Genomic DNA, 57203 nt, shown 5'->3' with positions numbered 1-57203 from the left:
CAGCGTGGGCTTCGGCGGCGACGAGAGGCCGTTCTTGATGTCCTTGTGGCGCTGGCCCAGGATCTGCAGGTCCAGCGTGAGCTGCAGGGCCGAGCAGCCGGCGGCCTTGGCGCGGTCGATCAGGCGCTCGATGTAGTCGCGGTCGCGCATCACGTAGAGCTGGAACCAGAAGCCGGGGCCGGCGTGCTGGGCCACGTCCTCGATGGAGCAGATGCTCATGGTCGAGAGCGTGAAGGGCACGCCGAAGTCGCGCGCCGCGCGGGCCGCAAGGATCTCGCCATCGGCATGCTGCATGCCGGTCAGGCCCGTGGGTGCCAGCGCCACGGGCATGGCCACGTCCTGGCCCACCATGGTGGTGCGCGTGGTGCGCCCGGTCATGTTCACCGCGACGCGCTGGCGCAGCTTGATTTTCTGGAAGTCTTCCTCGTTGGAGCGGTAGGTGCCTTCGGTCCACGAGCCCGAATCGCAGTAGTCGTAGAACATGCGCGGCACGCGGCGCTTGGCGATGCGGCGCAGGTCTTCGATGCAGGTGATGGTGGAGAGGTCGGACACGCGGTGGCTCCTGGAGGTTTTTGCTGGCGGCAATGGTAGGGCGCGCCACGGGCCTGGGCCATCAAAATTATTTGCGCGGCCCTGCAACAAATTTGCATGCCTCCGCAGGCAAAACATAAAAACAGGCTATAGCGCCCTATCCACGGGCGCAGACAGCTACTATTTCAGTAGCAATTCACCATCCTGCCCGATGGCCTGACCCGGCACCGGCGCCAGGATCTCGGGCTCGGCGTCGGGCCCGGCATAGCGGCGCACCTGCATGCGGCCCGCGCGCTTGGCGGCGTACATGGCGGCGTCGGCATGGCGCGCCAGCTCGTCGTAGCTGCCGCCATGCTGCGGAAACAGCGCCATGCCGGCGCTCAGGCCGACGCGCAGTTCATGGCCCTGCAGCACGAAGGGCTCCCTCACCACCGCCAGCACCTTGCGCGCCACCACGCTGGCCTGCTCCGGGCTTTCCAGCCCGGGCAGCAGCACGACGAATTCATCGCCGCCCTGGCGGCAGACGGTGTCGGACTGGCGCATGGCGGCCACCAGGCGCTGCGCGAACTGCACCAGCAACTGGTCGCCCACGTCGTGGCCCAGGGTGTCGTTGACCTGCTTGAAGCCGTCGAGGTCGAGGTACAGCACCGCCAGGCTCTTGCCCTGGCGCCGCGCCAGCGCCAGGGCCTGGCGCGCGCGGTCCTGCAGCAACACGCGGTTGGGCAGGTCGGTGAGCGCGTCGTACTGCGCCAGGTGGGCCATGCGCTCGGCCATGGCCATGGTCTCGGTGACGTCGTGCAGCACCATCACGGCGCCCGTGAGGTGGCGGTGGCGGTCGATGATGGGGCTGGCCGACTCCTCCACCTCGAAGCGCTGGCCGTCCTTGTGGCGCAGCACCACGCCGCGCGTGGGGCCGCAGGGGTTCTGCGTCTTGAGCGCGGTGCGCAGCGGGCTGGGCTGGGTCTGGGCGCCGTTGGGCAGGTACAGCGGCGCCACCTCGTCCACGTCGCGTCCGGCCGCGTCGAAGGCCTGCCAGCCGGTCATGCGCTGGGCCACAGGGTTGAGGTAGGTGATGCGGCCCTCGGCATCGGTGCAGACCACGGCGTCGCCGATGGACTGCAGCGTCAGGCGCATGCGCTCCTTTTCACGGAACAGCTCGTCCTCCATGCGCTTGCGCTCGGTGATGTCGGTCATCTGCACGAACATGCCGCGCACCTTGCCCGTGGCCTCGTCCGTGTCGGGGGTGTAGGAAATGTGGGTGTGCCGCACCTCGCCGGAGGCATCGGTGATGGTGCGCTCGAACAGCTGCGGGTGGCCCTGCAGCGCCTGCTTCACGTAGGGCTCGACCACGGCGTAGTCGTGCGGCCCCAGCAGCTCGGCGGCGCTCATGTCCTGCATCTGCTCGGGGGTGCGGCCGTACAGTTCGACGCTGCTCTTGTTGATGAAGCGGTTGCGCTGCGCCGTATCCCAGTAGCTGATGGTGGAGGGCAGGTTGTCGAGGATGGTGCGCAGGTAGTGCTCGGTCTCCCGCAGCCGGCGGGCCGTCTCCTGGTGCCGCGCCAGCTCGCGCGTGAACAGGATGGCCAGCCCCACGCAGCTGGCGATGAGCACCAGGGCAAAGGCCGACAGCTGCAGGACATTGACCCACCAGCGGGCCAGGATCGCCCGGGTCGGCTGGGCGACATTCACCAGCAGGGGGTATTGCCCCACATGCCGGAAGGTGTAGAAACGCTCCACGCCATCAAGGAACGAGATCCCCACGAAACTGCCCGACCGCTCCTCCAGGAAACGGCGCATGTTCGGCGTGCCTGCCAGGGATTTGCCCACGTCGGCATCCCCATAGGGGTAGCGGCTCACGATGGTGCCGCTGTCGTGGAACAGATTCACGCCGCTGCCAGGGCCCAGATCCAGCGACTTGAAGAGCTCGTTGAAGTAGCCAACCCGGATGGAACTGACCACCACCCCGGCGACCTTGCCGTCCGCGCCCTTGTAGGCGCGCGCCACGGGCAGCATCCAGATTTTCGACACGCGGCCCATGACGGGCTTGCCGATCACCAGCCCCTCCTGGGTGCCCGTCATCAGGGCTTGGAAGTAATCGCGGTCGGCGTAGTTGGCCTGGGGGGGCGTCAGGGCGCCTGAATCGATGAGGACGTCGCCCCGGTGGTCGAGGACATAGACATCCAGGATGCCCGCGCCCCGCAGCGGGCGGTCGAACAGCACGCGGCTGCGCAGCGCCGGCGGCAGTTCCATGACCTCGGGGTACTCCAGCTTGTGCGCCACATCCTGCAGCGACTGGTCCATGGCGTTCAGCGTCCAGCCGATGGAGTGCTCCAACGCATTCACCAGATTGCGGTTGGTGCGCGCGGCGAAATCCCATTCGTCCGCCCGCATGGTCCAGACCGTGCGCGCCACCATGGCACCAATGCCCAGGCTCAACAGCAGGGACAGCCATATGAGGCGCTGGGAGAAGAAATGGCGCATCGGGTTCGCGGGGTGCTTGCTACCCATTGTAAGTGCAAGCCCCCCTGGCACTACCACGAAACCGGTACCCAGGTTCCGTTAGCGCTTGTTCAAGCTCTTTTCATGGCGCCCCGCGACACCCGCGCCGCGCACCTCGATGCGCACCTCGTCGAGCACGGTGCCGCGCGCATCGGTGAGCTGCACCACATGGCGGCCCGGCCAGGGAAGCCAGGCCCACCGCGCGCCCTGCCCGGCCGGCTTGCCGTCCATGCGCCAGCGCAGCGCCAGGCCCGGCGGGTGGCCCGTGGCCTCGAACCACAGGCGCTGGCGCGCGGGCGGAATGTCGGGGTCGAGCGCGACGATGGTGCCCGGCACCGGCGTGGCGATGCGCACCCCGGCGGCGGCGCCCTCGGCGGTGGCACGGTGCACGGGCTTCATGCCTTTCAGGCCTCCAGCGCCCGCCCCATCAGCGCCAATAGCTATGCTATCAATAGCAAACAAGGCCTGCTGCGTGCCGTGCAGAAACCACTCGCTACGCGCCGCCTCCAGCGCCGTGCCGCCCTCCGGCGCCGGGCCGAAGCGCACCGGCAGGCGCGCCACGCCGCGCGGCGCCGCCGGGGCGCGGCTGGGCGCGCGCGCGTGCAGGTGGGCCATCACGGCGGCCCACACCGGGGCCGCGCCGCTGGTGCCGCTGACATCGTGCATGGCGGCGCCGCTGGCGTTGCCCACCCACACGCCCACGGTGTAGCGCGCAGACCAGCCCAGGGCCCAGTTGTCGCGCATGTCCTTGCTGGTGCCGGTCTTCACGGCGCTCCAGGTGCGCGTGGCGAGCACGCTGTCGGTGCCGAAGGTGCGCGCGCGCGCGTTGGCGTCGGCGAGGATGTCGCCCACGATGAAGGCCGCGCCTTCATCGATCACACGCGTGAACGCCGGCGCGGCCGCGCGCGCCGGCTGCACGGGCGGCGCCACGGGGCCGTGGCGCCCGCCATTGGCCAGCGTGCGGTAGGCGTTGGCCAGGTGCAGCAATTGCACCTCGCTGCTGCCCAGCGCCAGGCTGTAGCCGTAGTAGCCGCCGCTCTCGCGCAGCGGCAGGCCCACGGCCACGAGCTGGCGGAAGAACGCATCGGGCGAGACCATCACCAGCGCGCGCACCGCCGGCACGTTGAGCGAGGACGCCAGCGCGGTGCGCACCGACACCCAGCCCTTGAACTGCCGGTCGTAGTTCTGCGGAATGTAGAGCCCGCCCGCCGTGGCGATGTGCGCGGGCGAGTCCTCCACCAGCGAGGCCGCCGTGAGCCGCCGCTCGGCGATGGCCTGGGCATACAGGAAGGGCTTGAGCGTGGAACCCGGCTGGCGCGGCGCCAGCACGCCATCGACCTCGGCGGCATCGCTGAGGCTGCCCGACGAGCCCACCCAGGCCAGCACCTCGCCCGTGGCGTTGTCGAGCACGACGAGGGCGCCGTCCTCCACGTTGCTGCCGCGCAGCTCGCGCAGGTGCTGCGTGAGCGCCTGCACGGCGAAGCGTTGCAGCGGCGCGCTCAGCGTGGTGGCGATGCGCTCCCGCGCCGGCCCGCCCGCCTGCGCCAGCGCCCGCCGCGCGAAATGCGGCGCCACGCCCTCGCTGGCGGGCCAGCCGCGCCGCTGCAGCGCGCCCTCGGTGAACAGGCCCAGCGCATCGCAGTCCACGCGCGCCGCGCGGGCCTGGCGCTGCATGTCCCGCAGCACGACGCAGGCGCGCCGGGCCACCTGCGCGGGCGGGGCATTGGGCGCGCGCACCAGGGCGGCGGCCACAGCGGCCTCGCGGTCATCCAGGCCGTGCGCGGCCTTGCCGAACAGCGTGCGGCTGAGCGCATCGATGCCCACGATCTCGCCCCGGAACGGCACCAGGTTCAGGTAGGCCTCCAGGATCTGGTCCTTGCGCCAGCGCCGGTCCAGCACCTGCGCGGCCACGGTCTGGCCGAGCTTTTGCGCCACGCTGCGCCCGCCCGCGCCCTGGCGCCAGTCATCGTCGAGCAGGCCCGCCAACTGCATGGTGAGGGTGCTGGCGCCGCGCGTGCGCCGGTTCCACAGGTTGCCCCAGGCGGCGGCCGACACCGCGCGCCAGTCCACGCCGCTGTGCTCGTGAAAGCGCTTGTCTTCGCTCAGCACCAGGGCGGTGCGCAGCGCGGGCGAGATCTCCGGCAGCGGCACCCACGGGCCACGGCGCACGCTGGCGTCCTGGCGCACGCGCTGCAGCACCTCGCCCTCGCGCGAGAGCACCAGCACCTCGGACGGGCGGTGGGCCTGCCGCACCTCGTCGAACGTGGGCAGGGCCCAGGCGGGCAATACGGCCAGCGCCAGCGCCCCACCCGCCAACCACGCGCCAAGCCGCGTCACCGCCCCGCCCACCATGCCGCCGCCGTGTATGCCACGCCCACCGCGTACAGCGCGCCGAAGATGCGCTGGTTGTGCCGGGCCAGCCAGAGCGGCAGGTAGATGTCGAAATTGGCCTGGCGCTCGGCCGTGTAGCGGCCCGCCACATCGGTGAGCGGGCAGCGCATGCCGTTGAACGCGAGCACCAGCACCTCGCCCAGCACCACGGCGATGAGCGCCGCAGCCACCTCCAGCCGCCGCTGGAACGCGAAGACCGGAATGGCCACCACACAGCCCGCCAGGACGGCCCAGATGGCCGTGTGGGCCAGCTTCACCCAGCGCAGCGCGATGTCAGGCCCCATGGTTTTAAAAGCCAAAAAAGCCTGAAACGCTTGATGGATAAGCGCGGGAAGCTATCAATACAGAAGCAACCATGCGCTCACCTATTTCGCGGCCCCGACTTTCACCCGCGCGTTGGGCGATTCGCCGAACATCTCGGGCGCGTACAGGGCCTCGGCCCGGCTCGGGGGCAGCGCGAAATCACCCACGTTGTTCAGGCGCACGGTGTATTGCATCGTCACCGTGCCCTTGGGCAGGTATTCGTAGTAGCTGCGGAAGGCCTCGAAGCTGCGCTCCTCGAACGCGGGCCAGCCAGAACCCGAACGCTTCTCGCCCTGGGTGGCGATCTCGGAGTCGCGCCCCAGGCCGCTGCCCAGGATGGTGCTGCCGGCGGGAATGGGGTCGGTGATGGCCACCCAGGTCATATCGGCCTGGCTGGTCACCTCCAGAGTGACGCGCAGCACGTCGCCGCGCGTGTACTGGCCCGGCGGCAGGGCCTTGTCGGCCTGTTCGATGGGGGTGACGGTTTTCTGGATGCGGTAGCCCGCGCTGAACGGCGCCTTGAGTTCGATGGCGGCCACCGACTGCAGCGTGAGCCAGGGCTTGCCCGGCCCCTGGTGGGTGACGGCCAGGTTGTCCTTGCCCGCGCCCCAGGGCAGGAACATGCCGTTGCCGCGCAGCATGCCGGGCGCGGCGGGCGCGCCGAACCAAGTGGTCTGGTGCGCGGCGCCGCTGGCGTCGCTGGGCTTGATGCGCTCGACCTTGCTCCAGTCCACGCCGGCCGCGTTGCCGCCCAGGCTGGCGCGGGTCGTGCCCGCCACGGGCGTGGCCTCGAACTTGGCGCTGAATTTCTCCAGCGCCAGCCCGCCCCACAGGTTGGCCGTGGTGGTGTGCCACGCGCCGGCCTGCTGGCGGCTGATGAAGCCGTTGGCCAGGCGGCCCATGTCGTCCTTCCAGGCCGGGTCGTCCAGCACGGCCAGGATCAGGCGCGCGGTGTTCACGTCGCCGTTCTGCATGAGCCACCACCAGTAGTCGTCCTGCTCGGTGCTGAAGATGAGCTTGGTGCCCTGGTAGGACAGGCGGGCGCGCAGGATCTGCTGTGCCTCCTGCAGGCGTTGCTCGCGCTGCGGCACGTCCTGCACGCGGCGCAGGATGTTGAGCCAGTCGATCACGCTGTGCGTGGGCCACTGGTTGGGCGCGATGGTGATGCTCGCGAGCATGCGCCCCTGCGCCTTGCCATGGCGCGAGAGCGCCTCCAGCGCGGCGAGCTTGCGCATGTCGAGGTCCTTGCGCGGGCTCCAGAAGTTGCGCTCGATGCGGCCCTCGACGAAGGCGATCAGCCCCCGCTCCATGGGCGCGCGCACCTCGTCGGGCAGGCCGAACGCGGGGTTGAGGGCGGAAGCCTCGTGCGTGGCGGCCAGCACATAGGCGGTGAGCGCGTCGCTGCCCCGGTTCGCCTCGCCTTCGCGCGGCGGGAAGTAGTAGGCCAGGCCGTCGCCGTCGAGGTAGGTGGGCAGCTGCGCGGCCACGGTCTGCCACAGCTTGGCGTCGCGCAGGCCCACGGCCTTGCTGGTCTTTTGTTCCAGGCAGGCAAAGGGGTAGCGCGCCCACCAGTCGCGCACGCCCGGCAGGCCCTCGGCCAGTTTGGGCTGGAGCGCCAGCTTGAGGCCGCCCCGGCCGGGCAGCGCGTCGGCCGGCGGGTTCACCGCGAGGTTGAATCCGCCGTCCACCTGCACCAGCGTGGCCTGCTGCACCGTGAGCGGCACGGCGGGGATGATGCGCTGGCGGGCCTTGAGCGCGTCGCGCGCGCCACTGAGCTGGTCCTTGGCCTCGATCTCCCACAGAATGGCCTCGGCACGCGTCTGCGCGAGTTGTGCCGGCGCGGTGACATTCCAGGCCACTTCGCGTGCCTCGCCGGCGGGCAGGTCCACCGTCTGCGGCTGGAGATCGAGCAGCGTGGCGCGCGGCGCCACCTCCACCTTCATGGCGGCCTTGGTGGTGTTGCGCAGCGTGAGCTGGGCACGGAACTGGTCGTCCTCGCGCACCAGCGGCGGCAGGCCGCTGATGATCTGCAGGTCCTGCGTGGCGCGGATGCTCGTGCTGCCGGTGCCGAACAGCCCGGTGGCGGCGTCGGCCACGGCGACGATCTTGAAGGTGGTGAGCGCGTCGTTCAGCGGCACCGTCACCTGGGCCTGGCCCTTGGCGTCGAGCTGGACGGCGGGCTCCCACAGCAGCAGCGTGTCGAGCAGCTCGCGCGTAGGCGCGCGCCCGCCGCCGCCGCCCGCGGGCACGGCCTTGCGGCCATAGTGGCGCCGGCCGATGATCTCCATCTGCGCGGTGGACGTCTGCACGCCCCACGCCCGCCGCTGCAGCATGGCGTCGAGCAGGTTCCAGCTGCGGTTGGGCATGAGTTCAAGCAGCGCCTGGTCCACGGCGGCCAGCGCCACCTCGGCGTTCGCCGCGGGCCGGCCATCGGGCAGCGTCGCGGTGATGGTGACCTGGGCCTTGCCGCGCACGGGGTAGCTCTCCTTGTCGGCCGCCACCTTCACGTCGATCTGGTGCGCCCGCGTACCCACCTTGAGTTCGGCCACGCCCAGGCGGAAGGCAGGCTTGGACAGGTCCACCAGCGCCGTGGGCGCCACGTATTCCTTGCCCTCGTACCAGAAGGCGGTCCACCATTCGCGCGGCGCCTTGAAGCCCCAGGTGAAGAAGCTGTACCAGGGCACGTCGCGCAGGCGCCCGCGCAGCGCCAGCACGCTCACGTAGACATTGGGGCCCCAGCCTTCCTGGATCTTCAGGCTCACCGTCGGGTCCTGGCCGTTGAGCTGCACCACCTGCGTGTCGATGATGCCTTCGCGCTCCACCGCCACCAGGGCGGTGGCGAAGCGGAATGGCATGCGCACCTGCAGCCGCGCCGTCTCGCCGGGCTGGTAGCTCTTTTTCTCGGGCAGCAGGTCGATGCGGTCGTGGTTCTCGCCGCCGAACCACAGCTCGCCCTGGCGCGTGACCCAGACCGAGGACGCGGCATCGAAGGTGTTGCCGTCACGATCGCGCGCCGTGACCACCAGCTCCACCTCGCCGGGCTCGTCCAGCTTGGCCTCGCACAGCAGCAGGCCGCGCGCGTCGCTCTTGCCGGTGCACACCGTGCCCAGGTCCTTGGTCTCGGTCTGGTTGTCGTAGCTGTAGAAGCCCCCCACCATCCGCTTGCGGCTGGTGGTGGTGATGCGCGCGATGGCCTGCACCTGCAGGGGCACATCCAGGGCGGGCTTGCCGTCGGTGGTCAACGCCAGCGCCTGGAAACGGATCTTCTGGCGCGCCGAGACCCAGCCCTCGGTTTTGATGCCGGCCAGCACGGCGGCGGGCCACAGCGGCGTGGTGCTGCGCAGGGTCTGCACCTCGCCGTTGGGGTCGGCGTAGGTGGCCTCGACCACCAGGTCGCGCACCGTGCCGGCGGGCGGCACCTCGGCGACGGTGACGCGGCCCGCGCCGTTGCGGTCGAGCGTGAGCGGCAGCTTGTCGGCGATCACGCGGGCGTCCTGGCTGGCGGCCTGCTCCTCCTCGCCGCCCTCGCCGGCCTGCCGGCGCCCGCGCGGCGGGTGGAAGCTGAAGCTGTCGTAGTCGTCGAAGTGCAGGGTTTTGCCGCGCACCAGGGCCGACACGCGCACCGGCAGCTGCGCCGCGGCGCCGCCCGCCACATAGTTGACTTGCACGCCCACCGGCACCGAGCGCGCATTGACCAGCGGCGCCTTGTCGGCCGGGCCCGCGCGGCCCTCCAGCACGGGCAGGCGGAATTCCTCCACGCGGAACTGGCCCGTGATCAGGCTGTAGCCCTCGCCCCGGCCACCGCGCAGCTCCACTTCATACACGCCGAGCTTGGCGGCCGGCGGCACGGCGAAGCTGCCGTGCGCGCTGCGCCCGCCCGTGGCCGTCTTGCGCCAGGCCAGCGGCTGCGTGAACTGCTGGCCGCTGCCAAGGTGGGTGATGACCACGGTGTCGGGATCGGCCGGGGGGATGCCGAAGCCGCCGCGCGTCTCGCTGCGCAGCAGGTGCTTCATGGACACGGTTTCACCGGCGCGCAGCAGGGTGCGGTCGAAGATGGTGTGCGCGCGCTCGTCGGGGCGCGGGTCGCTGCTGGTGGGCACATTGAAGCGCCAGGGCTCGATGCCGCGCTGCCAGTCGCTCCAGGTGAAGGCCATGTCCTGCGTGCCATCCGGCCCCTGGTGGCGCGCGCTGACGAAGTAAGCGTTGCCGCCCTCGCCCCGGCCGCTGCACAGCGGCGGATCGGACGACAGGCCCTCGATGCGCGCCACGCCCTGGGCATCGGTGGTGCCACTGGCCAGTTCGCGGCCATCGCAGCCGGAGACGCGCACGCGCGCTCCGGCCACGGCCAGGCCCCGGTCGAGCGTGGTCACCCAGGCCAGGGCGTTCTCACGGCCGAGCTTGAAGTGCACGCCCAGGTTGGTCACCAGCGCCGAGGTGCGCACGTACATGGTGCGCCCCTCGCCGTGGCGCTCGTCGAGCAGCGAGCGGCCGAGCACCGGCGAGGCGATCTCCACCACATGGAAACCGAGCGCCAGCGGAATGCCCACCACCTCGAACGGACGCGGGCCGGAGCTGGCGGGCTTGGGCAGTTCCAGCGTGCGCACGCCCGGCTGTCCGGCCAGCAGCGAGAGCATGCGCGACTGCACATAGTCTTTCTCGCCGTCGACCGCCTTGGGCAGCGCGCCCTTGACGTCGCGCCGCGCCTGCTTGCGCTCGACCTGGAAGCTGTCGTACTGCTGCACCTTGCGGAACCAGGCAATGATGTCGGCGTCCTCCTGCGGGCGCAGCGTGCCCACCGTGCCGGCGGACGCCGCGCCATTGCCGGCCTGCAGGCCCTGCGCGCGCAGGTCGGCCTCGACGTTGCGCAGCGTCACCGGCAGCAGCGCCGGGCCGCCCGGGCCTTCGGCGAAACGCTCGACGATGCCAAACGGCGCGGCGGCGAACTTGGCCAGCGGCGGCAGCCCGCCCGTGGCCACCTTCAGGGGAAAGCTGGCGGCGTTGGCCAACGCGCGGCCCGAGGCGTCCTGGAAGCCCTTGGGCAGTTCCACCTGGAAGGAGGTGTTCTCGGTCAGCGGCGCGGCGAACTGCACGCTGCCGACCAGGGTGTCGGCCTTGCGCGCCTGCGCGGCCTCATCATCGGCATCCAGCTTGGGCTTGACCGTTTCCTGCGCCCCCTTGAGCCGGATGGCCGCCGCCAGCTTGTAAGGCACGGGCGCGTTGAAGGAGAGCGTCAGGGGCCGGATGGGCAGGCAGGCGGCCTGGGCGTTCTCGCGCTCGCAATGGAATTCGGCCGTGAACGGCGCGCGCACCTGGTAGGCGAAGCGCTTTTCCACGCTGTTGGCCACGCCACTGGGCGTGGCCACGCCCTTGCCCCAGACAAGCTGCACCTTGGACGAGGGCGTGAGCCGCCGGTTGCACGCCAGCGTGGCGATGGCCAGCGGGTCGCGCGCGGCCTGCTGCTCCAGCCCCTGGGCCTTGAGCAGCTCGGCGCGCTCCTTGCCGTCGATCAGGCGCACCGGAATGCGCTCGCCCACACCCTCGGCCACGCACCAGACGTTGGCCTGCACGCTGGCCACGGTGGCCGGGCCATTGAGCTGCAGCACGAAGAACTGCTCTTCGTCGATGGGCTCGTAGGTGCCGGGCCGCAGGTTCTGGATGAAAGGACCTCCGCTATTGAATTGATAGCTTTTAGCGCCCACCAGCAAAACGCCAGAGGCCGATTTGAAATCAGGCTTTACCTGCGCCGTGCAGCGCGTGCCGGGCGGCAGGTCGCGCTCGAAGTCGAACACCCATTCGCGCTCGCTGGTCCAGCGGCCCGTACCCTTGCTGGCCTGCGCGTCGCTGCAGCGCACGTCCAGCGGCGCCGGGGCCTTGGGGTCGCCAAACTGAACGGCCGCGCCGTCGAACTTGGCGACCACCTGGCGCACGCGCGCCACCTCGCCCTGGGGGGACAACTGGGTGATCTGCAAGGCCTGGGCACTCGTGGCGGCCACCACGATTCCCCAGGCAACGGCGGTACTTTTTGCAATACGCTTGGCGTTCACCCTGTTCTCCTCGACAGAATGGGCAAGGTTAGCGGAAAAGTGCGGCGCTTCCGCCGCCCGCCTTGCCAGGGATGCGCCAGCGTGCCATCCTGTTACGGACATTTACGCAATGCCCATGCCACTCGACATCCCGTTCGCCCAGGAACTCTGCGACATGCTGCACGCCGAGCTGGGCCTGGTCTGCAGTTTCATGGACCACGACGGTCGCATCGTGGCGTCGAGCGAGCGCCAGCGCCTGGGCGGCATCCACCCCGTCGCGCTGCGCATCATGCGCGGCGAGATGGACGAATACCGCTTCAGCGCGGAAGAGGCACGGCACTCGGCCACCGAGCGCGAAGGCATCAACATGGGCATCGATTTGGCGGGCCGGCGGCTGGCCTGCTTCGCCATCGCCGGGCCGCTCGACGTGGTGCGGCCGCTGGCGCGGATCGTGCGCTTTTGCGTGACCTCGCTGCTGCAGATCCGGCGGGAGGAGGCACCGGCCATCGCGCCGGACGGGACGGGCGCGCAGGCCCCGGCCTGCCTGACCGATCTGCTCAGCCACGCCAGCCAGACCGTGGAATCCAGCCTGGCCCGCTTGCACGAGGCGGTGAACCATATCGACCAGGGCATCACCCTGTTCGACCCGCACCTGCGGCTGGTGGTGTGGAACCAGCGGTTCCTGGAGCTGATCGCCTGGCCCCCGGACGCGGTGTGCCTGGGCCAGCCCATGGAGGCCCTGCTGCGCAGCTATGCGCAGCGCGCCGGCCATGCCACGGACGACGATGCCCTGCGCGCCCTGGTGGCCCGCAGGGTGGCCCGCGTGCGCGCAGGCCAGGCCAACACGTTCGAATACACGAGCCCCGAGGGCACGGTGCTGTCGATCGTGGACCGGCCGCTGCCCGATGGCAGCGTGGTGTCCACCTACACCGACATCACCGAGAAACACCGGGCCGACAACGCCCTGCGCGAGGCCTATGCCAACGCCGAGCGCCTGGTGCAGCAGCGCACCCGCCAGATCGCCGACTTCGCCAACCTGTCCTCCGACTGGTTCTGGGAACAGGACGCGGAGTTCCGCTTCACCCGCTTCTTCGGGCACTCCACGGAAAAGCTGCGCCGCGATCCCAAGGACTTCATGGGCAAGCGGCGCTGGGACATGCCCATCCAGGGGGTGTCCGCCGAGCAAATGGCCGAGCACATCGCCTGCCATGAGCGGCACGAGCCTTTCCGCCGTTTCGAGTACGAGATCACGGCGGCCGACGGCAGCATCCAGTATTTCTCGGTCAATGGCGCGCCCCGCTTCGATGACCAGGGACGGTTCGTGGGCTACCACGGCATGGGCAGCAACCTCACCGAACTGCGGCGGGCCGAACTGGCCATCCACGAGCGCGAGCGCCAGCTCGCGCAGATCGTGGACGGCACGCCGCTGGCCACCTTCGTGATCGACGCCCGGCACCGCACCACCCACTGGAACCGCGCCTGCGCCGCGCTGACCGGCGTGGATGCCGCCGCCGTGATCGGCCACGGCGATGTCTGGCGCGCCCTGTACCCCAGCCCCCGGCCCACGCTGGCCGACCTGCTGGTGGACCAGGCCAGCGACGAGACGCTGGCCCTGCACTACCCGAGCTTTCAGCACTCGGCATTGATCGCGGGCGCCCTGGAAGCCGAGCTGAGCCTGCCCAGCAACGACCAGGGCCGCGAGGAGCGCTGGCTGCACATCACGGCCGCGCCGCTGCGCGACGCGCAGGGCAAGTTGACAGGCGCCATCGAGACCCTGCAGGACGTGACCGGGCGCAAGCGTGACCAGCGGCTGCTGGAAGAACGCAGCACGGCGTTGCAACAGGCCTACGGGCAGATGGAACAGCGCGTGCGGGAGCGCACCGAGGAGCTGTCGCGGCAATTGAGCTTCATGCGCCAATTGATCGAGGCCATCCCCAGTCCGCTGTTCTACAAGGACGCCCAGGCGCGCTACCTGGGCTGCAACAGCGCGTTCGAGGCCTTCATCGGCAAGCCTGCGTCCGAGCTCATCGGCAAGACACCGCACGACATCGCGCCGAGCAAACTGGCAGACCGCTACCTGGCCGCCGACCGCGAGATCCTGGACCAGCCAGGCAAGCAGATCTACGAGAGCCAGGTGCGCCATGCCGACGGGCAGCTGCACGACGTGATGTTCCACAAGGCCACCTTCACCCACCCGGATGGCAGCGTGGGCGGGCTGGTGGGCGTGATGCTCGACATCACCGAGCGCAAGCGCATGGAAAACGACCTGCGCCAGGCGGCCACGGTGTTCGACAACAGCGCCGAGGGCGTGATCATCGCCGAGAAGGACGGCACCATCATCGGCGTGAACCGCGCGTTCTGCACCATCACCGGCTACGACCGCGCCGAGGTGATCGGCCAGACCCCGCGCCTGCTCCAGTCGGGGCGGCACGACCGCCGGTTCTACAGCGGCATGTGGGAGACCATAGGCCAGCATGGCCGCTGGCAGGGCGAAGTCTGGAACCGGCGCAAGAGCGGCGAGGTGTACCCGCAGTGGCTCTCCATCACGGCGGTGCGCGACCCCCACGGCCAGCCCACCCACTATGTGGCCACCTTCTCGGACATCACGCACCAGAAGCAGAACGAGGAACGCATCCAGTTGCTGGCGTTCTCCGACCCGCTGACCAGCCTGCCCAACCGCAGGCTGCTGCTCGACCGCCTGGAACACGCGCTGATCGTGAGCGCCCGCAACCAGCAGCGCGGCGCGCTGTTCTTCATCGATCTCGATGACTTCAAGGGGCTCAATGACACGCGTGGCCACTACATCGGCGACCTGCTGCTGCAGCAGGTCGCCCAGCGCCTGGTGGCCTGCGTGAGCGAGGGCGATACCGTGGCACGGCTCGGCGGCGATGAGTTCGTCGTCATGCTCGAAGGCCTGGGCCAGGACGGCATGCAGGCCGTGCAGCAGGCCGAGGCCGTGGGCGCCAAGATCCTGCACGCCCTGAACGAGCCCTATGCGCTGCAGGGCACCGTGCACCACAACACCCCCAGCATCGGCGTGGCGCTGTTCGGAGAGCCCCAGGGCACCGTGGAGGATCTGCTCAAGCAGGCCGACCTGGCGATGTACCGCGCCAAGGCCTCGGGCCGCAACGCGCTGTGCTTCTTCGACCCGCAGATGCAGTCGGTGCTGGCCGAGCGCGTGGCGCTCGAAAACGAGCTCCGCCTGGCGCTGCAGCGCCAGGATTTCGTGCTGCACTACCAGCCCCAGGTGGGCAAGGCGGGCACCATGATTGGCGTGGAGGCCCTGGTGCGCTGGCAGCATCCGGAGCGCGGCATGGTCTCGCCGCTCGATTTCATCGCGCTGGCGGAGGACACCGGCCTGATCCTGCCGCTGGGCGGCTGGGTGCTGGAAACCGCCTGCCGGCAGCTGGCGGCATGGGCCCTGCGCCCCGACCGCCAGCACCTGACCATGGCGGTGAACGTGAGTGTGCGGCAATTCCGCCACGCCGGCTTCGTGGAGCAGGTACTGGACGTGCTGGAGCGGACCGGCGCCAACCCCCGCCGGCTCAAGCTTGAACTGACCGAGAGCCTCCTGGTCACCCATGTCGAGGACGTGGTCGCCAAGATGGGGGCGCTCAAGGCCCGGGGCGTGTGCTTCTCGCTCGACGATTTCGGCACGGGCTACTCCTCCCTGGCCTATCTCAAGCGCCTGCCGCTGGACCAGCTCAAGATCGACCAGGGCTTTGTCCGCCATGTGCTGACGGATGCCAACGATGCCGCCATCGCCCGCATGATCGTGGCCTTGTCGGAAAGCCTGGGCCTGGAAGTGATCGCCGAAGGGGTGGAGCGCGCCGAGCAGCGCGATTTTCTGGCCCGGCACGGCTGCCATGCCTACCAGGGCTACTTCTTCAGCCGCCCCCTGCCCCTGGCCGCACTGGAAACCTATGCCGATACCAGCCAGGCCGAGGCCTTCGCGCTGGCCGGCGAAGGCATCTGAGCGGCAGCGCCCGGGTCGGCCTTCGGCCGCCAGGCGGTGGCGCCTTCAGCCCGGCGCCACCGCCCGCGCGCACGCGCGCTGCACCCATGCCTGCATCGCCCGCGTGTGCAGCAGGTCGCGCACCGGCGCGATCCCCGGATGCACGAGGTAGGTGCGCAAGTGGTAGGTGTCGGGGGTGATGTCGAAGGCCGGATCGTAGTCATCGAACGAGGCCAGCCGGCCCAGCGCCAGCTTCTCTCCCAGGCGCATGCACAGGTAACCCAGCGCCAGCGGCGGCACCTGCTCCGGCTCCACGTCGCTGACGGGCGTGACCAGCACCCGGCCCATGGCGCAGACCTCGCGCACCAGGGGCGTCGGCAGCCGCCAGAAACGCATCAGAAGCCCCCCTACTTCGGTCGCCGTGAGCCCCATGGCTTCCTGTTCCAGCCGCGCGCGCTGCAGCGGGTCCAGCTCCAGCCAGCGCGGCAGCATCTCGTGCGGCAGGCGCGAGGCGGCCACCAGGTGGCCGACGAAGGCCAGCACCACATGGGTCACGAGCGCGCCCTGCTGCGGCAACTGCAGCCCCTTGGCCAGGCGCAGGCACAGCTCGCTGGCGATGGCGCTGGCCTGCCATAGGGTGTCGAAATACACCTGCGCGCTCGCCAGATTGGGTTTGAAAGCCTGCGCCAGCATGTAGCGCAGGCAGATGCCGCGGACCGTTTCCATGCCCAGCAAATGGACCGCGGGCTCGATGCTGTCCACGGGTTTTTGCAGGCCATAGAACGGCGAATTGACCACCGCCAGCACGCGGGCCGCGATGAGCGGGTCCTGCATGATGGCGGCGCTGAACTGGGCCTGGCTGGTGCGCGCCACATATTCCGGCGACAGCAGCCGCTGCAGTGACGTGGGCGGGCGCGGCTCCCCCCGCAAGGCGGCGAACAGCACGCGCAGCTCGCCGCTGGGCAGCTCGTTCGGGCGGCGCCAGTGGAAGGTGCTCAGCGCCATGGGGATCGGCTCCAGGGGCGGCGGCCGCTGGGACGCCGGAACGCTCGCCGGAGCGTCAGCGGGCGCGGCGCCCGGGCGGGCGGGCACTGCCGCGCGCGGGCGTGGACGAAGGCGTGCCGGCCGGCGCCTGCGCCATGCCACCATGGCAGCGCCCGCCGCCACCAGGAGGATCAGTACCCCGGCGATCCACAACGACGAAACAGACACGGCTTGCACTCCCGGCGAAGGAAAAGGTGGCCAAGAATCCCCGCGCATCCAGCGGCCGAGACCCCTCGGGCACCGCCTGCGCCGCGCCCACATGGCGCGGCCCGCGGTCCTCGATGGCGCCTGTCCGGCTATTGCGCCAGCCGCGCCTGGTGCCGCGCGATCTGCGCGCGCACCTGCGCCGGCGCGGTGCCGCCCAGGGTGTTGCGCGCGCCGAGCGAGCCGCGCAGGCTCAGGCACTCGTACACGTCCTTCTCGATGCTGGCGTGGAAGCCCTGCAGCACGGCCAGCGGCAGTTCCGACAGATCGCAGGCGTGCGACTGCGCCGCCTTCACGGCGTGGGCCACGGTTTCGTGCGCGTCGCGGAACGGCAGGCCCTTCTTCACCAGGTAGTCGGCCAGGTCGGTGGCGGTGGCGTAGCCCTTCTTGGCCGCGTCTTCCATGGCCTGGGCATTGACGGTGATGCCGCCTTCCTTGGCGCCGGTGGCGGGGTTCACCTGGCCGCCCACCATCTCGGCGAAGATGCGCAGCGTGTCCTTGAGCGTGTCCACGGTGTCGAACAGAGGCTCCTTGTCTTCCTGGTTGTCCTTGTTGTAGGCCAGGGGCTGGCCCTTCATCAGCGTGATCAGGCCCATGAGGTGGCCCACCACGCGGCCGGTCTTGCCGCGCGCCAGCTCGGGCACGTCGGGGTTCTTCTTCTGCGGCATGATCGAGCTGCCCGTGGTGAAGCGGTCGGCGATCTTGATGAAGCCGAAGTTCTGGCTCATCCAGATGATGAGTTCTTCGCTCAGGCGGCTCACATGCACCATGCACAGGCTGGCGGCCGCCGTGAACTCGATGGCGAAGTCGCGGTCGCTCACGGCGTCCAGGCTGTTCTGGCACACGCCGTCCATGCCCAGCGTCTTGGCAACGCGCTCGCGGTCCAGCGGGTAGGTGGTGCCGGCCAGCGCGGCGCTGCCCAGCGGCAGCACGTTGGTGCGGCGGCGCACGTCCTGCATGCGATCAGCGTCGCGCTTGAACATTTCCACGTAGGCCAGCAGGTGGTGCGCGAAGCTCACGGGCTGGGCCACCTGCAGGTGGGTGAAGCCGGGCAGGATCACCTCCACGTTCTTGGCCGCCACTTCCACCAGCGCCTTCTGCAGGTCGGTGAGCAGGCCGCCAATCAGGTCGATCTCGCCGCGCAGCCACAGGCGCACGTCGGTGGCCACCTGGTCGTTGCGGCTGCGGCCGGTGTGCAGGCGCTTGCCGGCGTCGCCCACGAGCTGGGTCAGGCGCGCCTCGATGTTCAGGTGCACGTCCTCCAGGTCGAGCTTCCACTCGAACGCGCCGGACTCGATCTCCTGCGTGATCTGGGCCATGCCGCACTGGATGGCGGCGTGGTCGTCCTGGCCGATGATGCCCTGCGCGGCCAGCATCTCGGCGTGCGCCAGGCTGCCCGCGATGTCGGCCTGCCACAGGCGCTTGTCGAAGAAGACGCTGGAGGTGTAGCGCTTGACGAGGTCGCTCATGGGCTCGGAAAACAGCGCCGACCACGCCTGTGCCTTGGTGTCGAGCTGGTTGTGGGAAGGCTGGGAGGGTTGGCTGGTGGGCATGGCAGGGCAATAATCCGGTGGGAACAGACACCCGGAACGCCCGGATGCCGCAATGCAAGAGACGCAAATTTTATCGACCCTTCCTGGAGCACCGCCCGCTGGCCCCGCCGCCGCCCGCGCGGGCATGCCCGCCGGGCGTGCGCTGGTGTTCGACGCCTGCCATGCGGGCGTGGTGCTGCGCGCCGTGCTGTTCGTCGAGCTGGTACTGGCCGTGGGCGCCATGTTCGGCGCGGAAAACCCCATCGACTGGCTCTCCAGGCTGGCGCTGCTGACCGGCGGCGCACTGCCTGCCACGCTGGCCTGGCTGATCGCCGCGTGCAGCCTCAAGCAGGTGCTGCAGCGCCTGCCCACGCTGGGCCAGTACGCCGCGGGCGTGCTGCTGGGCGCGCTGGCGGGCCTGTGGGCCTGCGGCATGCTGGCCCTGGCAGGCCGGCTGGCCCATTCCCCCTGGGTGGCCAGCGCCGCCAGCGGCGCCCTGCTGTCAGCCCTGCTGGTGGCGGCCCTGGTGCTGCGCGCGCGCGGGCGCACGCCGGCGGCCACCACGGCGCGGCTCACGGAACTGCAGTCGCGCATCCGGCCGCACTTCCTGTTCAACACCCTCAACAGCGCCATTGCCCTGGTGCGCGCGGAGCCCGCCAAGGCCGAGTCGCTGCTCGAAGACCTGAGCGACCTGTTCCGCTCCGCCCTGGTGGAGCAGGGCGAGGCCGTCACGCTGGCCGAGGAGATCGGGCTCGCGCGCCGCTACCTGGCCATCGAGCAGGTGCGTTTTGGCGACCGGCTGCGCGTGCAGTGGCAGCTCGATCCACGCGCCGATGCCGCCCTGCTGCCCCCGCTGCTGCTGCAGCCGCTCGTGGAGAACGCCGTCAAGCACGGCGTGGAGCCCTGCGCGCGCGGCGGCAAGCTGCGCGTGCTCACCGAACAGCGCGGCAGCCGCGTGGTGGTGCGCATCACCAACACGCTGCCCGACGAACAGCCTGCCCGCGACGAAGCACCGCGCGGCCATGGCATCGCCCTGGCCAATGTGCGCGCCCGCCTGTCCCTGCTGCACGATGTGCAGGGAGAATTCAGCGCGGGCATCCAGGACGGCCTCTACCAGGTGCGCATCACCCTGCCCGCCCCACGGCCCGCCGTCGACCGCCCCCCTTCCGCCAACCCGCGCGAACGCGCGCGCTCCGCATGAACATCCTCATCGTTGACGACGAACCCCTGGCCCGCAGCCGGCTGCGCACCCTGGTGGGCGACTGCACCGACACCGAGCGCCACGCACTGGCCGAGGCCGCGACGGCGGCCGAGGCCATGTCGCTGCTGACTCCCAGCGGCGGACGCTCCTTCGATGTGGTGCTGCTCGACATCCACATGCCCGGCCAGGATGGCCTGTGCCTGGCCCAGACGCTGCAGACCCTGAGCCACCCGCCGGCCGTGGTGTTCGTGACGGCGCATGCCGACCATGCCGTGAGCGCCTTCGAGCTGGACGCCGTGGATTACCTGACCAAGCCGGTGCGGCTTGAGCGCCTGCAACAGGCACTGACCAAGGCCCAGCGCGCCCTGCGGCCGGCCGGCGGCGCGGCCCTGGCGGCCCCGGTGGCGCAGGCGGCGGCCCTGCCCCCGGGCGAAACCCTGGTCATCCAGGACCGGGGCCGCACCGAGCGCGTGCCGCTGTCCGAGGTGCTGTACCTCAAGGCGGAACAGAAATACGTGACCGTGCGCACGGCCGCGCGCAGCTACATCCTGGACGGCTCGCTGAGCGAGCTCGAAGCGCGCCACCCCGGCCAGTTCCTGCGCATCCACCGCAACGCGCTGGTGGCGCGCCGGGCCGTGCGCGCGCTGGAAAAGCACTACGACCCCGAGGAAGGCGAGGGCTGGGCCGTGCGCCTGCATGGGCTGGCCGAGCTGCTGGCCGTCTCGCGCCGGCAGGTGGCCGCGGTGCGGGAAGAAATCGCGCGGGCCTGACCGATCAAGCGCGAGCCGGGCCCTCCAGGCGGGGCGCCCAGTCTTCCAGCAGGCCGGTATCGATGCGCCGCTGCAGCAGGCGCTGCCAGGAGGCCGGCAGCGGCAGGGCACACGCAGCCCGCAGATCGGCGGATTCGAGCACCGGCTGGTAGAGCAGGTCGAGCAGCCGCAGCAGCGGCCACTGCGGGTATGGGCGATGCTCCAGCACCAGATCCGCGCCCGCCCACAGGCAGCCCTCTTCCAGCACACGGTAGTACCAACCGGTGCGGCGGGACTGCTGCACGCGCCGCGCCATGCCGGGCAGGCCAAAGCGTTCGTCGAGTTTCCAGCAGGGTTGGCGCGCCTGGGTCACTTCGAGCAGGGCCTCGCCCGCGCGCCAGCGGTCGCCCAAGCACACGCTGGCCTCGGTGAGCCCCAGGCCATGCAGGTTCTCGCCAAAGGCGCCGGGAGCGCCCAGCAGCGCATGGCCGCCCAGTTCTGCGCGCCAGGCGCCGTAATGCTCCAGCGGGTAGTGGTGCACGGCCTTGTCCAGGCCGCCATGCAGGCGCGGGTCGCCCTGGGCATCGCCCACCAGGCCCAGGGCCAGGGCGCGCACCCGGCCCGTCACGGGGGTCTTGTGGATGGCGCTGCGGCTGTCGCGTGCGTAGGGCTGCACCGCTCCGGTGCAGACGGCCTCGATGCGGGTGGCCATGCCGATGCGCGGCAAAGCCCTCAGCTGCCCAGGCCCCGGCGCAGCTCCTTGAGCAGCAGCGTGACCTGGTTGGACGCATGGCGGTAGCCCCCATGGAACAACTGCTGGGCCTTCTCATGCTCGCCAGCCTGGTGGAGTTCCACCACATGCGCCGCCTGGAGGTGGAAGTATTTGTGCCGTGCCACCAGCATCTCGAAGGCCGGGTACTGGCCCAGCTTCTCGCGGCCCGAGCCGCGCAGCCATTGGCCCAGGGGGCAGGATTCATGCTGCCCCACGGCCGCTGGATCGAGCACGTCGTCCGACTGTCCGTCCAGCATGCCCTGCAGGCGCAGCTTCAGGTCTTCATGGCTGGCGATGGCGGAATCGATGTCGAACTCGGTCATCAAGGTGGCCGCGTACTCGGGGTCCAGCACCAGCTCGCTGGCGTTGTCCTCGTAGGACCAGGTCGTATCGGGGCTGGCCGGGTCTTGTTCCCGAAAGCTGAATAAACGGCTGAAAAAACCCATGCATCACCTCGTGCTGTCCAAGAGCCATCCCGGCTGCGCCAGCCTCCGGTCACAGCACGGCCTTTGCGGGCCGATGGAAACATTTTGTTCGACCCGGCGCGTTTTGGCTACTTCTTCCTCGCCATGCCGCGCACCTGCGCGACAGCCAGCGCATGGCGCAAGCCCCTCCGGGGGCTGTCGCCGCACGGATTCCACCCCACGCGGGCCGTGGCGCAGCCGCCGCCAGGGTCAGCGCGCAAGGTAGCCGCCGTCCACCGGGTAGTAGGCACCGGTGACGAACGAGGCGCGGTCGGACGCGAGCCAGGCCACCAGCTCGGCCACCTCTTCCGGGCGGCCCAGGCGGCCGATGGGGTGCGCGGCCGTCAGCAGGGCGTTCACCGCGGCGTCCTGCTCCAGCGCCTCGATCATCGGCGTATGGATGAACGCCGGGCCCACGGCGTTCACGCGCACGCCCAGGGCGGCGTATTCCACGGCCGCCGCCTTGGTCAAACCCAGCACACCGTGCTTGGCCGCGGTGTACGCCGGTGCGCTGGCGAATGCCACGGCGCCCAGGATGGAGGCGATGTTGACGATGGCGCCGCCGCCGCTGGCCAGCATGGCGGCGATCTGGTGCTTCATGCCGTAGAACACACCCGACAGGTTGACGTTGATGACCTGGTCCCAGGCCTCGACGGGATAGTCCGCCGTGAAGGCCTGCGCGCCGCCGATGCCGGCGTTGTTCACGGCCACGTCGAGCCGGCCGAAGCGCTCCAGCGCGCGTCGCACCAAGGCCTCGCACTCGGCGGCGGCGCCCACGTTGGCGGGCACGAAAAGCGCCTCGCGGCCCTGCGCGCGCACCAGCGCCGCGGTGTCCTCGCCGCCCGCGGCGCTCAGGTCGGACACGACCACGTTCGCGCCCTCGCGGGCGCACACCTGGGCGATGGAGCGGCCGATTCCCGACGCCGCGCCCGTCACCAGCACCACCTTGTCTTGCAGCAACACCATGCGTCTCTCCTCGTGTTTACCAAGCACCGCGCGCGGCATCTTGGCGCGCGCCCTGCGCCCCCCGGCGAATCCCGCCCCGGCAGCGGCTACCATCATGCCCTGCCATCCACCCGCACCGCAACCAAACCCGCATGCCCGCCTTCACCTTCGAAGCCCTCGACGAGCAGGGCCAGACCCGCAAAGGCATCGTCGAGGCCGACTCGGCCAAGGCGGCGCGCAGCCAGTTGCGCGCGCAAGCGCTGGTGCCGCTGGCCGTCGAGCCCGTGGGCGACCGCCCCGCCGGCGCCGCCACCGGCCACCTGTTCACCCGGCCGGTGTTCGGCACGGCCGCGCTGGCCATCTGGACCCGGCAGCTCGCGGGGCTGGTGGCCTCGGGCCTGCCGCTGGAGCGCGCGCTGACGGCCCTCTCCGAAGAGGCCGAGAACGAGCGCCAGCGCCACCTGGTGGCCGTGCTGCGCGCCGAGGTCAATGCCGGCTCGACCTTCGCGCGCGCCCTGCAGCAGCACCCGCGCGAGTTCTCCGACATCTACTGCGCCGTCATCGGCGCGGGCGAGCACAGCGGCCACCTCGGCCTGGTGCTCGAACGCCTGGCCGACGACCTGGAGGAGCGCCAGGAGCTGCGCGCAAAGCTGGTGGGCGCGGCGCTGTACCCGGCCATCGTCACCCTGGTGGCCATCGCCATCGTGCTGTTCCTCGTGAGCTACGTGGTGCCGCAGGTGGCCAGCGTGTTCGCGGGCACCAAGCGCGCCCTGCCCTTCCTCACGGTGGCCATGCTGGCCCTCAGCGCCTTCGTGCGCAACCATGGCTGGTGGCTGGGAATTGCTCTTGTTTTGATAGCTATTGGCGCTCGCTGGTCCTTGGGTTTTGCCACATTTCGCCAAAAATTCGATGCCGCCTGGCTGAACCTGCCGCTGGTGGGCCGCCTGGCACGCGGCTACAACGCGGCGCGCTTCGCCGGCACCCTGGCCATGCTCGCCGGCGCGGGCGTGCCCATCCTCAAGGCGCTGCAGGCGGCGGCCGAGACCCTGAACAACCGCGCGCTGCGCGCCGATGCGCTCGACGCCCTGGTGCTGGTGCGCGAGGGCGCGCCGCTGGCCTCGGCGCTGGCGCAGAAGAAGCGCTTCCCCAGCCTGCTGCCCATGTTCGCCCGCCTGGGCGAGCAGACCGGCCAACTGCCCGTGATGCTGCAGCGCGCCGCCACGCAGCTCTCGGCCGAAGTGCAGCGCCGCGCCCTACACTTGGCGACCCTGCTGGAGCCGCTGCTCATCGTGACCATGGGCCTGGTGGTCATGCTCATCGTGCTGGCGGTGCTGCTGCCCATCATCCAGCTGAACCAATTCATGAAGTGACACCATGGCCGTGACATTGGACGACAAGCTGGTGGTGGCGATCTCGTCGCGCGCCCTGTTCGACTTCGAGGAAGAGAACCGCGTCTTCGAGAAGGACAACGACCGCGCCTACGTGGAGCTGCAGCGCCAGCGGCTGGAGGTTCCTGCCGCGCCCGGCGTGGCGTTCTCTCTGGTGCGCAAGCTGCTCGCGTTCAACACCCCCGAGCACCAGCGGGTGGAGGTGGTGCTGCTCTCGCGCAACGACCCGGTGAGCGGCATGCGCGTGTTCCGCTCGTGCAAGGCGCACGGCCTGCCCATGGTGCAGCGCGGCGTGTTCACGCAGGGGCGCGACCCGTTCCGCTACCTGCGGCCGCTGGGCGCGCACCTGTTCCTCTCGGCCAACGAAGCCGACGTGCGCGAGGCACTGCACCTGGGCTACCCGGCCGCGCGCGTGCTGACGGAATCGGTGCAGGCCGGCGGCTCGAACCCGCACGAGGTGCGCATCGCCTTCGACGGCGACGCCGTGCTGTTCTCCGACGAGGCCGAGCGGGTCTACCAGGCCGAGGGCCTGGCCGCGTTCCAGCGGCACGAGTCCGACAAGGCCGCCCAGCCCCTGCCCGACGGGCCGTTCAAGCCGCTGCTGGCGGCCCTGCACCGCCTGCAGTCGGCCGGCGAGGACGGCGGCACGGGTATGCGCATCCGCACCGCCCTGGTCACGGCGCGCAGCGCGCCGGCGCACGAGCGCGCCATCCGCACGCTGATGGGCTGGAACATCGCGGTCGACGAGGCCATGTTCCTTGGCGGCCTGCAAAAAGGCGAGTTCCTGCGCGAATTCGAGCCCGATTTCTTCTTCGACGACCAAACCGGCCATGTCACCTCGGCCGCCCTGCATGTGCCCGCCGGCCACGTGAGCAGCGGCATCGCGAATCCGCCGCCGCCGGGTGCCGCGCACTGAAGCGGCGTGGCTCACTGCACTTTTGGGTCCAGAATGCAAAAAGCGCCCGCAGAACGGGCGCTTCAAGCTATCAATAAAAGAGCGTGCAGTGGCCCGGTCAGAGCCCGCCGGTGCGCTTGACCTTGGGGTCGGCGTAGGTGATGGGCTCGTTCTTGGCCTGCTGGGCGAGGCGCTCCTGCAGCGTGGTCTTGTTGATGTCCTGCGCCAACTCGATGGCGCTGCCGCTGGCGCGCCACATGGACTGCAGGAATTCCAGCAACTGCTTGTAGATCGGCTCCTTGGGCGGCTCGGGCGGCTCCTCGACCGTTTCCTTCTTCTTGACCTCGGTCCAGTCGCGGTTTGGCGCGTCGGGGTCCGAGGGCTTGTCCGGCGCCTTCACGATGGCACCCTCGCCCAGCCGGTCCATGGACTCGACGGCGTTGGCGGGGTTGATGGGGCGCACGGGCACCGCACCAGAAGCCCCGGTGGAGTACAAATCAGCGCCCTGGGGACGCCAGATCGGTGATCGGTCTACAGGTGGCAATTGCATGGCAGTGGCCCGGTTGGTGGATTGAATTCGAGAAGGCTTTAGCCCCTTCTCGAACAATCATTTCGGCAAAAAAAAGGGGAAATTAAGCCTTTTTTGACCGATCACCCCGAATTAAGTGTTTTCACCTACTTCCAAGCCCTGCCCGGGCTCACAGGAAGCGTTCGAGGATGCGCCGCGAGGCCTTGTCCAGGGCCGTGCTGTCAGGGATGGCGTACTGCACGCCCTCGCCGCTGGCGATCAGCAGCGAGGTGCGGCCCTGCAGGCGCCGGATGTCCTCCTCGGCCTTCAGCACGAAGCGCGTGGGGCCCCGATCGGTCTCAACCATCCAGGTGCAGGGGGTTGAAAAGCTTGATACCTCAAGGATTTTCGTGATAGTGGGCACAAACTCCCGCACGGCCAGCTCTTCCTTCACCAGGCGGCGCACCGGCTCGGGCAGGTCGGCCATGCGCTCGATCCAGAGCAGCTCGTGGCCGTCGGCGCCCATGAACGAGAGGCCGTCCTCGGGCGCGGCGATGGGAAAGGCGCGCACCGGCAGCACGCCGGCGTGCGCGGGGCCACCGGGAAGCTGCAGCACCAGCCGGCCGTGGGCGTCGCGGTGCAGTTGCAGGGCGGAAAGGGAAGCGGAGGACGGCATGGGGAAGATCCTGGTCAGGAGTTGCCGGCAGGGTGCGCCGGGTGCAGCAGGCCGCTGTCGATGATGACGCCGGCGGCCTGCGCGTCCTCCTCGGCGCGGCGGGCCTGGGCTTCGTAGAGCCGCCAGTAAGCGCCCTGCTGTTCCATGAGCTCGTCGTGCGGGCCCACTTCGACCACCTCGCCACGGTCCATGACCACGAGGCGGTCGGCCTTGCGCAGCGTGGACAGGCGGTGGGCGATGGCGATGGTGGTGCGGCCTTGCACCAGGTTGTCCAGCGCCTTCTGGATTTCCTTCTCGGTCTCGGTGTCCACGGCCGAGGTGGCCTCGTCGAGGATCAGGATGCGCGGGTCGATCAGCAGCGCCCGGGCGATGCTGATGCGCTGGCGCTCGCCGCCCGACAGGCCCTGGCCACGCTCGCCCACCAGCGAGTCGTAGCCATGCGGCAGGCGCAGGATGAATTCATGCGCGTGCGCGGCGCGCGCGGCGGCCACGATCTCCTCGCGCGTGGCATCGGGCTTGCCGTAGGCGATGTTTTCGGCGATGGTGCCGAAGAACAGGAAGGGTTCCTGCAGCACCAGGCCGATGTGGCGGCGGTAGTCGGCCACCGAGAAGCGCCGGATGTCGATGCCGTCGATCTGGATCGACCCCTCGCTCACGTCGTAGAAGCGGCAGATCAGGTTCACCAGCGTGCTCTTGCCCGAGCCGCTGTGGCCCACCAGGCCGATCATCTCGCCAGGGCGGATGTCCAGGTCCATGTCCTTGATGACGGCCCGGCTGCCGTAGCGGAAGCCGACGTTGCGCATGGCGATGGCGCCCCGCACCTTGTCCACGTGCACCGGCTGGGCCGGGTCGGGCACGTTGCTGACGTGGTCGAGGATGTCGAAGATGCGCTTGGCGCCGGCCGCCGCCTTCTGCGTGACCGAGACGATGCGGCTCATGGAGTCGAGCCGACCGTAGAAGCGCCCGATGTAGGCGATGAACGCCGTGAGCACCCCGACCGTGATCTGGCTCTTGGAGACCAGCCAGATGCCGAAGGCCCAGACCACCAGCAGGCCGATCTCGGTGAGCAGCGACACCGTGGGCGTGAACAGGCTCCAGGTCTTGTTCAGGCGGTCGTTCACCTCCAGGTTGTGCTGGTTGGCGTCGCGGAAGCGCTGGGCCTCGCGCTTTTCCTGGGCAAAAGCCTTGACCACGCGGATGCCTGGAATGGTGTCGGCAAGCACGTTGGTCACCTCGCTCCATACGCGGTCGATCTTCTCGAAGCCGGTGCGCAGGCGGTCGCGCACGGTGTGGATCATCCAGCCGATGAAGGGCAGCGGCACCAGCGTGACCAGCGCCAGCCACGGGTTGATGGAGAACAGGATGGCCGCCGTCATGACGATCATCAGCACATCGGTGAGGAAATCCAGCGCGTGCAGCGACAGGAAGACGTTGATGCGGTCGGTCTCCGAGCCGATGCGCGCCATGAGATCGCCCGTGCGCTTGCCGCCGAAATAGTCGAGCGACAGGCGCAGCAGATGCTCGTAGGTGGTGGTGCGCAGATCGGCGCCGATGCGCTCGGACACGAGCGCCAGGATGTAGGTGCGCGCCCAGGAAAGCCCCCAGGCCAGCAGCGCCGACAGCAGCAGGCCGCCGAGGTAGAACATCACCAGGCCCGGGTCGATCTTCTGGCCGTTCTGGAACGGGATCAGGATGTCGTCCATCAGCGGGATGGTCAGGTAGGGAGGGACCAGCGTGGCCGCCGTGGAGGCCAGGGTCAGGCCGAACCCCGCCGCGAGCTGCGCGCGGTAGGGACGCGCGAAGCGCCACAGGCGCAGCAGCACCCAGGTGGAGGTCTGCGGCGGCTGGGCGCGGGCGCAGGCCGGGCACTCCTCGGTGTCGGGCGGCAGGGGCGTATGGCAAACGGGGCAGCGGGCTTCGTCGGCATCGTCGGCCAGCGGCGTGAGGCTGGACAAACGCTCGATCTGGTGTTCGAAACGCTGCACCAGGCTCAGTGCCTGGGCATGGTTGCCGAGCGTGAAACGCCAGAAAGCCAGGCGCTGCTGGCCGTCGTGCAGCTCCAGCGTGCCCACGCCGCCGTGGTCTTGCAGGCGCAGCCCCAGGCCGGGCATGAGCATCCACTCCTTCCAGCCATCGCTGCCGGGCTCACGCACCAGCAGGCGCTGCGGGGTCAGGGCCAGCAGCCCCTCACCAAAACGCAGTTCGGCGCTCAGGTCAACCTCCAGCGCGGCCCGCACGTTCTCGTGGGAAGCGAGCCGGGCTCGCAACTCGGCCCCGAAAGGGCTATTCAAGACACCGAAGGCGTCCACAGGATGGTGATTTTGCATTTTGGTTGGTGTTTCCGCCCCTGGCAGCCCGCAGTGCCTGTTCCCGCGGAAGCTGGAATTCTCCCCGATACGGGCTTGCCGGGTGCAATGTTCTCCCCCCATAACGCGCACACCCTCCCTTGCGCTGACAGTCCGCGCTGACCCCGGACTGGCGCACAATCGGGCTATTTCCGTCTCGCTCTCCCGCAAAGCCCCATCTCCAGGCCGGAACCTTCCTACCCGCTGCAACCCATGGCGAAATTCAACGACATCCAACTGCTGCGCATCAATTACCTGCGCGGCCCCAATATCTGGACCTACCGCCCCGCGCTCGAAGTGTGGCTGGACCTCGGGGCCCTCGAAGACCACCCCTCCCACCAGATCCCCGGATTCAATGAACGCCTGACGGCCTGGCTGCCGGCGCTGATCGAGCACCACTGCGGCGTGGGCGAGCGCGGCGGCTTCCTGCAGCGCCTGCAGGAGGGAACCTGGTGCGGCCACGTGCTGGAGCACATCGTCATCGAGCTGCTGAACCTCGCCGGCATGCCCACGGGCTTCGGCCAGACGCGCAGCACCTCGGTGCGCGGCGTCTACCGCATGGTGTTCCGCGCCCGCGACGAGCAGGTGGCGCGCATGGCGCTGGAGCAAGGCCACCGCCTGATCATGGCGGCCCTCAACGACGAGCCCTTCGACGTGCAGGCCGCCGTGGCCAAGGTGCGCACCGAGGTGGACGACCAGTACCTCGGCCCCAGCACGGCCTGCATCGTGACCGCGGCCACCGACCGCGGCATCCCCCACATCCGCCTGAACGACGGCAACCTCGTTCAACTGGGCTACGGCGCCAGCCAGCGCCGCATCTGGACGGCCGAGAGCGAATTCACCAGCGCCATCGCCGAGGGCATCGCCTCCGACAAGGACCTGACCAAGAGCCTGCTCAAGTCCTGCGGCGTGCCCATTCCCGAGGGCCAGGTGGTCCACAGCCCCGAGGAAGCCTGGGAGGCCGCGCAGGACATCGGCCTGCCCGTGGTCGTCAAGCCGTCCGACGGCAACCACGGCCGTGGCGTGACGCTGGACCTGCGCAAGAAGGAAGACATCGAGGCGGCCTACCACGTGGCCTACCCCGAGGGCAGCGACGTGATGGTCGAGCGCTTCATTCCCGGCGACGAGCACCGCCTGCTGGTGGTGGGCGGCAAGGTCGTGGCCGCCGCGCGTGGCGAGGTGGTCAGCATCACCGGCAACGGCCGCTCCACCGTCAAGGAACTGATCGACAGCCAGCTCAACTCCGACCCGCGCCGTGGCTACGAAGAGGAATACCCGCTGGAGATCATCGACCTGGCAACCGACTCAAAGGTGCAGCTCGAACTCAAGCGCCAGGACCTGGATGCCGACTCCGTGCCCGCAGCGGGACGCCAGGTGGTGGTGCAGCGCAATGGCAACGTGGCCGTGGACTGCACGGACGACGTGCACCCCGAGGTGGCCTACATCGCCCAGCTCGCCGCCAAGGTGGTGGGCCTGGACATCGCCGGCATCGACATGGTGGCGCAGGACATTGCCAAGCCGCTGCACGCGCAGGGCGGCGCCATCGTCGAAGTGAACGCCGGCCCCGGCCTGCTGATGCACCTCAAGCCCGCCGTGGGCGCGCCACGCCCCGTGGGCCAGGCGATCGTCGAGCATTTGTTCCCCTCGGAAGACCACGGCGAGGACGCCGGCCGCATTCCGGTGGTGGGCGTGGCGGGCACGCGCAATACCACGACCATCGCCCGCCTGGTGGCCTGGCTGCTGCACCTGAGCGGGCGGCACACCGGCCTGGCCTGCCGCGAGGGCCTGTTCCTCGACCGCCGCCGCGTCGACGCCGCCGACAGCGCCCACTGGGAAGCCGCGCACCGCCTGCTGATGAACCAGATGGTGCAGGCCGCCGTGATCGAGAACGACGCGCGCACCATCCTGCGCGACGGCCTGGCCTACAACCGCTGCCAGGTCGGCGTGGTGACCGACATGGACGGTGTGGCCGGCCTGGCCGATTTCGACGTGCATGAGCAGGAACAGATGACCAAGGTGCTGCGCACCCAGGTGGACGTGGTGCTCGACAAGGGCGCCGCCGTGCTCAACGCCGCCGAGCCGCAGGTGGCCGCGCTGGCGCCTCTGTGCGACGGCAGCGTGGTGCTGTATGCGCAAGATCCCCTGCTTCCCGCCATCGTGGAGCACCGCGCCGACGATGAATACGGCCGCGCCGTGTTCGTCAAGAACGGCCGCGTGGTGCTGGCCACGGGCCACACCGAGCATGTGCTGGGACCGCTGTCCGACCTGACCTTCGGCCGTGGCGCCGTGGTGCCCGACACCGACGCGCTGCTCGCGGCCATCGCCACCGCCTGGGCCCTGGACATCTCGCCCGACCTCATCGGCGCGGGCATCAAGACCTTCGAACCCGAACAGCCCAGCGTGGACACGGCCCGCGCCTGAGCGCCGGCCGGCCTGAACCCAACCATCGCCCCGCGACAGAACACTGAAAGACCGACCCCATGGATGTATCCCGCATCAGGGCCCTGCGTGGCCCCAACCTCTGGAGCCGCCACATGGCCATCGAGGCCGTGGTGGCCTGCGACGAATCGGAACGCGCCATCTCCCGGATCGAAGGCTTCGAGACGCGGCTGCGCGCCCTCTTCCCCGCCATCGGGGTGCTGCGCACCGAAGGCAGCGACACCGACCTCTCGCTCGCCCATGTCCTGCAGACGGCGGCGCTGGCCCTGCAGGCGCAGGCCGGCTGCCCGGTGACCTATGCCCGCACCACCGCCACGGTGGAGTCCGGGGTGTACCAGGTGGTCGTCGAATACAGCGAGGAGGCCGTGGGCCGCCAGGCCTTCGAGGACGCCCGGCAGCTCATCCAGGCCGCCCTCGGCCACGGCGGCTTCGACGCCGAGGCCGCCATCGCCAACCTGCGCGAGCTCGACGAGGACGAGCGCCTGGGCCCAAGCACCGGCGCCATCGTCGAGGCCGCGGTGGCGCGCGGCATCCCCTACCGGCGCCTCACCCGGGGCAGCCTGGTGCAGTTCGGCTGGGGCTCCAAGCAGCGCCGCATCCAGGCCGCCGAGATCGACTCCACCAGCGCCGTGGCCGAATCCATCGGCCAGGACAAGGACCTCACCAAGCGCCTGCTGCACGCCGCGGGCGTGCCCGTGCCGCTGGGCCAGCCGGTCGAAACAGTGGAAGAAGCCTGGGCCGTGGCCCAGAAGGTCGGCCTGCCCGTGGTCGTGAAGCCGCAGGACGGCAACCAGGGCAAGGGTGTCACGGTCAACATCACCGACCGCGCCCAGCTCGAAGAGGCCTACAAGAACGCCGCCGAATACGGCACCGTGATGGTCGAACGCTTCCTGCCCGGACAGGATTTCCGCCTGCTCGTGGTGGGCGACCAGCTCGTGGCCGCCGCGCGCCGCGAGCCGCCCCAGGTGCTGGGCGACGGCGAGCGCAGCGTGCGCGAGCTGGTGGACATCGTCAACCAGGACCCGCGCCGTGGCGAGGGCCATGCGACCTCGCTCACCAAGATCCGCCTGGACGACATCGCCATCGCGCGCCTGGCGCTGCAGAACCTCACGCCCGACTCCGTGCCCGAAAAGGGCCAGCGCGTGGTGCTGCGCAACAACGCCAACCTCTCCACCGGCGGCACCGCCACCGACGTGACCGATGACGTGCACCCCGCCGTGGCGGCGCGCGCCGTGGCGGCGGCCCAGATGGTGGGCCTGCACATCTGCGGCGTGGACATGGTGGCCGAGACCGTGCTGCGCCCGCTCGAAGAACAGGGCGGCGGCTTCGTCGAGGTGAACGCCGCGCCCGGCCTGCGCATGCACTTGGCGCCCAGCTACGGCAAGCCGCGCGCCATCGGCCAGGCCATCGTGGACCGGCTCTACGCCCATGGCCAGGACGGCCGCATTCCCGTGGTGGCCGTCACCGGCACCAACGGCAAGACCACCACGGCGCGCCTGATCGCCCACCTGTTCTCGGCCCAGGGCCTGCGCGTGGGCATGACCAACACCGATGGCGTCTACGTGAACGGCCGCCAGATCGACAGCGGCGACTGCAGCGGCCCCAAGAGCGCCCGCAACGTGCTGCTGCACCCCGAGGTGGACGCCGCCGTGTTCGAGACCGCGCGTGGCGGCATCCTGCGCGAGGGCCTGGGCTTCGACCGCTGCCAGGTGGCCGTGGTGACCAACATCGGCGCGGGCGACCACCTGGGCCTGAACTACATCACCACGGTGGAAGACCTGGCCGTGCTCAAGCGCGTGATCGTGCAGAACGTGGCCGCCACGGGCTACGCCGTGCTCAACGCCACCGATCCCATCGTCGCCGCCATGGCCTCGGCCTGCCCCGGCAAGGTCATCTACTTCGCCAGCGACCGCCACCACCCCGTGATGGCCACGCACCGCGCCCAGGGCCACCGCACGGTGTATGTCGATGGCGATTCCATCGTCGCCTCGGAAGGCTCCTGGCGCGAGACCATCCACCTGCGCGACGTGCCCATCACGCGCAACGGCAAGATCGGCTTCCAGGTGGAGAACGTCATGGCCTCCGTGGCTGCCGCCTGGGGCGTGGGCCTGCCCTGGCAGACCATCCGCCGGGGCCTGTCGGGCTTCGTCAACGACAGCGACAACGCCCCCGGCCGCTTCAACGTGATGGACTACCGCGGCGCCACCGTGATCGCCGACTACGGCCACAACCCCGACGCCATGCGCGCCCTGGTGCAGGCCGTGGACGCCCTGCCCGGCAAGCGCCGCAGCGTGGTCATCAGCGGCGCGGGCGACCGGCGCGACGAGGACATCCGCGACCAGACCGTCATCCTCGGCGCGGCCTTCGACGACGTCATCCTCTACCAGGATGCCGCCCAGCGCGGACGCGCCGACGGCGAGGTGATGGCGCTGCTGCGCGAGGGCCTGGCCGGCGCCACGCGCACCCGCCACATCGAGGAGATCCGGGGCGAATTCATCGCCATCGACACCGCGCTGGCGCGCCTGCAGCCGGGCGACCTGTGCCTGGTGCTGGTGGACCAGGTGGAAGAAGCCCTGGCCCACCTGGCCCAGCGCTGCAGCGAAGCCGGAGCCACGGCATGAGGCTGCGCCGCGTCCTGGCCTGCGCTACCCTGCTGGCCTGCGGCGCCGCGCTGGCGGCCGAGGGCGAGAAGATCGGCACCGTGGACACGGCCTTCCAGTGGATCGGCCGCGACCACGACATCCTGGTCGAGGCCTACGACGACCCCGCCGTCCAGGGCGTGACCTGCTACGTTTCGCGTGCCCGCACGGGAGGCATCAAGGGCACGCTGGGCCTGGCCGAGGACCGCGCCGAGGCCTCCATCGCCTGCCGCCAGACCGGCCCCATCGCCTTCCCGCAGCCCCTGCGCAAGCAGGAAGAGGTGTTCAGCGAGCGCATGTCCATCCTGTTCAAACGCCTGCGCATCGTGCGCATGGTGGACCCGGCGCGCAACGTGCTGGTCTACCTCACGTATTCCGAGAAGCTCATCGACGGCTCGCCGCAGAACAGCGTGACGGCCGTGCCAGTGGACCGCGCCACCGCCATTCCGCTGCGGAAATAGGTTCTGTCGAGGTTTTTATAAAAAACAGGCTCTGACGCCCATCCAATAAGCGCCAGAAGCTATTAAATTAATAGCATTTATGCCTGCGCCGCGATCTGGCGCAGCGCCTGTTCGAACACCTCTACGGGCTGGCCGCCCTGGATCAGGTGGCGGTCATTGATGATGATGGCCGGCACCGAGTGGATGCCCTGGCGCAGGTAGAACTGCTCGCGCTCGCGCACCTCGGCGGCGAAGCGGTCGGACGCCAGCAGCGCGCGCGCTTCCTCAGCATCCAGCCCCACCTCGCCCGCCACGCGCGCCAGCACGTCATGGCTGCTCGGGTCCTGCCCATCGGTGAAATAGGCCGTGAACAGCGCGTGTTTCAGGGCCGGCTGCACGCCCTTTTCCTCGGCCCAGTGCAGCAGGCGGTGCGCGTCGAAGGTGTTGTAGATGCGGCCGCGCCGTTCCATGGCGAAGGTGAATCCCAGTTCGGCGCCGCGCGCGGCGATGGCTTCGCGCGTGCGCTGGCTCTGCTCGGGCGTGGCGCCGTATTTTTCCTGCAGGTGCTCGCCGATGTCCTGGCCCTCGGGGCCCATCTGCGGATTCAGTTCGAACGGCTGGAAATGCAGATCCAGCGCCACGTCCTCCCGCAGCCGGCCGGCGGCCTGTTCCAGCGCATGCAGGCCGATCGCGCACCAGGGGCAGGAAATGTCGGAAACGAAGTCGATCTTCAGGGTCTTGGGCATGGTGCGGCTCAGGGAGGCTGGGGCCGCCATGGTAGGGCCAATGCAATACCCCCTGCAGGCTGCGGCCCGGGCAACCGGTGACCGTGCCAGACCGACAAAGTTCAAGGGTAGATTGTTCTAAAAACTGGAACAGTCAGTTTGCGACTGAGTAGTTTTTCTTTGAACTACTGGGGCGTACAGTTCAACCCATCGATGAGACGCAACCCACACGGGAAGCCCACCGAAGCCGGATCGGCACCACGAGGACGTGGAAGCGGACCCGGGTCCTGCAACACTTTTTGAAGGAATTCACCATGACCGCATCCCGCATCCTCTCCGTCGCCGCCGTTGCCGCTTTCGCCTCGTTCGGCGCCCAGGCCAGCGAACTGTACGGCACCAACTTCGAGGCCGGCGTCCAATCCACCCGCGCCCGTTCCACCGTCCAGGCCGAAGCGGCCCAGGCCGTGACGCAGTTCAAGAACTTCACCGTGGCCGCCCCGGCCGGCGCCGCATCGGACGTGAGCCGCACCACCGTGCGCGCCGAGGCCGTGACCGCTGCCCGCGCAGGCGCCATCGCCCTGGGCGACCGCAGCTGAACCGCCGGCCTTCCCGCCCCCCTGAACCACTTGCTTCTCCAAAGGTACACACCATGACCGCATCCCGCATCCTCTCCGTCGCCGCCGTTGCCGCTTTCGCCTCCTTCGGCGCCCAGGCCAACGACCTGTACGGCACCGATTTCGAAGCCCGGTTCCAGCCCAGCCGCGACCGCGCCTCGGTGCAGACCGAAGCCGTGCAGGCCGTGACCCAGTTCAAGAACTTCACCCCCTCGGGCAGCCTGGACCGCGCTCCCTCCGTCACCAGCCGCGACGCCGTGCGCGCCGAGGCCGTGACAGCCGCCCGCTCCGGTGCCATCGCCATCGGCGAGCGCGGCTGAGGCACGGCGACGCCCCTCTCTCCATAGGAAACTTCAGCCCGCACGGCGCACGCCTGCGGGCTTTTTTGCGTCCGCACCAACCCCATGGCAAGCCCTGCCGTGGGCATGCCAGAATCGGCCATGCCCGCCCCACAGGAACTTGCCGCCACCTATGCCGCCTCGGCGCCGGACGCTGCTTCCGACAGCGCCATGACCGTGCTCTACCGGGCCGCCCTTGGCCCGGTCAACACGGAGCGCTACCTGCCCCGCTTCGCGCAGTTCGACACCACCGGCCGCACACGCCCCGGCTGGAACTGGGCCGCCGGCCTGTGCACCCTGAACTGGATGGCACTGCGCAACCTGTGGGGGCCCGCGCTGATCTACGTGGCTGCCGCCGAGGGGCTGGGGCTGCTGGTGTTCGGGGCGGTCCGGCAGGCCCTGTCATGGCCCGACACCGTGCAGTGGGCGCTGATCGCGGCCTTCGCCGTGCTGGCCTGTGTCCTTCCAGGCCTCTATGGCGATGCCGTGCTGCACACGGAAATCCGCAAGCGCATCGCCAAGGCACTGGCCGCCACGCGTGACATTCCCGAAGCCTGCGCCCTGCTGGGCCGCCAGGCCAGTTCATGGCAGCGGCTCATCGCCCTGGCCTTGCTCAACCTCGTCCTGGCCGGCGTGGCATCGGCGGCCTACTGGTATCTGCCGCCCGACGGCCCGGGGCACTCCGCTTCCTCGGAAAATACCGCGCCGTCCCTCCAGGACTCCACGGCGCACAACACCCCGGCCCCCGCGGCGGCGCCATTGCCCATCACGGCCGCCTCCGAGCCCGTGGCCGCTGCCGCTCCACCGGCATCGACCCCCTCCCAGCCCGCCAGCGCACCCGAGGCACCTGCACCTGCACCTGCACCTGCACCTGCACCTGCACCTGCACCTGCACCTGCACCTGCACCTGCACCTGCACCTGCACCTGCACCTGCACCCGCATCTGCGTCCACGCCAGGCAAGGCCGAACCCAAGGCCGCGCCCGCACCCAGAGGAGCGGCCACCAGCAGTGCCCGTACCTCAACGTCCGCGCCAACGGCGCCTGCCGCGCGGCGCGCGCCCGCCAGCAAGGCCGAGGCACAATCCACGGCCTCCAGCGCCTCTGCCGCCGCATCGGCGGCCAGCACATCCAGCCCCGTGGTGGGGACCGCGCCGGGGTACTACATCAATGTGGGCCTGTTCGCCGAAGAGGCGAATGCCCGCCGCGCCCAGTCACGGCTGCTGAACGAAGGGCTGCCTGCCTTCCGCCAGACGCTGGAAACCGCCAAGGGCAAGCGCATCCGGGTGCGCGTCGGCCCCTATGCCCATGCCAAGGAGGCGCAGGCTGCCGCCGCGCGCATACGCGGCATGCAACTGGAGGCCGTGGTCTTCAAACAGTGAGCGCAGGCAGCAGGCCTGCCGCACGGGCCGTCAGCCACGGTACCGTATTCATACCGTATAGGCAGAACGGTTATTGCTCTTTATCGTTGCGGCATCGCGGCCCCACGGGCGGGCCGCTGGAACACGAGAGACATCCATGAGCCTTGTCCACCTGCTGCAGCGGCACGCCCGCCTGTCCCCCGGCCGCACGGCCATCCTGCAAGGCGCCACGCCCCACGCCACCTATGGCGAATGGGCGGCCCGCAGCGCCGCCCTGGCCTGGCGCATGCAGGCCGAGGGCCTGGTGCCGGGCGACCGGGTGCTGCTGTTCATGCGCAACCACCCGCGCTACCTGGAGGTGCTGCTGGCAGCCTGGTGGGCGGGGCTGGTGGTGGTACCGGTGAATGCCAAGCTGCATGCGCGGGAGGCCGAATGGATCGTGGACAACGCCCAGGCGCGCTGGGGGTTCGTCACCTCCGACGTGGCGCTCGGGCCATTGGCCGGGCTGGAGCGGCAGATCGACGTGGAATCCGCCGAGGCTGATGCGCTGCTGGCTCCCGTGACCGACCCCTGGACCGTTGCCGCCGTCGAGCGAGCGCCCGACGATGTGGCCTGGTTGTTCTACACCAGCGGCACCACCGGCCGCCCCAAGGGCGTGATGATCACGCACCGCAACCTCATGACGATGGGCCTGGCCTATTTTGTCGATGTGGACCCTGTGGCCGCGCAGGACGCCATCGTGTACGCGGCGCCCATGTCCCATGGGGCGGGCCTCTATGCCATTCCGCACCTGATGGCCGGTGCGCGGCATGTGGTGCCAGCCTCCGGCGGCGTGGAGCTCGCCGAACTGTTCGACCTGGGCTGGCAGCTCGGCCCCCTGACCACCTTCGCCGCGCCCACCATCGTCAAGCGCCTGGTGGACCATGCCGAGCAGGCGGGCATCGGCCCGGAAGAATCCGCGCGCGCTTTCAAGACCATCGTCTATGGCGGCGCCCCCATGTACATGGCCGACATCCAGCGCGCGCTGCATGTGATGGGGCCGCGCTTCGTGCAAATCTACGGCCAGGGAGAAACCCCCATGGTGGCCACGGCCCTTTCGCGCGCGCACCTGGCCGACGCCGCGCACCCGCGCCACCTGGAGCGCATCGCCTCGGTGGGCGTGGCACAGACGCCGGTACAGGTGCGCGTGACCGACGAGCAGGGCAATGGCCTGCCCACGGGCGCGGTGGGCGAGGTGGTGGTCCGGGGCGACAGCGTGATGGCAGGCTACTGGCGCAATCCCGAAGCCACCGCGAGCACATTGCGCGATGGCTGGCTGTTCACGGGCGATGTGGGCTGCCTGGATGCGGAGGGTTTCCTCACGCTCAAGGACCGCAGCAAGGACCTCATCATCAGCGGCGGCTCCAACATCTACCCGCGCGAGGTCGAGGAGGTGCTGCTCACGGCCCCTGGCGTGGCCGAGGTGGCCGTGGTGGGCGCGCCCGACCCCGAATGGGGCGAGGTGGTCGTGGCCTTCGTGGTGCCGCAGCCCGGCGCCCAGCCCACGCGCGAGGCGCTCAACGCGCACTGCCTGGAGCAGATGGCACGCTTCAAGCGCCCCAAACGCTACGTGATGGTGAGCGAACTGCCCAAGAACCACTACGGCAAGGTGCTCAAGACAGCACTGCGCGAGCGCCTGACCATGCCCGCCGTCTGACCCTGCGGCGCGCCGGCCGGCGCCCGGCTTACTTGGCGGCCGCCCGGGCGGCTTCCGCCTTGGCCTTGGCTTCGTCGGCCTTGCGCTGCAGCTCCTTGGCCTCCTTCTCGGCGGCTTCGGCCTCCTTGGCCTTGGCGTCCTTGTCGGACGCCATGCCGCCCGCCAACGCATTGCCGGCCATGGTGCCCGCCACGGCGCCCACGGCCGCAGCACCCATGGTGCCCATGAGGCCCGGACCGCGCGCGGCGGGGGCTGCCGGCGCCGCAGGCGTAGCCGGGGCGGCGGCAGGGGCAGCAGCAGCAGGGGCGGTGGGCGCTGCGGCCTTCGGAGCCACGGGCGCGGCCGGGGCGGCCGGCGCCTTGCCGATGCTGGCGGGGGGAACGGATCGCTTGCCGCCGCCCAGGCGCTTGGCGTGTGCCAGCGAAGGCACGGCCAGGGCAGCAATGGACAGGGCAATCACGGCCGTGGTGGCGCGCAGGGATGTGTTCATGAAACCTCCAAGAATCGAGTAGAAAGTTTGCGAAGATGTGGCACGCGATCAGTCGCTGCTGCCGCCCAGGCCGAACAGGCTCATCAGGCTGGTGAACAGGTTGAACAGCGAGACGAACAGGCCCACCGTGGCCAGCACGTAGTTGGTTTCGCCACCGTTCACGATGCGGCTGGTTTCGAACAGGATCATGCCGGCCGACAGCAGGGCCACCATGGCCGACACGGCCAGGCCCAGCGCGGGCATCTGGAAGAAGACCGCCGCCAGGCCCGCCAGCAGGGCGATCACCATGCCGGCGAACAGGAAGCCGTCCATGAAGCTGAAGTCACGCTTGGTGGCCAGCACCCAGGCCGACAGGGCCAGGAAGGTCACGCCCGTGGCGCCCAGCGCCAGGGCAATGGTCTGCGCGCCACCCGGCAGCGCCAGGTGCATGGACAACACGGGCCCCAGGGTGTAGCCCATGAACCCCGTCAGCGCAAACACGGCCGGAATGGCCCAGCCGCTGTTCTGCTGCTTGTGCACCAGGAACAACAAACCGAAGTAGCCTGCCAGGGTGATGATCAGACCGGGCGTCGGCAACCGCAGGGCCACGCTCAGCGCGGCCACCGCCGCGCTGAACAGCAGCGTCATGGACAGCAGGGCATAGGTGTTGCGCAGCACCCGGTGCGTGGCAATGGTGGCGCCCCAGCCCGATCCGGTGGTGCGTGTGGAGTGAGCAAGAGTCTGGTTCATGGTTTCCTTTCGATGGCACGGAACATTCCGCGCTGGTGAGCCCTGACATTAGGGCCACTATCACATCGAAAAAAGCAGATAATTCATGAATTAATTTCCCGTAAATACTGAAAATGAGCCTGGCATTCAACTACCGGCACCTGTACTACTTCTGGATCGTGGCCAAAGAAGGCGGCATGTCCCGTGCCGCCGCGCGCCTGGACATGGCGGTGCAGACCGTGAGCGCCCAGGTGCGCGAACTGGAACGCGACCTCGGCTGCCAGTTGCTCAAACCCGCAGGACGCGGGCTGGCCCTGACCGAGGCCGGCATCGCCGCACTGCAGCAGGCAGAACACATCTTCCAGATCGGCGAGGCCCTGCCCGACCTGGTGCATGCCGCCACCCGGGTGGCCACGGTGCGCCTCACGGTGGGCATCGCCGATGGCCTGCCCAAGCTGGTGGTGCAGCGCCTGCTGCAACCCGTGCTGGAAACCCCCGATCTGCGCCTGGTGTGCCACGAAGGCGAAATGGCCGATCTGCTGGCCGACCTCGCCGTGCACCGGCTCGACGTGGTGCTTTCAGACCACCCGGCGCCCTTCAACCCGCACCTGAAGGTGCACAACCATCCGCTGGGCACGTCGGGCATGGGCTGGTACGCGCCCGAGCCCTGGCACGCCCTCGCCAGGGACGGCTTTCCGGCGTCGTTGGCGCAGGTTCCGGTGCTGCTGCCCACCACGCATTCCACGGTGCGCGCACGCATCGACCAGTGGCTGGCGCAGCGCGGGCTGCACCCACGGGTGGCCGGCGAGTTCGAGGACAGCGCCCTGCTGGAAACCTTTGGCGGCAGCGGGCTGGGCGTGTTCCCCGCCGCGCTGGCCGTGCAGAAGGATCTGCTGCTACGCCACCAAGTACGCCTGCTCGGCCCATGCGAGGGTGTCGAGGAGCACTACTACGCGATCAGCACCGAGCGCCGGGTGGAGCACCCAGTGGTGCGGCAGCTGCTGGGCAGCGCCCGACGGCCGTAGGCTTCAACCCGGCGCCCAGGGCAGGACGGGCGCGGCGATGCGCCGGCCTTCGCCACCCTTCACGGAGCCGAAGCGGGGCCCTTGCGCCTCCCACTCGCGCTGCGCCTCGGTGATCGCCTGCCGGCTGAAGCCCACGAAGTTCCACCACATGAACAGGGTTTCATCGAACGGCTCACCGCCCAGCAACAGCACCCGGCTGCCCGGGGCGAACGCAAGCGGCAGCTCCTGCCGGTGCATGCCCAGGTAGGCGAATTCACCAGGGCCAAACACCTCTCCCGCCACCGTGATGCGCCCTTCCAGCGGCAGGAGGCCGTATTCGAAGGCGGGGTCCAGGGGCATGCGCAGAACCGTACCCTGGGCACTGTGGATGTCCAGCCCCACCAAGGGCGAATAGAGGCGTGCCGGCGCCGTGCGGCTTTCATACGTGCCGGCCAGCAGCGTCAGCACGCACCCCTCGCGCGTCCAGACAGGCAGGTCGGGGTAGTGGTCGAAGGCCGGTGCGCAATCGGCAAAGCGGGACGGCAGCGCGATCCACAGCTGCGCGGCATGCAGGCTGCCGGCGGTGGACAGCGAATCCTCGGTGTGGACGATCCCCCGGCCGGCGGTCATCAAATTGACCTGGCCGGGCCGGATGACCTGCTCGCTGCCCAGGCTGTCCCGGTGCAGTATTTCGCCCTCGACCATCCAGGTGAATGTCTGCAGGCTGGTGTGCGGGTGCGCGCCGACATGCATGGCCTGCCCAGGCGCGAAGACCACGGGGCCGATATGGTCCAGAAAGCACCACGCGCCCACCATGCGCCGCTGCCGCGTGGGCAAGGCGCGGCGGATGGCCAGGCCCTCGCCCAGCTCGGTCGCGCGCGCGGCGATGCGCTCGACCGGCGCCCCGGCGGATGGTTCCAGCATGCGTTCATCGTGGTCCATGGCGATCTCCTGGCAACAGCCAATGCCTGAGGAGCCTTGCCACACCATGGCACCTTCCCTGGCATTGGTGTCCATGGTACGAGACATCCAGCCTGGATGCCCGGGCGGTTGCCTCACGGGCCCAAGCGCATACCGCGGCGCCTTTCAACGCGCCAGGGGCGGCGCCCGGTACACCAGCACCTTGAGCGACCGGTCTTCCGACACATCCGCGAACACCGCCGGGTTGGCCACGCGTTCCACGAACGCAAGGTCGGGCGCCAGTTCCCGCATCTGCTCCTGCAGGAAGGCCATCCCCAGCTCCGGAGCATTCAGGCACAGCAGCGCATGGCCGTCCGGCGCCAGCAGGTCTGGCAGGCGGCGCATGAAGCGCGCGTAATCCTTGCCTGCAACGAAGCTGCCCTTCTGGTAGCTGGGCGGATCGATGATGACCAGGTCATAGGGGCCGCCCCTGCCGATCTTGCCCCAGGTCTTGAAGATGTCGTGGGCCAGGAAGCTGACCCCTTCCGTGATGCCGTTGAGCTGGTGGTTCTGCTGTCCGATGGCCATGGCGCCCTGGCTCATGTCCACGTTGACCACCTGCCGGGCACCGGCCTGCCGTGCCACCACCGAAAAGGCGCAGGTGTAGGCGAACAGGTTCAGCACCTTGAGCCGGGAGCGCGCCGCCACATGCTCGCGCACCCAGCGCCGGCCCTCGGCCATGTCGAGGAACAGGCCATGGTTCTGCCCCCGGAGCACATGGACCCGCATGCGCGTGCCCCGCTCGGTCACCACATGCGGCTCGGGCACGCTGCCGGCCATGAGCCGGGTCTCGGTGCGGCCTTCATGACGGCACTGGTAGACCCAGTGGAGCGGCTGGCCGGGGGCCAGTTGCCGCCAGCGCGCGGACAGCGCGGCGCCCACCTGCTCCAGTTCACCATCCGTTGCCGGCTGGAAGCTGGTCAACACCCAGACGGGGGGAAAGGCATCGAGCGCCCAATGCTCGCAGCCAGGGTGCAGGCCCCCACGTCCATGGAAAACGCGCTGGGCATCGGTGGGCAGGTCCATCCGGGCGATGGCGTTCAGCAAAGCTTGCATGGAAGCGGCAGGGACTGGCAGTGTAAGCAGGGACACCCCGTTCACCAGGCGCAGCCCCGCGCGATGCGCGCCGCGAGACGCGCGGCCACTTTGGCCGTGAGCCCATCGCGATCGAAAGCCGGATTGAGCTCGGCGATGTCGGCCGCCACCAGCTTGCGGCTGGCCAGCACGGCATCCACCAGGCGCTCGACAAAGGCGAGCGGCACCCCCAGCGGCGCCGGCGCGGAAACCCCTGGCGCCGCAGCGCCAGGCAGCACGTCCATGTCCAGGGTCAGGTACACCCCATCGCATTGCGACAGATCGTGCTCCAACGCGGTCAGTGCCTCCTGCACGCAGGCCTCGCCCTGCAAGGCATCATCAAGCCAGTACCGCGCGCCCAGCGCATCGGCGCGCTCGAACAAGGCCTGGGTGTTGGCGTAGCGGCTGATGCCGAAAACCCGGTAATCGAAGGGCCTGCCATGGCCGGCGCACCATTCCTGGATCTGGCGGAAGGGTGTGCCCGAATTCGCCTGGGCGGCCACGCGCAAGTCGAAATGCGCATCGAAGTTGACCACCAGCACCCGTCGCATACCGGCCAGCGCATGGGCCATCCCCTGGAAGGTTCCCCAGGCCACCTCGTGCCCGCCGCCCAGCACCAATGGCATGCAGTCTTGCGCCAGGGCCTGCGCCACCTGTCCTGCCAATGCCTCCTGCGCCGCTTCCAGCCGCCCATCGGCGCAGGCCACATCCCCCGCATCCCACAGGGCCGGTTCGCCCAGCACGGGCAGGTTGGCCAGCGCCCGGCGCAGCGCCAGCGGGCCCTGGGCCGCGCCCGGACGGCCGCTGTTGCGGCGCACGCCTTCGTCCACGGCGAAGCCGATCAGCGCCACCCCGCCCCGGCTGTCGGCCGTGAAAGGCAGCACCCGCTGGTGCCAGCGGGTGCTGGGCCCGGTTTCTTCGGTATCCACCCGGCCCTGCCAGGCGAAGGATGCAATCGCGGTGTCATTCATGGCTTATTAGTATATATATCAACCGATTTTTTGACGATATGTATATACAATTTCACGGAACCCACCGGGGTATCCCATGCCTGAAAAGCTGCACGCCTACGAAAAAATCAAGCGCCATGTGCTGGCGCAGATCCACGCCGGCCATTGGAGGCATGGCGATGCCATTCCCGCCGAGGAATCTCTGGCGCGGGAATTCGGTGTCTCGCGCATGACGGTGCACCGCGCCCTGCGCGAACTGGGCAGCCAGCAGGTCGTGGAGCGCATCCGGGGCTCGGGAACCTATGTGGCGCAACAGAAATACCAGTCCACGCTGGTCGATATCCGCAACATCGCCGACGAGATCGCGGCACGCGGCCACCGTCACCGCAGCGAACTGCACCTGCTCGAACGCACCCGCGCCGACGAAACTCTGGCCCGCGCATTCCAAACCGTGGCCGGCGAGCCGCTCTACCATTCGGTTGTCCTGCATTTCGAGAACGATTTACCCATCCAGGTGGAGGACCGCTATGTGAACCCGCGCGTGGCGCCCGACTACCTTACCCAGGATTTTTCCCGGCAGACACCCAATGCCTACCTGATGAAGGAAGCCCCCCTGCAGGGCGTTGACTTCGAGATCGAAGCCACCACCCCGCCCCGCGCCTTCGGCGAGATGCTGTGCATGGCGCCGCAAGAGCCCAGTCTGGTGCTGCGCCGCAGGACCCACTCCATGGGGCAGGTGGCATCGGTCGCGGCCATGTGGCACCCTGCAGCACGCTACCGCTTCACCGGTAAGATCTGAACCGATCCGTGCCTGGCGCCCACGCCCCCATGGCATGCAACTCTGCCACGAAGAGCACATCCAACCACGGGTCTCTCGCACATCCGCATTCCTTCACCTCCCCCTGCATGACGGCCCTGCCCTCCCGCCCCCTCGCTCGCATCATTCTGTTTCTGGCCTGCATGTCCTGGAGCGCCGGCATCTCCACGGCGAAAACGCCCCCGGAAACCGCCTCCCCCTTCGACGCGGCGGCGGAATGCGTTGCCGTTCTGAAGCAGGATCTCAAGCCCCGGTTGCATGCCACACCGACAGCCCAGGAGAGCGACGCATGGAAGCGCCAGACCGAGAGCGCCTTCGCGCATGCAGGCGAGGCCTACCACGCCGGCGTTTCGGAAGAACAGGCCCAGCGGATGCTCGACAGTGCCGAGGCACGCGTCGCGGCCTGGAGCGCCAGCAAAGTGGCACAGCAGGCCGGAATTTGCCTGCGCGATGGCCTCCGCCTGCTGGAGCGGGCCACGCCCGTGGACAAGCTCATCGTCCGCAATGCCGCCAAGCGCTGGCTCGCCCGCCAGCTGCGCAAGCTGGAAGCCTGAGCACGGCCCGAGCGGCCAAAACCGTCAGCCCCTTTCCGCCAAGGCGCCCATCGGCTCTGCCTGGCGCAGCAGCCATTCCTTGAAAACCGACAACGCCGGGCGCTCTGGCTGCGCGGGCTGGACCAGGTAGTAGGAACGCTCGCCGCGCACAGGGCGCGGGCAGGCCACGACAAGCTCCCCGCTTGCCAATTCGGCCTGCACCAGCAGCGTGGGCATCAGCGCAACCCCCAGCCCGCTGATCGCGGCGGCCACCTGCATCAGGAACAGTTCGTAGCGCGAGCCATATGTCGCCCGGCTCGTCTCGACCCCCTGCGCCTCGAACCACTGGCGCCAGGCATCGGGGCGGGTCATCTGCTGCAGCAAGGGCATGCGCGTCAACGCCTCGGGCGTCAGCTCGCCCTGATTCCCCAGCAGCCGCGGGCTGCATACGGGCACCACCTCCTCCGGCAGGAGCCGCGTGGCCTGGGTCCCCGCCCATTGCCGCACCTGATCGGGCGTGCCCGCATACAGCGCCGCATCAAAACCGGTATCGGTGAAGAGGAACGGGCGCGTCCGGATATCAAAATGCACCAGCAGATCGGGTTGCTCACGCGCCAGCATGGGCAGGCGCGGAATCAGCCACCGCGAGGCGAACGTGGCCACCGTGGCCAGCGTCAGGCTGTCGCCCTGCCCGGGTCGCTCCATCAGGCCCAGCGTATCGCGTTCCAGCGCCTCCAGCTTGGCCGCAACCTGGCGCGCATAGTCCACGCCCGACGGCGTGAGCGCCATCCCATGCTGTGTGCGCGTGAACAGCGGCACCCCGACAAAGGCCTCCAGCGCGGCCACCTGCCGGGACACGGCGCCCTGGGTCAATGACAGCTCCTGTGCCGCACGCGTAAAGCTCTGGTGGCGCGCCGCAGCCTCGAAGCAGCTCAGTGCCTGCATGGATGGAAGCCTACGTCTCATGCAATCACCTCATGATGAAGAGCGGATAAATAGCAAAATTCTCCCAAAGCATCCCTCAAGATAATACTATTTGTCATATGTGATTGAAAAACAATCGTTTGCCGCCTGGTGATGGCCTTCCTAAGATCGCGCCACCCATACCAAGGAGACAGCATGAAGAGACGAGCGAGCCTGCTCTGGAGCCTGTGCCTGCTGGCACCGATGTGCGTCAGCGCCCAAACCTATCCCCACAAGATCATCCGGTTGCAAGTGCCGTTTGCGCCGGGCGGCACGACGGACATCGTGGCCCGCACGATCGCCGACCCACTGGGCAAGGCCCTCGGCCAGAGCGTCGTGGTGGAAAACAAATCCGGCGGCGGCGGTACCGTGGGCGCCACCGAAACGGCACGCGCACCCGCCGATGGCTACATGCTGGGCATGGCGACGGTCTCCACCACGGCCGCCAACCCCGCCATCAACACCAAGATCGCCTACAACCCGCTGACCGACTTCACCCCCATCATCAACGTCGCGGCAACCCCCAATGTCATTGCCGTGCACCCCAGTTTCCCGGCGCGGGACTACAAGTCCTTCCTGGCCGAACTGAAGAAGAATCCGGGCAAGTACTCCTACGCCACATCGGGCACCGGGGGCATCGCCCATCTGCAGACAGAACTGTGGAAAAACCTGACGGGCACCTTCATCACCCACATCCCCTACCGTGGTGGCGGTCCGGCCCTCAACGATGTCCTGGCGGGCCAGGTGCCGATCATTTTCGACAACCTGCCTTCGGCCCTGAGTTTCATCAAGACCGGGCGGCTGGTGCCCATCGTCGTGGCGGCGCCCGCGCGCCTGCCACAGCTGCCCGACGTCCCCACCTTCAAGGAAGTGGGCGCCGAACCCGTGAACCGCATGGCCTACTACGGCATTCTCGGCCCCAAGGGCCTTTCCAAGGAAGTCATCGACAAGGTCAACAGCGGCGTGAAGAAGGCACTGGAGGACCCGGCCGTGCGCAAGCGCATCGAGGACACGGGCTCGCTGGTGGTGGCCAACACGCCCAGCCAATTCGCCGAGCAGATCAAGGCCGAATACGAAATCTACAAGCAGGTGGTGGTCCAGCAGAAGCTGACGCTGGATTGATTCAAAACACCCCCAGCGCCAGCCCCGCCGCCAGGGCCTCGCCGAGCGCGCGGCAGCGCTCCAGCGCCTCGGCATCGATCTGCTTGGGCGCGAGGATGGCTTCCTTGGTCTGGGCGTGGGTGCAAACGATCAGCGGCTCCGCCACGGGCTTGAGGCGCCAGCCCGTGGCGATGCGCTCGATCTGCCGCGCCGCGTTGTGCCCGTCGCTGCCAGCGCAGATGAGGCTGGCATAGGGCCTGCCATTGACCTGGTCGAGCACGGTGTAGTAGCTGCGGTCGAAAAAATCCTTCAACTGCCCGCTGATGGCCGCCAGGTTCTCCGGCGTGGCGAAGATGAAACCGTCCGCCGCCAGCACATCGCCGGGCCCCGCCTGCGCGGCGTGCAACAGCCGCACCTCGGCGTCCGTGGCCGCGCCAGCGCGGGCCGCCTCGGCCATCTGGCGCGTGCCGCCCGTGAGCGAGTGGTAGACGATGAGCAGGGATTTGCGCATGCGGTCAGCATAAACCCGCGCGGCGCTCAGAAGGCGTGAATGAATCCGGCGTGCCCGAGCAGGCCGCGAAAACGCGGCCGATCTAGGAGCAAAGCGCAGCCATAGCTCGGGCTATGGCGAGCATTTGCAACGACGAGCGGGTGTGTTTTGGCGGAATGAGCGGGCATGGTGGGTTCGTTCACACCCTCTCAGGTCTTGCGCCGGCCCTTGCGCGCGGGCTTGGCCGTCGGCGGTGCGGCTTTGGGCAGCCGCTGCTCCAGCCACAGCAGGGCATCCATCTGCGCCATGAAGCGCTGCAGATAGGCGGGGGAGAGCGCGCGCATCAGGCGCAGCGAACGCAGCACGAGCTTGTGCGAGTTGAGCGGTCCGGCGTTTTCCGGCCCGCGCACGAGGGCCTGGGCCACCTGCTGCTCGGCGGCGATCTTCGACCAGACTTCACCGAACCGGCGCACGCTCGGCAGGTCCGGCACGCCCCCCCCGCCATGGCCTGCCAGCCCCGGGCCTGCGCCGGTTCCAGCGTGGGCGTGGAGTTCGCGGTTGAGCTGTGCCAGGGGCGATCCCCGGCCCGCCACCTCGGCGACAGGCTGGGCGGGCGCCGACCGGGCGCGCAGCGCATAGTCCGCCACGGCCGCATCCCAGCGCTGCTGCAGCGCCTGCCGCACGGCCGGTGGCTGCCCTGGCAGCCGCCGCGCCAGCACCTCCAGGTAATGGAAGCGCGCCGGGTCGTGGCCGTGCAGGCCTTCGTCCCGCAAGGCCTCCAGCAGGGCGTCAGTCATTTCGCGCTGGCTTCACGTTCGGAGCCTTGGGCACGGGGGCCATTTCCACGCGGCGGTTCTGCGCACGGCCACTTTCATCCGTGTTGGACGCCACGGGCTGCTCCGCGCCAAAAGCGGCGGCGAACACCTGGGATGCCGGCATGCCCTCGTCGATCAGGGCCCGCGTCACGGTCAGTGCCCGCTGGGCCGAGAGTTCCAGGTTGTCGGCGAAGCGTTGGTTGCCGCCGCGCAGCAGCTTGTTGTCGGTGAAACCGCTCACCATCAGCATTTCGTCGCGCTCGCGCAGGTACACGCGCAGCGGCTGCACCAGGCTGGTCAGCAACTGGCGGCCCTCGGGGCGCAGTTCATCGGAACCCGGTGCGAACAACACGCTGCCACTGATGCCGATGCGCCCCTCGTTAAGCGTCACCCGGCCGCTGGCCAGGGGGATGGCCAGGGCCGTCTCCAGGGCCATGCGGCGCCGCTCCTCCATCTGGCGTCGCTCCACCTCCTGCCGCAGGCTGGACACAAGGTCGATCTGCACCACGAGCACGCCCACGAGGATCAGCACGAAGGCGCCCAGAAGGCCCGCCATCAGGTCGCCAAACACGGCCCACACCGTGGCGGTCTGGTCCGTGGCGTCGTCCATCTCGTCCAGGCCGATCATCCGGCGGTCTCCGGCGCGCCAGCCATGGCGTGGCCATGGAGTCGGCGCAGGTCTTCCACGATGCCCTGCTGCGAGGTGATGCTCAGGTCGATCACCTCGCGCGCCTGCGCCACGTAGTAGGCGAGCTGCTCGTCGCTGCGCTGCATGGACTGGCCGATGGCCGCCTCGATGCGCTGCAGACTCTCGGTCAGCTTCTCGCTGCTGGCGCTGAACAGGCCCACGCCATGGCCGAAGGATGCGCCCAGGCTCGACAGTTCCACCGCGCTGGCCGCCACATGCGCGGCCACCTCGTCCACCTTGCCGGCCTGCGCGCCCAGCGACTGGGCAAACTGCCTACCCGCGCTGTCGAACACGGAAGCGGCGGAATCGACCAGCGACGCGATGGCCGCGCGCTGCTGCACGGCGGCCTCGTTGACGGAATGCAGCAAGGCGCCGAGCTGCTCCAGCATGGCCGTGCGCTCGGCGAGCGCGACGTTGTCGCGCTCGCCCAGGCGTGCCATCTCCTGCCGCAGTTGGGCGATGACCTCGGCCGCGGCCTGCGGTACGTCGGAGGCCGTCTGCAGCAGGCGCGTGAGCGGGGCCTCCAGGGCCGCGCCCAGGCTGGCCAGGTGCCGGGCAGCGGCGGCCTGCAACGCATCAAGCCGCTCGACGGCGGCCTGGCCGCGCGCCGCCTCCTCGTCGCGCAACGCGCTCAGCTCCGCGCGCCAGACTTCCGCCAGCCGGTCCATGCGCTGGCCCTGCGCCTGCACCCACTGGGTCTCCGTATCCATGCGCGCACGCACCAGCGCGTCGGTCTGTGCGAGCAAGCGGGTGGCGCTGTCCAGGGTTTGGTGCGTCTGCTCGCCGATGCGCGCCACCGCCTGCGCGGCCGATGCCTCCAGGGCATGGCATACGCGCTGCTGCTGTTCCAGCGCCTGCGCACCGGCCTGTTGCCACTGCGCCGCCAACGTGCCCGCCATGCCCTCCATGGAGCGGCTCCAACCCTCCAAGCGCTGGCGATCGGCCTCGGCCTGGGCGGCTTGCGCCTGCAGCACCGTTGCCTGCAGCGCGGCCTGCAGCGCACCGGAGCGCTGCTCCAGCGACTGCGCGGCGGCCTGCAGGGCCGTATCGAGGCGCGCAACCAGCGCATCCTGGGACCGGGCCTGGTCTTGCTGCGCCACCGTCCAGGCATCGGCCACCTGGCGGGCCGTGCCTTCCCACTGGCCGGTAAGCGCCTGCAGCTGCGCATCGGTCGCCGCGCGCAGCCGCTGGTGCGACTGGTGGGCCTCCCGCGTCAGGGTGGCCATGGCCTCCTCGACCACGGGCCGGATGGCCTCGCCGGCATGCCGGGCGCCGGTCTCCAGGCTCTGCTGCAGCGACACGCCCACGGCGTCGGCCAAGCGGGTGTAGGCCGCGGCGGCTTCGCGGTGAAACCCCTGCTGCTGCGCCAGCAACTGGTCGTTCAACTGCCCATGGCGGCGCTCCAGACCTTCCGCCAGGCCCTGCAGTTGCTGCACGACCAGGGGCATGGCCAAGGCCTGCGCCTGCAGCGCCTGGAACATCTCCTCGCGGCGCTGGGCCGGCGAGAACGGCCGCAGCACCGTGGCGATGCGCGCATCGAGCTGGCGCAGCGCCAGCAGGCGCTCGCGGCGGCACAGCGCCAGCATCAGGCCCAGCATGGCCGATGCCGCCACCCCGGCCACCGAGGTGCCGAACGAAAGCCCCAGCCCCTTGATGGGCGCCGCGAGCGCGGAGCGGATCGCCTCCAGATTGGACGATGTCTCCAGCGCGAACACGGCCCCCTTGAAGGTCACCACCATGCCCAGGAAGGTCCCCAGCATGCCCAGCATGACCAGCAACCCCACCAGATAAGGCGCCATCGCCGGACCCGGCAGTCCCGCGCGCGCGCCCTCGATGCGCTGGCGCACGGGGCCGCGCAGCGAGGGCGGCAACCGCTCCAGCCAGCTCGCCAGGTCTTCCAGCGGCTGGGCCATGCCCGCCAGCGCCGCCGCCAGTGCCCCGGTCGCGGCGCTGAACCGCACCAACTCGAAAGCCCCCAGCCCATAGACCGCCGCGATCACCAGAGTCATCGCCAGCGCCAGCGGGCTTGAACCCACGAAGCCCCACGCCACCCAGCCCACGGCCGCCAGGCCGGCGGCAAAAGCGCCGGCCATCACACTCTTCTTCATTCCTGTCTACCTGTTCTCGTTTCGGGCCGCGTCCAGCAAGCCCATGACAGGCTGCAAGCGCAGCTGCACTTCCGCCATCCACAGCGCACGGACATCCTGCTCGAAAGCAAAAAGCCAGCCGCCCGGCTGCCGCCAGCCTCGCGGCGCGTCCTCCTGCCCCGAGGCCTCCAGTTGCCGCGCATGGAGGCCGCGCCAATGCACCCAACGACCTTCCAGGCAGGTGGGCAGCAGCGCCCACAGCCTCTGCTCGCGCGCGCCCAGCATCTGCTCCAGCACCCCGTCCAGCACCGCCAGCTGTCGCAGGGCGGGCGAGCCTTTCGCCAGCCATTGCCGCATCTGGGCGCGCGCCGCGCCCAGCCGCGTTTCCATCTGCTTCTGCAAGCCAAGGTAGCGCTGGCCATGGGGGGCGAAATCCGCCTCCGACTGGGGGTCGATGGCATCGGCCGGCACACTGGCCATCCGTCCGCGCACCGCCCGGGCGGGCGGGCTGCGGGGAACGATGAGCGCATCCAGCTCGGCGCGCAGGCCGTGGCAGGCTTCCTCCATGGAGCGCAGGTCCACGGCCTGCCCCGGCGGAATCGCCTGCGCGGACAAGGACTCTATCGAACGCAACGCTCCATTGAACCGGACGGCATCGACGGCGCTCAACCATTGGCCCAGGTGCTCTGCCACATCGGGACGCGCCAACCCACCGTCCGCTGGCTGCCATTGCTGGAGCAGAAGGACCAAGGGGGAGCTGGTGAGTCGGTGGTGTAGATGCATGCCATCGAGTCCGCACGCCGCGCCAGCGCCCCGTCTGGGGCGCCCGGGCATCGGAGACCATGTCCCCGGCGGGCAAAACCGCGTATTTTCCCCCATGAACGCCACCCATGCACATGCGGGCGCGAGACCGGGGCCGGCGGAAAATCGAGGCCCATCGCGCCAAAGCCATCGCCATGGAACGCATCGGCACGAAATGGACGTGGCCGAACCGCCACGCCCGCATAAAAGAGGTACAAATACAGACAAGCCGCAGCCAACCCCCTTTCCCCTCTCCGCCATGGCCGCCCCTGCTTTCATCCTTTTCAAATACCCGCACGGCGGCCGCCCACTGATCAGTCCGGCGCGCCGCGGGTTCACCTGGGCCAGCATGGCGGTGGCGCTGCTGGCCACGGTGCTGGCGTTTCCCGTGGGCGCCGCACTGTGGCTGGTGCCGCTGCTGGCACGCTTCACCGCCAGCCGCTATCTGCAACTGGGTCCGCGTTACCTGCTGTGCGGCGACACCATCGTCTATTACGGTAACGTGCGGCGCATGGTGCTGTCGCGCACGCGGGGTACGCTCGCACTGTCTGGCGCCGAGGGCCTGCTGCTGAGACTGGAACGCGACAAGTTCCCCACGAATGCGCGCAAGCCCGACAAGATCACCAAGAACAAGGCGGCCAAATTCGAGAAGGTGAGCAGCCGCATCATCGAGCGCGTACTCCAGGCGGCGCCCGGCACCCCGCTGGAGGAAGCCTGAGCATGGACACCGCCGCCGTTCCCGCGCGCGCCTTCGAGCGCTCCATCCACCTGCTCTACGTGCCCACGCTGTGCTGCAACTTGAGCTGCAGCTACTGCTACCTGGGCAAGCAGACCAGCGAGGCCGCGCTCAAGCGCGACGCCGAACGCGCCGTTCACACGCTGCGCCATACGCTCGATGCGCTGCGCGACGCTGGCGTGCTGGCGTTCAATGTCTCGCTGCACGGCGGCGAGGTGACCACGCTGCCGCCCGAGGTGCTCGACGCGCTGTTCGGCATGATCCGCGCGCACTACCGCGAGCATTTCGACGCGCTCAATGCCCTGGGCCACCGCAAGTCGGCGCCGCACATCAAGACCAACCTGTTCAAGTTTGCGCCGCTCTACGACCTGTTCGACCGGCACAAGGTGTCCATCAGCGCCAGCATCGACCTGCCGCTGGCCCTGCACGAGCGCCACCGCACCACGCGCGGCGGCACCGGATGGCTGCCGCGCACGCTGGAGAACATCCGCCTGCTGGCGCGCTACCCGCACGCCAAGAAGATCTCCGCCACGCTCAGCAGCGAGCATCTGCAGGACATGCAGGCGCTGGTGGACGACATCTGGTTCATCCACCGCGAGCTGGGCTTCGACATGAACCAGTTCAACCTGATGTTCGCCTTCGGCTCCGAGCTCAACCGCGCCGCCAAGGGCGAGGCCGTGCTCACCCCGGCAACGCCCGAGCAGCAGCAGCGGCTGTACGACACGCTGCACGCCGCCTTCAGGGGTACCGAGCTCGAAGAAGGCCTGCGCCGCCACTGGTTCGACGAGTTCACGCCCGGCTACTGCACCAACGCCGCCAATTGCGGCGAGCGCTTCTACCTGCTGCAGAGCGACGGCTCGGTGTATTCCTGCGTGCGCGGCCAGGGCATCCCGGAATTCCGCTACGGCAACGTGTTCGAGCAGCCCATCCTCGACATCCTGGACAACGGCGCGCGCCAGATCCGCGCGGTGCACCAGGCGCACGGCTTCGACAGCGCCTGCCAGGGCTGCGGCCACCTCTCCACCTGCCACACCGGTTGCCCGGTGGTGAAGCACCAGAACCAGAGTGGCCGCTCCTACACCTGCGGCCTGCAAAAGCGCATCTACGCGGACGCTCCGCTGACCTACCCCGCCGACCCGCCGGACGTACAGCACGACTACGCGCAGCAATACCAGTTGGCCACGCACCCCGGCCTGGCCTTCGCGCAGACCGCCCCCCGGCCCGCCGCGCGCCGCCTGGTGCTGCCCGGCGACCTGGGCGAAGAAAAGAACACCCTGCCCGCGCTGATCGAGGCCGACGCGGTGCTGCGGGCGGTGTTCGATGGCAGCGCCTTCGTGCTCGAACTCAATGGCGAGGCCATCGCGCTGGAGTCGCAGTTGCTCAAAACCCAGCGCAGCGTGCACACCCTGGTGCCCGGCGACCGGGTGGTGCTGCATCTGCGCCGCGACCTGCTGGCGCAGAACTGCCCCGAGGCCGTGCGCAACACCGTCTACCTGCAGATGCTGCGCGACACGCCCGTGGTCTATGGCGACGAGCAGCGCACCAAGCAGGCGCATGTGTTCACCTACCAGCTCTACGCCGACTTCCTGCAGCCCAGCGCCCTGCTGGGCGAGGCGTTTGCGCAGGTGGACCTCTCCGGCCTCATCGAGCTGCACCGCGCGCACTACCAGCGCGGCGTGCTCAACAACCTGTTCGTCACCACCTTCTTCCTGCGCGAGCACCACTACCAGAAGCAGAAGGCCAACGCCTTCTACCATGTGCAGACGGCCAACCTGCCGTTCCAGAACTTCGAATTCCACTACCTGCCATGAGCACCAACGACCTGCAGCGCACCGCCTACACCGTGGAATGCTTTCTGAACGCCCTGCGGCTGGAAGACGGCCCCGAGCGCACGCAGCTGGAAGAAGCGCTGGTGCGCTGGCTGGCCAACGCCGCGCGCGGCAAGCAGGACCACCTGATCTACCAGGACGGCCGCATCTGCGGTTACGCCGGGGGAAAGGTGGTGCAGAGCTTCGACGTGCCGCAGGCGCGACAGATCCAGGCCCTGTGGTGCAGCGGCGCCAAGCTCTCGATCATCGACGGCGAGGCCTACAGCAAGAGCGCGCAATTGGTGATGCTGGGAACGGCGGGGCTGTTCCTCACGCTGCCGGGACAGCTTCCCGCCAAGGAGGCCCAGGACAAGCGCCGCAGCAGCAATAACAACAACAACAATAACAACAATAACAACAACGGGTGACGCGCCGCTGGCGCGCAGCCCCGCCGGTCATTTGCGCTGCGGCATCTCCAGCGTAACCGTGGCCGGCCCGTCCACCGAGGCGCCCAGGCGCGCCTGGCGCGGCCCCAGCGCCTGCAGCACCAGCCCCGCGTCGACCGTAGCGCCCACGCGGAACGGCCGCGCCGGCTTGCCATCGACGGCGATCAGCGCGGCGCCACCGCCGCTCTCGCGCCCCGCCAGCACGCCCACCAGGGCAAAGCGGCTGGACACCGGCGCCGCCACGGGCGCCTGCGCCGGCACGGCGCCCAGCAGCCGCGCCAGGGCCTGCGCATCGGGCGCGAGGACGGCCGGTGCCGCCACCGGCACCGCCAGCGCAGGCGCATGGGCCGACAGGCGCAGCCCCCAATAAGCCAGGCTCGCGGCGGCCAGCGCCCAGATGCCCAGGGTGGCGAGGCGCACGCCCCAGATGCTGTGTGAATTCGTCACCATCGCAGGATTATCGGGTACACGGGCTTGCACGCCAGGCATGCCTGCCCGTCGGCCTGCGTCAGGCGCCTTGGCGTGCCCAGGTGGTCCGTGTGGATGGCGTACAGGCGCCCGTCGATCTCTGCGGCGATGGGGATGGGGCTTTGGCTTGTGGGCAGGTACAGGTACTGGCTTTGCCCTGCGCTTTGTGCACCGCCTGTGCCGTATTCACCCAGCAGGTTGCCTTCTTCGTCGTACACATAGGCCCAGCCCAGGTGTTCGGCGTCGCTCTTGGCGGGGCTCCACAGGCGGGCGAAGAAGTGGGCCAGGGTTTGCAACAGGCCGGGGGGTTCCAGGTCTGCTTCCTCGTCGTCCAGGGCGCCGTCTTTGCTGCTGGCTGCGGCATACAGGGGCTCGGTCTTGAAAACGCGCTGGCCCAGGGCGTTGTGGGCGTATTTGGTGGTGGGGGCATCCTGGCCCTGGCCCGTCTGGCTGCTTTGCAGGCGGCCCTGGCTGTCGTAGTGGTACTGGTGCAGGCCGTCGCTTTGCAGATTGCCTGCAGCGTCGTACTGGTGGGTGACGCTGGTGCTGGCGCTGGTGCTGGTCTGGCTAAAGCCCAGGAGTTTGTTGTGGCCACTTTCTGTGCGGTAAGTGCGGGTGGTGGTGGTTGCGGCGCGTTCGCGCTGGCTGCTGGTGAGGTTGCCGTTGGGGTCGTATTGGTAGGTGGTGGTGTCCTTTGCATTGCCGCTGCCGCTGGTCTTGGTGAGGGCGCTCAGGCGCCCGGCGCGGTCGTAGCTGGCGCTCCAGGTGGTGGGGCTTTGGGCGAGGGTGTTGTGGCTGCTGTCGGTGTCTGCGGGGTGCCACAGGTGTTGGGTGAGGCTTTGGATGCGCCCTGCACCGTCGTATTGCTGGCTGGTGGTTTCCGTCTGGGTGGTCTGGCCTGCGCTGTTGTAGCTGCGACTGGCGCTCAGGCTGGTGGCTGCGCCGGGTAGGGTCCAGTTCCAGCCCTGGGGCTGGCCCAGGGGGCTCCAGGTGATGGCTTGCACCAGGCTTTGGCCGGCCCAGGCCAGCGCGGTGATCTGGCCGGTGGCATCGCGCTGGTATTGCAGTACCTGCCCGCCGGGGTAGGTGGTGCTGGCCAGCAGGCCGCTGGCGTCGTACTGGTAGCCGATGCTACGGGTGTTGCCGCTGGCCAGGGTTTGGGTTTTGCGGGTGATGCGGCCCAGGCTGTCGCGCTCGTAGGTGGTGGTACCGCTGGGGTCAGTGACTGAGCTCAGGTAGCCCACGGTGCCCTGGTCGTACTGCAGGGTGGTGCTGGCGCCATCGGGGTGGGTGATGCGCGTGGGGCGGCCCAGCAGGTCGCGCTCGTAGGTGGTGCTGCGGCCCAGGGCGTCGGTCACTTGCTGGGGCAGGCCCAGGGGGCAAGGGATGCGTCGAGATTTGAATTTCGGATGAAATCTGGCTCTGGCGCTTGATGGGCAAGCGCTTACAGCTATCAATTTGAGAGCAATTGGATGGCGGTCTCAAATCTGAAGTGCAACACCACCATTGAGAATCAGTGAATGGTAGCGCCCTGGCGCTGCGCAATGGCCTGCATGAACTGCTGGAATGCTTGGTACGGAGACTTCCAG

General features: G+C 69.3%; 46 protein-coding genes (1 of these 46 running past the window's edge). 19 read left to right on the top strand and 27 right to left on the bottom strand.

Going from position 1 to position 57203, the window contains the following annotated elements:
* The 5 genes from D8S75_RS15205 to D8S75_RS15185 form a co-directional block, all read right to left on the bottom strand.
* Window positions 1-552 carry the start of an alpha-hydroxy acid oxidase gene (locus tag D8S75_RS15205; RefSeq protein WP_119967201.1) on the bottom strand. It extends 612 nt beyond the left edge of the window, so the window shows 552 of its 1164 coding nt (coding positions 1-552); it begins with the start codon at window positions 550-552; the stop codon falls past the left edge of the window.
* Window positions 553-711: 159 nt separating this feature from the next.
* A complete protein-coding gene (locus D8S75_RS15200) occupies window positions 712-3012 on the bottom strand; it encodes a diguanylate cyclase domain-containing protein (RefSeq protein ID WP_119967200.1) in 2301 nt (766 codons plus the stop codon).
* Between the two features lie 78 nt (window positions 3013-3090).
* Window positions 3091-5382 (bottom strand): penicillin-binding protein 1C, encoded by a 2292-nt coding sequence (gene pbpC / locus D8S75_RS15195; RefSeq protein ID WP_119967199.1) that lies wholly within the window; start codon window positions 5380-5382, stop codon window positions 3091-3093.
* Window positions 5364-5705: a hypothetical protein gene (locus tag D8S75_RS15190; RefSeq protein ID WP_119967198.1), complete on the bottom strand. Its 342-nt coding sequence runs from the start codon at window positions 5703-5705 to the stop codon at window positions 5364-5366. The genes pbpC and D8S75_RS15190 overlap by 19 nt, the downstream gene beginning before the upstream one ends.
* A gap of 81 nt (window positions 5706-5786) precedes the next feature.
* The gene (locus D8S75_RS15185) at window positions 5787-11768 is read right to left on the bottom strand and encodes an alpha-2-macroglobulin family protein (protein ID WP_370807758.1); all 5982 of its coding nucleotides are present in this window, start codon (window positions 11766-11768) and stop codon (window positions 5787-5789) included.
* 115 nt (window positions 11769-11883) lie between these two features.
* Here D8S75_RS15185 and D8S75_RS15180 point away from each other — a divergent pair, with 115 nt between their 5' ends.
* Entirely contained in the window at window positions 11884-15723 is a 3840-nt protein-coding gene (locus tag D8S75_RS15180) for an EAL domain-containing protein (RefSeq protein ID WP_198673222.1), read from the top strand.
* A 45-nt stretch (window positions 15724-15768) separates the two neighbouring features.
* Here D8S75_RS15180 and D8S75_RS15175 read toward each other — a convergent pair whose 3' ends face one another.
* Window positions 15769-16707 (bottom strand): HDOD domain-containing protein, encoded by a 939-nt coding sequence (locus D8S75_RS15175; protein WP_157982664.1) that lies wholly within the window; start codon window positions 16705-16707, stop codon window positions 15769-15771.
* 335 nt (window positions 16708-17042) lie between these two features.
* Entirely contained in the window at window positions 17043-18503 is a 1461-nt protein-coding gene (argH, locus tag D8S75_RS15170) for an argininosuccinate lyase (RefSeq protein ID WP_119967194.1), read from the bottom strand.
* 52 nt (window positions 18504-18555) lie between these two features.
* Here argH and D8S75_RS15165 point away from each other — a divergent pair, with 52 nt between their 5' ends.
* Window positions 18556-19683, top strand: a complete 1128-nt coding sequence (locus D8S75_RS15165) for a sensor histidine kinase (protein ID WP_119967193.1) — start codon at window positions 18556-18558, stop codon at window positions 19681-19683.
* A complete protein-coding gene (locus D8S75_RS15160) occupies window positions 19680-20453 on the top strand; it encodes a LytR/AlgR family response regulator transcription factor (RefSeq protein ID WP_119967192.1) in 774 nt (257 codons plus the stop codon). Before D8S75_RS15165 ends, D8S75_RS15160 begins: the two co-directional genes overlap by 4 nt.
* A 4-nt stretch (window positions 20454-20457) precedes the next feature.
* On the opposite strand, the gene D8S75_RS15155 is transcribed toward D8S75_RS15160, so the two are convergent.
* From D8S75_RS15155 to D8S75_RS15145, 3 genes are all read right to left on the bottom strand, one after another.
* On the bottom strand, window positions 20458-21144 hold the full coding sequence (locus tag D8S75_RS15155) for an MOSC domain-containing protein (RefSeq protein ID WP_119967258.1): 687 nt from the start codon (window positions 21142-21144) through the stop codon (window positions 20458-20460).
* Window positions 21145-21164: 20 nt separating this feature from the next.
* The gene (locus tag D8S75_RS15150) at window positions 21165-21650 is read right to left on the bottom strand and encodes a CZB domain-containing protein (protein ID WP_119967191.1); all 486 of its coding nucleotides are present in this window, start codon (window positions 21648-21650) and stop codon (window positions 21165-21167) included.
* A 228-nt stretch (window positions 21651-21878) separates the two neighbouring features.
* Window positions 21879-22628 (bottom strand): SDR family NAD(P)-dependent oxidoreductase, encoded by a 750-nt coding sequence (locus D8S75_RS15145; RefSeq protein ID WP_119967257.1) that lies wholly within the window; start codon window positions 22626-22628, stop codon window positions 21879-21881.
* Between the two features lie 137 nt (window positions 22629-22765).
* On the opposite strand from D8S75_RS15145, the gene gspF reads away from it, so the two are divergent.
* Both gspF and D8S75_RS15135 read left to right on the top strand, forming a co-directional pair.
* Window positions 22766-23983 carry a type II secretion system inner membrane protein GspF gene (gspF, locus tag D8S75_RS15140; protein WP_119967190.1) on the top strand — a complete coding sequence of 406 codons (1218 nt, stop codon included), beginning with the start codon at window positions 22766-22768 and terminating at the stop codon, window positions 23981-23983.
* 4 nt (window positions 23984-23987) lie between these two features.
* A complete protein-coding gene (locus tag D8S75_RS15135; RefSeq protein ID WP_119967189.1) occupies window positions 23988-24917 on the top strand; it encodes a 5'-nucleotidase in 930 nt (309 codons plus the stop codon).
* Window positions 24918-25014: 97 nt separating this feature from the next.
* Here the strand turns inward: D8S75_RS15135 and D8S75_RS15130 are convergent, their stop codons facing one another.
* The 3 genes from D8S75_RS15130 to D8S75_RS15120 all read right to left on the bottom strand — a co-directional run bounded on the left by D8S75_RS15130 (window position 25015) and on the right by D8S75_RS15120 (window position 28407).
* Window positions 25015-25446: a hypothetical protein gene (locus D8S75_RS15130; protein WP_119967188.1), complete on the bottom strand. Its 432-nt coding sequence runs from the start codon at window positions 25444-25446 to the stop codon at window positions 25015-25017.
* A gap of 148 nt (window positions 25447-25594) precedes the next feature.
* Window positions 25595-26080, bottom strand: coding sequence for a cyanophycin metabolism-associated DUF1854 family protein (locus tag D8S75_RS15125; RefSeq protein ID WP_119967187.1), 486 nt, complete (start codon window positions 26078-26080; stop codon window positions 25595-25597).
* A gap of 14 nt (window positions 26081-26094) precedes the next feature.
* Window positions 26095-28407 carry a cyanophycin metabolism-associated ABC transporter gene (locus tag D8S75_RS15120; RefSeq protein WP_119967186.1) on the bottom strand — a complete coding sequence of 771 codons (2313 nt, stop codon included), beginning with the start codon at window positions 28405-28407 and terminating at the stop codon, window positions 26095-26097.
* Window positions 28408-28638: 231 nt separating this feature from the next.
* Between D8S75_RS15120 and D8S75_RS15115 the strand changes: the two genes are divergently transcribed.
* Genes D8S75_RS15115 through D8S75_RS15105 form a run of 3 tightly spaced genes read left to right on the top strand, consistent with a single transcriptional unit; the run spans window position 28639 to window position 33964 of the window.
* Window positions 28639-30846 carry a cyanophycin synthetase gene (locus D8S75_RS15115; protein WP_119967185.1) on the top strand — a complete coding sequence of 736 codons (2208 nt, stop codon included), beginning with the start codon at window positions 28639-28641 and terminating at the stop codon, window positions 30844-30846.
* Window positions 30847-30905: 59 nt separating this feature from the next.
* Window positions 30906-33485, top strand: coding sequence for a cyanophycin synthetase (cphA, locus tag D8S75_RS15110; protein WP_119967184.1), 2580 nt, complete (start codon window positions 30906-30908; stop codon window positions 33483-33485).
* Complete coding sequence (locus D8S75_RS15105; protein WP_119967183.1) at window positions 33482-33964, top strand: CreA family protein; 483 nt, start codon at window positions 33482-33484, stop codon at window positions 33962-33964. Before cphA ends, D8S75_RS15105 begins: the two co-directional genes overlap by 4 nt.
* Window positions 33965-34041: 77 nt before the next feature.
* Here the strand turns inward: D8S75_RS15105 and D8S75_RS15100 are convergent, their stop codons facing one another.
* The gene (locus tag D8S75_RS15100) at window positions 34042-34689 is read right to left on the bottom strand and encodes a DsbA family oxidoreductase (protein ID WP_119967256.1); all 648 of its coding nucleotides are present in this window, start codon (window positions 34687-34689) and stop codon (window positions 34042-34044) included.
* Window positions 34690-34982: 293 nt separating this feature from the next.
* Here D8S75_RS15100 and D8S75_RS15095 point away from each other — a divergent pair, with 293 nt between their 5' ends.
* From D8S75_RS15095 to D8S75_RS15080, 4 genes are all read left to right on the top strand, one after another.
* Complete coding sequence (locus D8S75_RS15095) at window positions 34983-35264, top strand: DUF4148 domain-containing protein (RefSeq protein WP_119967255.1); 282 nt, start codon at window positions 34983-34985, stop codon at window positions 35262-35264.
* A 53-nt stretch (window positions 35265-35317) separates the two neighbouring features.
* The gene (locus D8S75_RS15090; protein ID WP_119967182.1) at window positions 35318-35602 is read left to right on the top strand and encodes a DUF4148 domain-containing protein; all 285 of its coding nucleotides are present in this window, start codon (window positions 35318-35320) and stop codon (window positions 35600-35602) included.
* A gap of 84 nt (window positions 35603-35686) precedes the next feature.
* Window positions 35687-37000 (top strand): SPOR domain-containing protein, encoded by a 1314-nt coding sequence (locus D8S75_RS15085; protein ID WP_232829065.1) that lies wholly within the window; start codon window positions 35687-35689, stop codon window positions 36998-37000.
* Between the two features lie 136 nt (window positions 37001-37136).
* Window positions 37137-38675, top strand: a complete 1539-nt coding sequence (locus tag D8S75_RS15080; protein ID WP_119967180.1) for a class I adenylate-forming enzyme family protein — start codon at window positions 37137-37139, stop codon at window positions 38673-38675.
* Between the two features lie 28 nt (window positions 38676-38703).
* Here the strand turns inward: D8S75_RS15080 and D8S75_RS15075 are convergent, their stop codons facing one another.
* Window positions 38704-39165 (bottom strand): ABC transporter substrate-binding protein, encoded by a 462-nt coding sequence (locus tag D8S75_RS15075; protein ID WP_119967179.1) that lies wholly within the window; start codon window positions 39163-39165, stop codon window positions 38704-38706.
* Between the two features lie 48 nt (window positions 39166-39213).
* Window positions 39214-39894, bottom strand: a complete 681-nt coding sequence (locus tag D8S75_RS15070) for a Bax inhibitor-1/YccA family protein (protein ID WP_119967178.1) — start codon at window positions 39892-39894, stop codon at window positions 39214-39216.
* Window positions 39895-40007: 113 nt separating this feature from the next.
* Here D8S75_RS15070 and D8S75_RS15065 point away from each other — a divergent pair, with 113 nt between their 5' ends.
* Window positions 40008-40898 (top strand): LysR family transcriptional regulator, encoded by an 891-nt coding sequence (locus D8S75_RS15065; RefSeq protein WP_119967177.1) that lies wholly within the window; start codon window positions 40008-40010, stop codon window positions 40896-40898.
* Window positions 40899-40901: 3 nt separating this feature from the next.
* Here the strand turns inward: D8S75_RS15065 and D8S75_RS15060 are convergent, their stop codons facing one another.
* The 3 genes from D8S75_RS15060 to hutG all read right to left on the bottom strand — a co-directional run bounded on the left by D8S75_RS15060 (window position 40902) and on the right by hutG (window position 43882).
* A complete protein-coding gene (locus D8S75_RS15060; protein ID WP_232829064.1) occupies window positions 40902-41819 on the bottom strand; it encodes a pirin family protein in 918 nt (305 codons plus the stop codon).
* A 144-nt stretch (window positions 41820-41963) separates the two neighbouring features.
* Window positions 41964-42893, bottom strand: coding sequence for a class I SAM-dependent methyltransferase (locus D8S75_RS15055; protein ID WP_119967176.1), 930 nt, complete (start codon window positions 42891-42893; stop codon window positions 41964-41966).
* 41 nt (window positions 42894-42934) lie between these two features.
* Window positions 42935-43882 (bottom strand): formimidoylglutamase, encoded by a 948-nt coding sequence (hutG, locus tag D8S75_RS15050; RefSeq protein WP_119967175.1) that lies wholly within the window; start codon window positions 43880-43882, stop codon window positions 42935-42937.
* 76 nt (window positions 43883-43958) lie between these two features.
* Here hutG and hutC point away from each other — a divergent pair, with 76 nt between their 5' ends.
* Together hutC and D8S75_RS15040 are read left to right on the top strand one after the other, a co-directional pair.
* A complete protein-coding gene (hutC, locus tag D8S75_RS15045; protein ID WP_119967174.1) occupies window positions 43959-44660 on the top strand; it encodes a histidine utilization transcriptional repressor HutC in 702 nt (233 codons plus the stop codon).
* A gap of 107 nt (window positions 44661-44767) precedes the next feature.
* A complete protein-coding gene (locus D8S75_RS15040; protein ID WP_119967173.1) occupies window positions 44768-45232 on the top strand; it encodes a hypothetical protein in 465 nt (154 codons plus the stop codon).
* A 24-nt stretch (window positions 45233-45256) separates the two neighbouring features.
* Here D8S75_RS15040 and D8S75_RS15035 read toward each other — a convergent pair whose 3' ends face one another.
* Window positions 45257-46177 carry a LysR substrate-binding domain-containing protein gene (locus D8S75_RS15035; RefSeq protein WP_119967172.1) on the bottom strand — a complete coding sequence of 307 codons (921 nt, stop codon included), beginning with the start codon at window positions 46175-46177 and terminating at the stop codon, window positions 45257-45259.
* 153 nt (window positions 46178-46330) lie between these two features.
* Here D8S75_RS15035 and D8S75_RS15030 point away from each other — a divergent pair, with 153 nt between their 5' ends.
* Window positions 46331-47296, top strand: a complete 966-nt coding sequence (locus D8S75_RS15030; RefSeq protein ID WP_119967171.1) for a tripartite tricarboxylate transporter substrate binding protein BugE — start codon at window positions 46331-46333, stop codon at window positions 47294-47296.
* 1 nt (window position 47297) lies between these two features.
* Here D8S75_RS15030 and D8S75_RS15025 read toward each other — a convergent pair whose 3' ends face one another.
* From D8S75_RS15025 to D8S75_RS15005, 5 genes are all read right to left on the bottom strand, one after another.
* Window positions 47298-47786 carry a flavodoxin family protein gene (locus D8S75_RS15025; RefSeq protein ID WP_119967170.1) on the bottom strand — a complete coding sequence of 163 codons (489 nt, stop codon included), beginning with the start codon at window positions 47784-47786 and terminating at the stop codon, window positions 47298-47300.
* Between the two features lie 188 nt (window positions 47787-47974).
* Window positions 47975-48562: a DUF2894 domain-containing protein gene (locus D8S75_RS15020; RefSeq protein WP_119967169.1), complete on the bottom strand. Its 588-nt coding sequence runs from the start codon at window positions 48560-48562 to the stop codon at window positions 47975-47977.
* On the bottom strand, window positions 48555-49208 hold the full coding sequence (locus D8S75_RS15015) for an OmpA family protein (RefSeq protein ID WP_119967168.1): 654 nt from the start codon (window positions 49206-49208) through the stop codon (window positions 48555-48557). Before D8S75_RS15015 ends, D8S75_RS15020 begins: the two co-directional genes overlap by 8 nt.
* Window positions 49205-51361 (bottom strand): DUF802 domain-containing protein, encoded by a 2157-nt coding sequence (locus tag D8S75_RS15010; protein WP_232829063.1) that lies wholly within the window; start codon window positions 51359-51361, stop codon window positions 49205-49207. The genes D8S75_RS15015 and D8S75_RS15010 overlap by 4 nt, the downstream gene beginning before the upstream one ends.
* Before the next feature lie 21 nt (window positions 51362-51382).
* Window positions 51383-52105, bottom strand: coding sequence for a DUF3348 family protein (locus D8S75_RS15005; protein ID WP_232829062.1), 723 nt, complete (start codon window positions 52103-52105; stop codon window positions 51383-51385).
* Between the two features lie 310 nt (window positions 52106-52415).
* Between D8S75_RS15005 and D8S75_RS15000 the strand changes: the two genes are divergently transcribed.
* The 3 genes from D8S75_RS15000 to D8S75_RS14990 are packed head-to-tail and all read left to right on the top strand — an operon-like array spanning window position 52416 to window position 55128.
* Window positions 52416-52874, top strand: coding sequence for a hypothetical protein (locus D8S75_RS15000; RefSeq protein WP_119967165.1), 459 nt, complete (start codon window positions 52416-52418; stop codon window positions 52872-52874).
* A 2-nt stretch (window positions 52875-52876) separates the two neighbouring features.
* Entirely contained in the window at window positions 52877-54703 is a 1827-nt protein-coding gene (locus D8S75_RS14995) for a radical SAM protein (RefSeq protein WP_198673221.1), read from the top strand.
* Entirely contained in the window at window positions 54700-55128 is a 429-nt protein-coding gene (locus D8S75_RS14990) for a hypothetical protein (protein ID WP_119967164.1), read from the top strand. Before D8S75_RS14995 ends, D8S75_RS14990 begins: the two co-directional genes overlap by 4 nt.
* Window positions 55129-55155: 27 nt before the next feature.
* Here D8S75_RS14990 and D8S75_RS14985 read toward each other — a convergent pair whose 3' ends face one another.
* Both D8S75_RS14985 and D8S75_RS14980 read right to left on the bottom strand, forming a co-directional pair.
* Window positions 55156-55596 (bottom strand): type II secretion system protein N, encoded by a 441-nt coding sequence (locus D8S75_RS14985; RefSeq protein ID WP_119967163.1) that lies wholly within the window; start codon window positions 55594-55596, stop codon window positions 55156-55158.
* A complete protein-coding gene (locus tag D8S75_RS14980) occupies window positions 55590-56972 on the bottom strand; it encodes a hypothetical protein (protein WP_157982663.1) in 1383 nt (460 codons plus the stop codon). Before D8S75_RS14980 ends, D8S75_RS14985 begins: the two co-directional genes overlap by 7 nt.
* Window positions 56973-57203: the final 231 nt, after the last annotated feature.

Origin of the sequence: Simplicispira lacusdiani, assembly GCF_003604195.1 — a bacterium.
Lineage (GTDB): Bacteria > Pseudomonadota > Gammaproteobacteria > Burkholderiales > Burkholderiaceae_C > Simplicispira > Simplicispira lacusdiani.
This window is presented reverse-complemented; position numbering and strand designations above follow the sequence as displayed.

Excerpts from the sequence above, each read along its gene's own strand:
- D8S75_RS15105 (WP_119967183.1), top strand. The coding sequence starts at position 33,482 with ATGAGGCTGCGCCGCGTCCTGGCCTGCGCTACCCTGCTGGCCTGCGGC.
- D8S75_RS15065 (WP_119967177.1), top strand. The coding sequence starts at position 40,008 with ATGAGCCTGGCATTCAACTACCGGCACCTGTACTACTTCTGGATCGTG.
- D8S75_RS15070 (WP_119967178.1), bottom strand. The coding sequence starts at position 39,894 with ATGAACCAGACTCTTGCTCACTCCACACGCACCACCGGATCGGGCTGG.
- hutC (WP_119967174.1), top strand. The coding sequence starts at position 43,959 with ATGCCTGAAAAGCTGCACGCCTACGAAAAAATCAAGCGCCATGTGCTG.
- D8S75_RS15125 (WP_119967187.1), bottom strand. The coding sequence starts at position 26,080 with ATGCCGTCCTCCGCTTCCCTTTCCGCCCTGCAACTGCACCGCGACGCC.
- D8S75_RS15090 (WP_119967182.1), top strand. The coding sequence starts at position 35,318 with ATGACCGCATCCCGCATCCTCTCCGTCGCCGCCGTTGCCGCTTTCGCC.
- D8S75_RS15010 (WP_232829063.1), bottom strand. The coding sequence starts at position 51,361 with ATGGCCGGCGCTTTTGCCGCCGGCCTGGCGGCCGTGGGCTGGGTGGCG.
- D8S75_RS15155 (WP_119967258.1), bottom strand. The coding sequence starts at position 21,144 with ATGGCCACCCGCATCGAGGCCGTCTGCACCGGAGCGGTGCAGCCCTAC.
- D8S75_RS15015 (WP_119967168.1), bottom strand. The coding sequence starts at position 49,208 with ATGATCGGCCTGGACGAGATGGACGACGCCACGGACCAGACCGCCACG.
- D8S75_RS15165 (WP_119967193.1), top strand. The coding sequence starts at position 18,556 with ATGCAAGAGACGCAAATTTTATCGACCCTTCCTGGAGCACCGCCCGCT.
- D8S75_RS15080 (WP_119967180.1), top strand. The coding sequence starts at position 37,137 with ATGAGCCTTGTCCACCTGCTGCAGCGGCACGCCCGCCTGTCCCCCGGC.
- cphA (WP_119967184.1), top strand. The coding sequence starts at position 30,906 with ATGGATGTATCCCGCATCAGGGCCCTGCGTGGCCCCAACCTCTGGAGC.
- D8S75_RS15120 (WP_119967186.1), bottom strand. The coding sequence starts at position 28,407 with ATGCAAAATCACCATCCTGTGGACGCCTTCGGTGTCTTGAATAGCCCT.
- D8S75_RS15115 (WP_119967185.1), top strand. The coding sequence starts at position 28,639 with ATGGCGAAATTCAACGACATCCAACTGCTGCGCATCAATTACCTGCGC.
- D8S75_RS15190 (WP_119967198.1), bottom strand. The coding sequence starts at position 5,705 with ATGGGGCCTGACATCGCGCTGCGCTGGGTGAAGCTGGCCCACACGGCC.
- D8S75_RS15135 (WP_119967189.1), top strand. The coding sequence starts at position 23,988 with ATGGCCGTGACATTGGACGACAAGCTGGTGGTGGCGATCTCGTCGCGC.
- D8S75_RS15085 (WP_232829065.1), top strand. The coding sequence starts at position 35,687 with ATGGCAAGCCCTGCCGTGGGCATGCCAGAATCGGCCATGCCCGCCCCA.
- D8S75_RS15020 (WP_119967169.1), bottom strand. The coding sequence starts at position 48,562 with ATGACTGACGCCCTGCTGGAGGCCTTGCGGGACGAAGGCCTGCACGGC.
- D8S75_RS15160 (WP_119967192.1), top strand. The coding sequence starts at position 19,680 with ATGAACATCCTCATCGTTGACGACGAACCCCTGGCCCGCAGCCGGCTG.
- D8S75_RS15200 (WP_119967200.1), bottom strand. The coding sequence starts at position 3,012 with ATGCGCCATTTCTTCTCCCAGCGCCTCATATGGCTGTCCCTGCTGTTG.
- D8S75_RS14990 (WP_119967164.1), top strand. The coding sequence starts at position 54,700 with ATGAGCACCAACGACCTGCAGCGCACCGCCTACACCGTGGAATGCTTT.
- D8S75_RS15180 (WP_198673222.1), top strand. The coding sequence starts at position 11,884 with ATGCCACTCGACATCCCGTTCGCCCAGGAACTCTGCGACATGCTGCAC.
- D8S75_RS15075 (WP_119967179.1), bottom strand. The coding sequence starts at position 39,165 with ATGAACACATCCCTGCGCGCCACCACGGCCGTGATTGCCCTGTCCATT.
- D8S75_RS15030 (WP_119967171.1), top strand. The coding sequence starts at position 46,331 with ATGAAGAGACGAGCGAGCCTGCTCTGGAGCCTGTGCCTGCTGGCACCG.
- D8S75_RS15095 (WP_119967255.1), top strand. The coding sequence starts at position 34,983 with ATGACCGCATCCCGCATCCTCTCCGTCGCCGCCGTTGCCGCTTTCGCC.
- gspF (WP_119967190.1), top strand. The coding sequence starts at position 22,766 with ATGCCCGCCTTCACCTTCGAAGCCCTCGACGAGCAGGGCCAGACCCGC.
- D8S75_RS14985 (WP_119967163.1), bottom strand. The coding sequence starts at position 55,596 with ATGGTGACGAATTCACACAGCATCTGGGGCGTGCGCCTCGCCACCCTG.
- D8S75_RS15150 (WP_119967191.1), bottom strand. The coding sequence starts at position 21,650 with ATGGGTTTTTTCAGCCGTTTATTCAGCTTTCGGGAACAAGACCCGGCC.
- D8S75_RS14995 (WP_198673221.1), top strand. The coding sequence starts at position 52,877 with ATGGACACCGCCGCCGTTCCCGCGCGCGCCTTCGAGCGCTCCATCCAC.
- D8S75_RS15130 (WP_119967188.1), bottom strand. The coding sequence starts at position 25,446 with ATGCAATTGCCACCTGTAGACCGATCACCGATCTGGCGTCCCCAGGGC.
- D8S75_RS15000 (WP_119967165.1), top strand. The coding sequence starts at position 52,416 with ATGGCCGCCCCTGCTTTCATCCTTTTCAAATACCCGCACGGCGGCCGC.
- hutG (WP_119967175.1), bottom strand. The coding sequence starts at position 43,882 with ATGAATGACACCGCGATTGCATCCTTCGCCTGGCAGGGCCGGGTGGAT.
- D8S75_RS15025 (WP_119967170.1), bottom strand. The coding sequence starts at position 47,786 with ATGCGCAAATCCCTGCTCATCGTCTACCACTCGCTCACGGGCGGCACG.
- D8S75_RS15175 (WP_157982664.1), bottom strand. The coding sequence starts at position 16,707 with ATGGCGCTGAGCACCTTCCACTGGCGCCGCCCGAACGAGCTGCCCAGC.
- D8S75_RS15055 (WP_119967176.1), bottom strand. The coding sequence starts at position 42,893 with ATGCAAGCTTTGCTGAACGCCATCGCCCGGATGGACCTGCCCACCGAT.
- D8S75_RS15040 (WP_119967173.1), top strand. The coding sequence starts at position 44,768 with ATGACGGCCCTGCCCTCCCGCCCCCTCGCTCGCATCATTCTGTTTCTG.
- pbpC (WP_119967199.1), bottom strand. The coding sequence starts at position 5,382 with ATGGTGGGCGGGGCGGTGACGCGGCTTGGCGCGTGGTTGGCGGGTGGG.
- D8S75_RS15060 (WP_232829064.1), bottom strand. The coding sequence starts at position 41,819 with ATGGACCACGATGAACGCATGCTGGAACCATCCGCCGGGGCGCCGGTC.
- D8S75_RS15035 (WP_119967172.1), bottom strand. The coding sequence starts at position 46,177 with ATGAGACGTAGGCTTCCATCCATGCAGGCACTGAGCTGCTTCGAGGCT.
- D8S75_RS15100 (WP_119967256.1), bottom strand. The coding sequence starts at position 34,689 with ATGCCCAAGACCCTGAAGATCGACTTCGTTTCCGACATTTCCTGCCCC.
- argH (WP_119967194.1), bottom strand. The coding sequence starts at position 18,503 with ATGCCCACCAGCCAACCCTCCCAGCCTTCCCACAACCAGCTCGACACC.